General features: G+C 52.3%; 40 protein-coding genes (2 of these 40 only partly in view). 18 read left to right on the top strand and 22 right to left on the bottom strand.

The features are described 5' to 3' along the window. Positions 1–743: the 5' portion of a hypothetical protein gene (locus tag J7619_RS11480; RefSeq protein ID WP_291198088.1), read on the bottom strand. It extends 220 nt beyond the left edge of the window; the window shows 743 of its 963 coding nt (coding positions 1–743); it begins with the start codon at positions 741–743; the stop codon falls past the left edge of the window. 144 nt (positions 744–887) lie between these two features. Between J7619_RS11480 and J7619_RS11475 the strand changes: the two genes are divergently transcribed. Beyond that, positions 888–1,808 carry a sugar phosphate isomerase/epimerase gene (locus tag J7619_RS11475; protein WP_291198086.1) on the top strand — a complete coding sequence of 307 codons (921 nt, stop codon included), beginning with the start codon at positions 888–890 and terminating at the stop codon, positions 1,806–1,808. Here J7619_RS11475 and J7619_RS11470 read toward each other — a convergent pair. Then, positions 1,805–3,379: a glycoside hydrolase family 43 protein gene (locus J7619_RS11470; protein WP_291198084.1), complete on the bottom strand. Its 1,575-nt coding sequence runs from the start codon at positions 3,377–3,379 to the stop codon at positions 1,805–1,807. The genes J7619_RS11475 and J7619_RS11470 overlap by 4 nt on opposite strands. A 480-nt stretch (positions 3,380–3,859) precedes the next feature. On the opposite strand from J7619_RS11470, the gene J7619_RS11465 reads away from it, so the two are divergent. Further along, a complete protein-coding gene (locus J7619_RS11465) occupies positions 3,860–4,543 on the top strand; it encodes a hypothetical protein (protein ID WP_291198082.1) in 684 nt (227 codons plus the stop codon). A 455-nt stretch (positions 4,544–4,998) separates the two neighbouring features. On the opposite strand, the gene J7619_RS11460 is transcribed toward J7619_RS11465, so the two are convergent. Further along, positions 4,999–8,304, bottom strand: coding sequence for a glycosyl hydrolase (locus J7619_RS11460; protein ID WP_291198080.1), 3,306 nt, complete (start codon positions 8,302–8,304; stop codon positions 4,999–5,001). Positions 8,305–8,480: 176 nt separating this feature from the next. Between J7619_RS11460 and J7619_RS11455 the strand changes: the two genes are divergently transcribed. Then, complete coding sequence (locus tag J7619_RS11455) at positions 8,481–8,942, top strand: hypothetical protein (RefSeq protein ID WP_291198078.1); 462 nt, start codon at positions 8,481–8,483, stop codon at positions 8,940–8,942. Positions 8,943–8,944: 2 nt separating this feature from the next. Then, positions 8,945–9,250, top strand: coding sequence for a helix-turn-helix transcriptional regulator (locus J7619_RS11450; RefSeq protein ID WP_291198076.1), 306 nt, complete (start codon positions 8,945–8,947; stop codon positions 9,248–9,250). 96 nt (positions 9,251–9,346) lie between these two features. Here J7619_RS11450 and J7619_RS11445 read toward each other — a convergent pair whose 3' ends face one another. From J7619_RS11445 to J7619_RS11435, 3 genes are all read right to left on the bottom strand, one after another. Further along, positions 9,347–11,911 carry a TonB-dependent receptor gene (locus J7619_RS11445; RefSeq protein ID WP_291198074.1) on the bottom strand — a complete coding sequence of 855 codons (2,565 nt, stop codon included), beginning with the start codon at positions 11,909–11,911 and terminating at the stop codon, positions 9,347–9,349. 261 nt (positions 11,912–12,172) lie between these two features. Continuing rightward, positions 12,173–12,406, bottom strand: coding sequence for a thioredoxin family protein (locus J7619_RS11440; protein ID WP_291198072.1), 234 nt, complete (start codon positions 12,404–12,406; stop codon positions 12,173–12,175). 128 nt (positions 12,407–12,534) lie between these two features. Further along, entirely contained in the window at positions 12,535–12,945 is a 411-nt protein-coding gene (locus J7619_RS11435) for a DoxX family protein (RefSeq protein WP_291198070.1), read from the bottom strand. 191 nt (positions 12,946–13,136) lie between these two features. On the opposite strand from J7619_RS11435, the gene J7619_RS11430 reads away from it, so the two are divergent. Next, on the top strand, positions 13,137–14,024 hold the full coding sequence (locus tag J7619_RS11430) for a glycoside hydrolase family 43 protein (RefSeq protein WP_291198068.1): 888 nt from the start codon (positions 13,137–13,139) through the stop codon (positions 14,022–14,024). A 426-nt stretch (positions 14,025–14,450) separates the two neighbouring features. After that, positions 14,451–16,106: an arylsulfatase gene (locus J7619_RS11425; RefSeq protein ID WP_291198066.1), complete on the top strand. Its 1,656-nt coding sequence runs from the start codon at positions 14,451–14,453 to the stop codon at positions 16,104–16,106. 146 nt (positions 16,107–16,252) lie between these two features. On the opposite strand, the gene J7619_RS11420 is transcribed toward J7619_RS11425, so the two are convergent. After that, on the bottom strand, positions 16,253–17,050 hold the full coding sequence (locus J7619_RS11420) for an AraC family transcriptional regulator (RefSeq protein WP_291198064.1): 798 nt from the start codon (positions 17,048–17,050) through the stop codon (positions 16,253–16,255). A 6-nt stretch (positions 17,051–17,056) separates the two neighbouring features. Beyond that, positions 17,057–18,088, bottom strand: coding sequence for an SDR family NAD(P)-dependent oxidoreductase (locus tag J7619_RS11415; protein WP_291198062.1), 1,032 nt, complete (start codon positions 18,086–18,088; stop codon positions 17,057–17,059). Positions 18,089–18,255: 167 nt separating this feature from the next. Here J7619_RS11415 and J7619_RS11410 point away from each other — a divergent pair, with 167 nt between their 5' ends. Together J7619_RS11410 and J7619_RS11405 are read left to right on the top strand one after the other, a co-directional pair. Next, positions 18,256–19,263 carry a glycoside hydrolase family 43 protein gene (locus tag J7619_RS11410; RefSeq protein WP_291198060.1) on the top strand — a complete coding sequence of 336 codons (1,008 nt, stop codon included), beginning with the start codon at positions 18,256–18,258 and terminating at the stop codon, positions 19,261–19,263. Between the two features lie 81 nt (positions 19,264–19,344). After that, positions 19,345–19,791 (top strand): hypothetical protein, encoded by a 447-nt coding sequence (locus tag J7619_RS11405; RefSeq protein WP_291198058.1) that lies wholly within the window; start codon positions 19,345–19,347, stop codon positions 19,789–19,791. Between the two features lie 25 nt (positions 19,792–19,816). On the opposite strand, the gene J7619_RS11400 is transcribed toward J7619_RS11405, so the two are convergent. Continuing rightward, complete coding sequence (locus tag J7619_RS11400; protein ID WP_291198056.1) at positions 19,817–21,013, bottom strand: MFS transporter; 1,197 nt, start codon at positions 21,011–21,013, stop codon at positions 19,817–19,819. A gap of 267 nt (positions 21,014–21,280) precedes the next feature. Here J7619_RS11400 and J7619_RS11395 point away from each other — a divergent pair, with 267 nt between their 5' ends. Continuing rightward, positions 21,281–21,658 carry a hypothetical protein gene (locus tag J7619_RS11395; RefSeq protein ID WP_291198054.1) on the top strand — a complete coding sequence of 126 codons (378 nt, stop codon included), beginning with the start codon at positions 21,281–21,283 and terminating at the stop codon, positions 21,656–21,658. An 86-nt stretch (positions 21,659–21,744) separates the two neighbouring features. Here J7619_RS11395 and J7619_RS11390 read toward each other — a convergent pair whose 3' ends face one another. Both J7619_RS11390 and J7619_RS11385 read right to left on the bottom strand, forming a co-directional pair. Further along, complete coding sequence (locus J7619_RS11390; RefSeq protein ID WP_291198052.1) at positions 21,745–22,749, bottom strand: ankyrin repeat domain-containing protein; 1,005 nt, start codon at positions 22,747–22,749, stop codon at positions 21,745–21,747. Between the two features lie 4 nt (positions 22,750–22,753). Further along, positions 22,754–23,458 carry a DKNYY domain-containing protein gene (locus J7619_RS11385; RefSeq protein WP_291198050.1) on the bottom strand — a complete coding sequence of 235 codons (705 nt, stop codon included), beginning with the start codon at positions 23,456–23,458 and terminating at the stop codon, positions 22,754–22,756. 284 nt (positions 23,459–23,742) lie between these two features. Here J7619_RS11385 and J7619_RS11380 point away from each other — a divergent pair, with 284 nt between their 5' ends. The 3 genes from J7619_RS11380 (at position 23,743) to J7619_RS11370 (ending at position 28,588) form a co-directional block, all read left to right on the top strand. Then, a complete protein-coding gene (locus tag J7619_RS11380; protein WP_291198048.1) occupies positions 23,743–27,351 on the top strand; it encodes a two-component regulator propeller domain-containing protein in 3,609 nt (1,202 codons plus the stop codon). Positions 27,352–27,354: 3 nt separating this feature from the next. Continuing rightward, on the top strand, positions 27,355–28,119 hold the full coding sequence (locus J7619_RS11375) for a LytTR family DNA-binding domain-containing protein (protein ID WP_291198046.1): 765 nt from the start codon (positions 27,355–27,357) through the stop codon (positions 28,117–28,119). A 76-nt stretch (positions 28,120–28,195) separates the two neighbouring features. Then, positions 28,196–28,588 (top strand): hypothetical protein, encoded by a 393-nt coding sequence (locus J7619_RS11370; RefSeq protein ID WP_291198044.1) that lies wholly within the window; start codon positions 28,196–28,198, stop codon positions 28,586–28,588. 2 nt (positions 28,589–28,590) lie between these two features. Here J7619_RS11370 and J7619_RS11365 read toward each other — a convergent pair whose 3' ends face one another. From J7619_RS11365 to J7619_RS11340, 6 genes are all read right to left on the bottom strand, one after another. Continuing rightward, a complete protein-coding gene (locus J7619_RS11365) occupies positions 28,591–30,246 on the bottom strand; it encodes a glycoside hydrolase 43 family protein (RefSeq protein WP_291198042.1) in 1,656 nt (551 codons plus the stop codon). After that, positions 30,233–31,921, bottom strand: coding sequence for a glycoside hydrolase family 28 protein (locus J7619_RS11360; protein WP_291198040.1), 1,689 nt, complete (start codon positions 31,919–31,921; stop codon positions 30,233–30,235). Before J7619_RS11360 ends, J7619_RS11365 begins: the two co-directional genes overlap by 14 nt. A gap of 23 nt (positions 31,922–31,944) precedes the next feature. Continuing rightward, complete coding sequence (locus tag J7619_RS11355) at positions 31,945–33,591, bottom strand: RagB/SusD family nutrient uptake outer membrane protein (RefSeq protein WP_291198038.1); 1,647 nt, start codon at positions 33,589–33,591, stop codon at positions 31,945–31,947. 21 nt (positions 33,592–33,612) lie between these two features. After that, complete coding sequence (locus J7619_RS11350; RefSeq protein ID WP_291198036.1) at positions 33,613–36,912, bottom strand: TonB-dependent receptor; 3,300 nt, start codon at positions 36,910–36,912, stop codon at positions 33,613–33,615. A 130-nt stretch (positions 36,913–37,042) separates the two neighbouring features. Further along, the gene (locus J7619_RS11345) at positions 37,043–38,083 is read right to left on the bottom strand and encodes a FecR family protein (protein ID WP_291198034.1); all 1,041 of its coding nucleotides are present in this window, start codon (positions 38,081–38,083) and stop codon (positions 37,043–37,045) included. A 281-nt stretch (positions 38,084–38,364) separates the two neighbouring features. Next, a complete protein-coding gene (locus J7619_RS11340) occupies positions 38,365–38,913 on the bottom strand; it encodes an RNA polymerase sigma-70 factor (RefSeq protein ID WP_291198032.1) in 549 nt (182 codons plus the stop codon). A gap of 342 nt (positions 38,914–39,255) precedes the next feature. Here J7619_RS11340 and J7619_RS11335 point away from each other — a divergent pair, with 342 nt between their 5' ends. Further along, on the top strand, positions 39,256–40,569 hold the full coding sequence (locus J7619_RS11335; protein ID WP_291198030.1) for a Gfo/Idh/MocA family protein: 1,314 nt from the start codon (positions 39,256–39,258) through the stop codon (positions 40,567–40,569). 18 nt (positions 40,570–40,587) lie between these two features. Here J7619_RS11335 and J7619_RS11330 read toward each other — a convergent pair whose 3' ends face one another. The 4 genes from J7619_RS11330 to J7619_RS11315 form a co-directional block, all read right to left on the bottom strand. Beyond that, on the bottom strand, positions 40,588–43,101 hold the full coding sequence (locus J7619_RS11330; RefSeq protein WP_291198028.1) for a sodium:solute symporter family transporter: 2,514 nt from the start codon (positions 43,099–43,101) through the stop codon (positions 40,588–40,590). A gap of 58 nt (positions 43,102–43,159) precedes the next feature. Further along, positions 43,160–44,101, bottom strand: coding sequence for a dihydrodipicolinate synthase family protein (locus J7619_RS11325; protein WP_291198026.1), 942 nt, complete (start codon positions 44,099–44,101; stop codon positions 43,160–43,162). Positions 44,102–44,125: 24 nt separating this feature from the next. Continuing rightward, positions 44,126–45,283: an exo-alpha-sialidase gene (locus J7619_RS11320; RefSeq protein WP_291198024.1), complete on the bottom strand. Its 1,158-nt coding sequence runs from the start codon at positions 45,281–45,283 to the stop codon at positions 44,126–44,128. Positions 45,284–45,632: 349 nt separating this feature from the next. Beyond that, a complete protein-coding gene (locus J7619_RS11315; protein ID WP_291198022.1) occupies positions 45,633–46,331 on the bottom strand; it encodes a FadR/GntR family transcriptional regulator in 699 nt (232 codons plus the stop codon). Between the two features lie 351 nt (positions 46,332–46,682). On the opposite strand from J7619_RS11315, the gene J7619_RS11310 reads away from it, so the two are divergent. The 3 genes from J7619_RS11310 to J7619_RS11300 are packed head-to-tail and all read left to right on the top strand — an operon-like array spanning position 46,683 to position 50,531. Then, positions 46,683–47,528 (top strand): heme-binding protein, encoded by an 846-nt coding sequence (locus tag J7619_RS11310; RefSeq protein WP_291198020.1) that lies wholly within the window; start codon positions 46,683–46,685, stop codon positions 47,526–47,528. A gap of 35 nt (positions 47,529–47,563) precedes the next feature. Then, the gene (locus tag J7619_RS11305) at positions 47,564–48,760 is read left to right on the top strand and encodes an FAD-dependent oxidoreductase (RefSeq protein WP_291198018.1); all 1,197 of its coding nucleotides are present in this window, start codon (positions 47,564–47,566) and stop codon (positions 48,758–48,760) included. Positions 48,761–48,770: 10 nt separating this feature from the next. After that, positions 48,771–50,531, top strand: a complete 1,761-nt coding sequence (locus tag J7619_RS11300) for an FAD-dependent oxidoreductase (protein ID WP_291198016.1) — start codon at positions 48,771–48,773, stop codon at positions 50,529–50,531. A gap of 193 nt (positions 50,532–50,724) precedes the next feature. Here the strand turns inward: J7619_RS11300 and J7619_RS11295 are convergent, their stop codons facing one another. Further along, a complete protein-coding gene (locus tag J7619_RS11295; RefSeq protein ID WP_291198014.1) occupies positions 50,725–51,288 on the bottom strand; it encodes a hypothetical protein in 564 nt (187 codons plus the stop codon). A 187-nt stretch (positions 51,289–51,475) separates the two neighbouring features. Here J7619_RS11295 and J7619_RS11290 point away from each other — a divergent pair, with 187 nt between their 5' ends. Together J7619_RS11290 and J7619_RS11285 are read left to right on the top strand one after the other, a co-directional pair. Then, positions 51,476–53,830, top strand: a complete 2,355-nt coding sequence (locus J7619_RS11290) for a right-handed parallel beta-helix repeat-containing protein (RefSeq protein WP_291198012.1) — start codon at positions 51,476–51,478, stop codon at positions 53,828–53,830. Positions 53,831–53,932: 102 nt separating this feature from the next. Further along, positions 53,933–57,671: the 5' portion of a two-component regulator propeller domain-containing protein gene (locus J7619_RS11285; protein ID WP_291198010.1), read on the top strand. Its footprint extends 449 nt past the window's final position; only the first 3,739 of its 4,188 coding nucleotides appear in the window; it begins with the start codon at positions 53,933–53,935; the stop codon falls past the right edge of the window.

Genomic DNA, 57,671 nt, shown 5'->3' with positions numbered 1-57,671 from the left:
TTGAAAGGTTTTACGAAATTATACGATCCAATGAAAACCCCGTCATTGGTTATAACTCTCGGACTTCCATCATCTTTTCCATTGAAGTAATAGTTTACCTTATTTTCGCCTATGACTTTCGTGGTAAGTGAGGTAACGAAATAGTCCGTTCTGTTTTGCAAATCAACAAGTGTTGTGGGTATCGGCTCGTATCGGGGATCAGTGTCGAATGTAAATATGTTATGTTCGCCGAATCCAAACGTGATGTGTTTTAGATCGGAATTGTAAACTTTACTGTATATCCACTTGATCGAAAAGTCCTGACCATCTGCCGTTATCTTTGCACGATACCATACCCCTTCCTTATCGGGATCCAGCCGAACTTCCGCACGGTAATCCGAGAGCTTTGCATTTTTGGCAATCGGAAATTTTTCACGGATAATCTGTTGCATCGAGTCGGGAACGACATCACCCAGTAACTTATGTAAAGCGACAATTTTCCCCGGCTGCAAACCCATATAGTATTTCACCTGTCCCTCTTCGAAATGTGCCTCCCACAATGCATTAGCCAGAATGGTTTTGAATACGACATTTTTGGCGTCGGGAAAGCTGTCGGTCAGCAATTTCGCCGTCGATTGTGGGACTTCTCCCGGATTCGGCTCCGGCCCTTCGACTTTGTCGCACGCGAACATGCAGGCGGTGAGCATGCACAGGAGCAGGCCTTTGATGTAATATTTTCCGATGGATACCTGACGATTTTTCATAGCTTTTTTCAAACTGCCGTTTTGTAATTCCCCGCTGGGACAAGAGTCGGCGTTTGAAACGTTGCATGCCCGGAAACAAAATGTGCGGCGCGTTTGCCAATCCCCGCAACAGCCGATATATTTCAGCACATTTTCCTGAACCTTATGAACCACTCATCTTTCCCGAACCGCAGGGATTTCCTGACGGCCGCCGCCGCAAGCTTTGCGCTGCCTTTGTTGCAACCGCTCAACGCATGGGCGAGGGCCAAGCCACTTTTTTCGTTCTCTACCCTTGCCTGCCCGAAATGGGACTGGGCGACGATTGTCAAATATGCAGCCGATAACGGCTACCAGGGCATCGAGATTCGCGGCGTGCTGGATTGTATGGATCTGCCCTTATGCAGCGATTTCAATACACCACAAAGCATTGCCCAATCACGCAAAATGGCGGAGGACAAGGGATTAAGGGTCGTTGACCTCGGCTCGTCGGCGTCATTGCATATGGCCGATCCGGCAGTGCGGGCGAAAAACCTGGACGAAGCAAAGCGGTTTATCGACCTCGCGCAGCAGCTGAATTGCCCTTATGTCCGGGTATTCCCCAATGATTTGCCCAAAGATCAGGAAGTGGCCCGAACCGTGGAGCTTATCGGTACCGGGCTGCTGGAACTGGGCGACCATGCCAAAAATACTTCTGTAACCGTACTGCTGGAATCACATGGCGACGTGACCGGAAAAGATATCCTGGCAACGGTGATGGGCAAGTCGGAGCATAAGCACGTCGGACTGATCTGGGATATTTTCAATATGTGGTCCGTGACGAAGGAGCCGCCAAAGGAGGTTTATGCCAAACTGAAAAAGTACATTCGCCACACGCACATCAAGGATGGCATTCTGAAAGACGGTAAAATTCAATACGTGCAGGTAGGCAAGGGTGAAGGCCCTTTGAAGGAGGCAATAGGTGTACTCGTGAAAGACAACTACAAAGGGTATTACAGTTTCGAATGGGAGAAAAAATGGCACCCCGAAATCGAGGATCCGGAAGTAGTGATACCCGCGTACCCGAAGCTCATGCAGCAATACTTTTAGTCGTATTTCATTTCGATCGCTTTAATTTCACTTTTCGGGCCAGGTGTGCCGGTTACGCTGACACCTACTCTCGGCGCCCTGTCCCACCGGGGCAGCCAGGGGGCTTCTATCTGTACCGAACTGGTGAGCGAGTCGATTTTTTGGCCTTTGACACCCCAGCTGAACGTGTAGTAGCGTCCGTAGCGGCTTTGCAATTCCAATCGGATGGTTTTGTATTTATCGGGGATTTCCTGCGTCTGGAGGGTTTCATACTGGCCGTCTTTTACTTGCCATAGCTCGACGCGGTTTTGGCCTGCACCGTAGCCGATGGCGTTTCGAGAATCGCCATATAGGACAACGTTTTGGAAAATGTTGTCTTTGATCATGAATTCGGCGGTGTAGGTATAGCTGCCTTTTTTAATGGTATGGCCCAGGAAATTACCTGTTTGGGCGGGGTTCTCGCACTCGATTTCCAGAGCTGCGGCCCTGATACCGAACTTCGGCGTCGGCAGGCCGGCGTCGAATACCCAGGGCAGTCTTAATGTATCGCGTTCATAGTTTACCGAAAAGTTGGAGCTATGCTGGGGAACAGGGCCTGAGCTTGTGGGCGATTCCGCCTGCGCGGGAGTCGTTTTGCCGTATCTGAATGCAGGCCAGCGGGTTGTTTCGTCCCAAATCAACTCGCTGAGAACGCCCTGGCGCCCTGTAAATGTAAAGTCGATACCATTATAGGCATGGTGCAGGTAAAAATAGCGGCGGTCCGGCGTGGTTACCACGGTGCCGTGTCCCGGACATTTCCAGGTATCGTCCCCGAAAAGGACAGGATTTCCCTCATATTTCATCCAGGGCCCCTGCAATTTTTCCGCCCTCGCCATCCCGACCTGATAATCGCAGCGGTCGCCGCAGCATGCATTGCCGGAATAGAGCATATACCAGTAGTTTCCTCTTTTAAATATAGCCTGCCCCTCGGCACCACCTGCTTCCCAGCCGGCGGGATCGGCTTTAATGAGGCTGAATTCCTTGCCGGTTACCTTCAATCCGTCGGGTGAAAGCTCCGCGCCGAGCAGTTCGATGCCCCGGTCTTTGTCGAGGCCATAGGCTTTCCAGGTAATGAATAGTTTCCCTTTGTCTTCCACCACATAGGCGTCGATGGCCTCTTTGGTCCATTCGACAATGATGCCGTGGTCTTTAAATCCTTTTGTAATATCCTTCGTGGTTGCCACGCCGATGACCGACTGCTTGTCGGATTTCCGCCTGGCCGTATAGTAAACGTAGAATGTCCCGTTCCGGAAAAACAGCTCCGGTGCCCAATAGCTTCCCATTGTCCATTTGGGCAGCTCGGCGAATACGGGTCCGACATATTCCCAGTTCACGAGGTCTTTGGAACTGTAAATAGGGTAGGCAGGCCCCCATTCCGAAGAGGTACCGGCCGCGTAATACGTATCGCCTACGCGTATCACCGATGGGTCGGCAAAGTCGCCGGCAATCACGGGGTTACGGTAGGTGATCACCCTCGCGGGGACGGGCTTTTGCGCGGAAACCTGGATGGAGCAAAGCAGTGTGAGCAGAAGTATGGCGGACAAGGATTTCATGGTGCTTCTCAATGGATGGCGTTGCGAAGAAAGGCATTTATTTCGGGATTGCCCTCTGGCCCCCCGGAAAACACCTGTTTTTGCATTCACGTGTTTACACGCTTACCTCGTGGAAGAGGTTTGCCCAATTTTGAAATGTCAATCAGGACGGGGCGCTTAAAAAAGAACCTGATTGACGCTTGCGTCTGACTCATCAAACTAAAAGCCAGGGCGAAACAAATGGTTCGGGGAACTCAAAGCGAGTTCTTCGGATCGAGGCCCGAGGCGCGCAGTCCGGGACGCGTAGTCCGGGACGCGCAGTCCGCCCGATCAATCAGAAATCATTAACCTAACCGATAAATCGAATTAATTCTATTTTTTAACCGAATTAGTTACAATGCCTCCTTGCCCTTAGGTATATTGCTTTCCATTGTGCGGATGCCGGTTGCGCTGCACGATCGGAAAGCAAATATCTTTTTAAACCATTAAATCTCAGCGAGCATGCCGAAGTTTATCAGTGATGAAGTTTTTGCAAAATGGGCTGCCCAGTGGCAGGCGCTGGAACACAGCCGCGAGCCCTTTGGCTTTTTTAATTGGGGGAGTAAACTCCTTTTGGGTGATTATTTTGACGGTAATGACTTCGAAACCCTGGTATCAACGCCGGGTATAGCCGTTATCAAAGTCCGTTTTGGTTTTGATACTGAAGAAAGTGCATTCAAGCTGGTGCTTTTTGGTATCGATAGTGCCGGACAGATTATTACGCCTTACTATGCGCACACGCCGGCCGATTTCCGTGAGGCGGGGGATGGCCCGGGTGGAAATGTGCCCGATGTGCTGGCGAGGCAATGGATTAAATACTGGGAACAGAAAGGCCATGCCGGGGAGATCGCCAGTCCGCTGTTCCGCACGCAGTACGGTTTCCTGAATGGGTACAATTATCCCGTAAAAGAGCTACTGGCGGCACTTTTCAGGTTTGAAAAAATGCCTAAAATTTACATTCGCTTTGTGCTGCACCGCTATTTTCCGGCTGCCAATGAAGAAGTGCAAAAGGAACTGACGGGCTCTTATGCTTTCGGGCTGCTGTTCCAGGCCATTTCCAATAAGGGCGACCGCAGCGGCGCATTGGGCACCGAACCGGACAGCGGTTATTACGACCTGAGCGCACCTTGTCCGCGGACTTGCTGACGCTGGCGGGCATTTGTGGTCAGATGTAGTCAGGGATTGTCATTTATAGTCAGGTATGGTCAGATGTAGTCGGGGATTGTCATTTGTAGTCAGGTAGGGTCAAGTGTAGTCAGGGATTGTCATTTGTAGTCAGGTAGGGTCAAGTGTAGTCAGGGATTGTCATTTGTAGTCAGGGATTGTCATTTGTAGTCAGGTAGGGTCATTTGTAGTCAGATATGGTCAGATCCAGTCAGATAGGTCTCTATATTCCTTTTGCAAAATAATGACCTATCTGTAACTACACTTGACCACTCCTGACTACACTTGACTACTCCTGACTACACATAACAATTCCTGACTACTCCTGACTACACTTGACCGCTCCTGACTACACATGACAATTCCTGACTATACTTGACCACTCCTGACTACACATGACAATCCCTGACCATTCACTCCCCCAACGACAATTAAATTTACTTGCCAGGCGTCACCGCAACCAATTTTACCGGTCCGAGCAAACCGCTGGGTAGTAATGGGGAATCAGCCTTGTAAAACGGCATGGTAGTGTAAGTGATCTTGTTCGTCACGCCAGGTTGCGCGTCGCCGATCAGGCGATTTACCCAGGTATTGGTTACTTTCACCTGAATGCTGTTGGAACCTTGCTTCAATGCACCTGTTACTTCAATGCGAAATGGTTTTTTCCAGGTGATGCCGACATTTTTGCCATTAACAATGACTTCTGCAAGGTTCTTAACATCCCCGAGATCGAGCCAGTATTGGGCATTTTGGCGGATGGCCGGTGCATTGAAAGTGTTTTCGTAGGTCGCTGTTCCCGAAAAATACTTGATACCCGCGTCGGCATTCTCCGAAAGCGATGTCAATGCCGGGAGTTGTGCCTGCGCGGGAGCGCCCAGGCCCGGCTGGAAGTGTACAGTCCACGCGCCCGTAACGCCCGTAATTTCCGATTCTACGGTGGCTGGTGCTGTGTAGGAGGTGGCGGGTGCATTGCCGTTGAAAACGATGAAATATGCCTGCCATGAATCGAATTTCAAAGGGATTGTGGTGCGTCCATTGGAGATTTGATAAGAGACTTTGCTGGTTTTGCCGGTTTCCGGGTTCCAGAGCAGCGGGATTTTGCCGGTAACCCGGAAGCTGATCTGTGCCTCATTGGCATCGTTACTGCGATTGTCGAGCCAGTAAATATCGGTATCGGCTGTTTGGCGATGAACGTAAAGAATTTTTGCTTTTTCGCCGGTAATGACCACATCTTTTGAGATGATGCTGTTTAAAACCGTTTCCAGCGGCTGGGTAGAAGCATTCGGATTACTCCAGATTTGGTTGACCAAAGTGGCAAATGCGGTGGCATCGTCCGACAAACTTGGGGAACGTTCGGGTTTAACACCCGCCACCTTCATGCCCGAAGCGACCAGTTCACCGATTTTTTGAAGCACGGGTAAAGTCATGTTTCGTGCCGTCGAATCGAGCACGAGTAGCCGGTATTGCTGGCCTGATGGCGTCATGATCTTTCCTTTTTCCACTTTCAGCATATCTTTAATGACACTCGAATTGGCGAAGTCGAAAGCGTAACCTGCCGGAATGGAGGGTAGTTTTTGGGTGGAAATCTGCGTGATATTGGAGTTTTCTCCATAGTAATACAACACATCCACCACCGGTTTGCCTTGTTGCAGCATAAAACAGCTTCTGCTCAAATAGCCCGTCCACACTTTGGCCTGCTCAGCCCAGCTTTCCTGCCGGGTGAAATACTGGCCAAAGGGCCCGAGCGAAAACCCGGGCTTTTTATCGTCCAACGGCTGATGAACGGACGTGTGGACCACAAAGCGATTCAAACCCGACGCCATTTCAAGATCGGCGGTGCGTTTGAGTTTCTCGGGATACCATGTAAATGCATTGCCAACGGATGTCATCGACTCCGCCGCTACGATATTTTGCCCGTAAATATGCGCTACCGACGCCGACTCGCGGATATCTGCCTCGCTGCGGACTTCTTCATCGGTGCCGCCGGCGAGGCTGCCGGGCGTCCACATCGCAGCCATGGGAACATCTGCTTTACGCTTCACGTCCATACCATCAGCCAGGTAAATGCGTCCGCCCTCGTGCGACTCCGTGTACCGTTTCATTCCGCGGGCCTTCAAAGCATCGCCGATCACTTCGTAATGGTTTTCGACGATCAGTTCGCCGATCGTCTTGCGGAAATCCCACAGAAACCGGTCGCTTTCCGCCGCGCTTTTCACTACCATACCAGTCAAAACGGGTATCCAGGGCGTAAGGTCGTAGCCGCGGCGCTTCTTGAATTCCGCGGGCATTGCTCTCGTCCAGGTCATGTGTCCCGCCTCATAGCTGTCCAGCACCATGTATTGCAGCCCTTTGGCACCCATTTGCCCGCCGGTGGCATCTTTGTACATGTCGAGGTAGGTATTAATGTATTTGGAAACCGCTTCCTTGTCGAGTTTGTCCACTTCCAGGCCGGTAGCTTCGGGAGAGGCAGGATGGTTTTTGCGGCCGGTAAGGGAGTACCCCAGCCGTACAATAACCCAGTCGCCGGCTGGTGGTGTCCAGTTGAGGCTGCCATCGTCGGTCATTTTGGAAGTCAGGTCAACAACGTCGGTGAGGGGGATGGCGTCGGCAGTCGGCTGGATGAACGAGGCCGTGTTTTCGCGCCATGGACTGAACCCCGCTTTTTCTTCGAACTGGTCCATCCGATCGGTATTGTGAAACACGATTTCGGCTACCTGTACGCCTTCCGGCTTGGCGGGCTGTGCATTGCCACCGCCAAACATCGCAGCAAAAGGATTGAACGGCGGAGGCAAAGTCTTGAATGCAATACGATAGAATTTAGCCGTCACCGGGGCAAATGCCAGGGTATTTTGCGGCACGGTACTGCCTTTGACAGGCGCGACGTCGCGGAAGTTTACCCCGTCGTCGCTGACTTTCAATGTCCGGTTGTTTGGTGCCCCGTTGAACTCCGCCAGCGCCCCGCCGGAACTCGCGCCCACGATGGTCAATGCCTTGAATGTCTGCGGACTATCGAATTCATATTGGATCCACATATCCTGGCCCACTTCCATGGGGGGCAACAGGCTGGTCTTACCCAGGTCCCCGTCTGTCAGTTCCGCGACCGTGAATGTACCTCCGCTGGAAGTCACTTTGGGGTTTAGCGAAGTCATGGGTTTATCGGCCGCGGGTAAGCGGTAAGCGATTACGGCCGCATCGGCATAATAATCCGGTACTTCGCCCGTGGGCCCTGTAATGCCTCCTTCGGCGGGGAGGGGCACATTCTGAAACTTGCCTGCTACGGGCCTGGGCTGAGGTAATTTACCGGTAAATGCCTCTCCCCCTGCGACGCGGGTTTCAGTCCAAACGTATTTTTTCATCGCATCGGCTGCCGGTACCCAGGGGCCGCCGGTTACACTCCATCCTGGCGACCCGGCGATAGCCATTTCCAGGCCCAGTTTTTCGGCTAGATCGGTGGTGTGTTTGAATGCATCCTTCCATTCCGGTGTCATAAACACCAGCTTCTTCGGCGTCACGTTGGGCGTGAAAAGGCTCGCGTCGAAATTCTGGAAACCGCCGATGCCTACACGCTTCATCCATTCCAGGTCCTTGGTGATACCTTCTTTGGTGATATTGCCGTTCATCCAGTGCCACCACACACGTGGCTTGGATGCGTCGGGCGGGGTTTGAAAGCCTTGTTGGAGGGATGGGCTTTGTCCGAATGCGAGCGCGGGAAGCGCCCAGGCGAGTAGCGCGAGTTTTTTCATAGTAATATGCTGATTTACTGCCGGGAAACTGATCCTTTTCGGATGGTGAAGCGGCGCGTCCTTAATATCTACTCATTAGACAATAAGAGGAAATTTTTAGATATTGCCGCTAAGATCGATCTCACTCAACATTCCTTTTTGTCAGGAAATGTTTTATCTTTGAACTTAACTTATAAGTGAATCGTATCTATTTTGAATTGTATTCCAAATCCAGGAAGGTCACTATTTATACCATCCGATTTGAAGGCTGTCCCGCCGCCGAAACGGACAGTTTTGTAAACGAGTATCTGGAAAAGGGTTTTTTCGAAGACATTCAGTTAATCAGGCGTTGGCTGTACAACATTCAAATGCGCGGAGCGCAGCCATGGTACTTCCGGGCAGAAAACAATGTCGTTGCAGGGCCGGTCACTTTTTCCCGACTACGGATTTACTGCATAAGGTGTAGTAACAGCTTGGTCATTTTGGATGGTGGCGGAGAAAAGAAAGGCCAGAAAACGCAGGATGGTGCGGAGACGTGGAAAGCGATGAAGCTTATGATGGCTATCGATGCAAAGCTGATTGAAAAGATTCAGGAAAAGGCAATTTATTATTCCGATGACCTGATGACATTGAAAGGAGAACTTTTTGTAGATATATAGTTATGAACGCATTAGAAAAAATCATTCCGGATCCCGCAATTGATAAGTTCATTGATACCAGTTTCGATCTTTCCGACCGTATCCATGAAATTCTTGAATCAAAAGGATTGACGCAAAAAGACCTGGCTGAAATGCTGGGCAAAAAGGAGTCGCAGGTGAGCAAATGGATGACCGGCACGCATAATTTTACGATCAAAACACTGGCGTTGCTCGAAGTGAAACTAGGTGCTTCGATTTTTCAAATCACAAGTGGTCCCATTGAGCCCCTGGAAAAGAAAAAAGCAGAGCCTGATAATGTAATGGCTTAGGGTAAGGTGCGTCTTTTGGGGTTAAAACAAAAAAATCAGGGCGCCCCAGTGGAACGCCCCGATCGTTAGTGTTATAATATTCGTAATCCTTAAATCTTAGAATGAGTAGCGCAATGTTACGCCGTAGGTGCGCTGATCGCCTACTACACCTGCATATTGGCCGTAGCTGCCCGGCGCTGCGAGAAGCAGCTCATAGTAATCTTTGTTGAACACGTTTCTGGCCCAAACAAAGAACGAAATGCCGTTTGAAGCGCGGAAGCCAAGGCGACCGTTGGTCAGCGAGTAACCACCGATGTTCAGGTATTTGGATGGCGACGGGTTGGAGGAGAACTCTGACCGCGCAAATACATCGATACCCAGGAAGTAGTTACCTTTTAGGCCCAGGAACGTGCCTTTCACGGTTCCTTCGCCGCCCACAGAACCGGACCATTTGGAGATACCTGGCAGTCTGCCGCCTGAAATGTCCTTGAAGGCCTGCTCACCGCCTACTTCTTCCAAAGGCACCGGCGCGTTTTTGAAGGTCACATATTTACCGTCGGTATAAGCCACTGCCGCATTGAACGAGAGGTTGCTGAAACGGATATTTCCATCTACTTCCACACCTTGCACACGCACTTTCTCCGCATTAGCGAGGTAACCGCGGTTTACGCCGGGCTCGGGAGTCTGAACCTGCGTTTGGTAATCATTGATATCCGAACGGAAAAGTGTCAGATTCAATACCGAGTTAGCTGTCGGTCTGGTTTTGATACCCAGTTCTTTGTGATCCACGTGCTCAGGTTTCACATTGGCCAGGTCGAGGAGTACCGCGCCGTTGGCCGTCGGCAAACCACCCACGTTTACGCCGATAGGCTTGTAGCCGATCGAATAGGTGGCATAGGCATTGAATCTGCTGCTGGCTTTGTATTGTAGCGACAACTGCCCCGAGAAGTTACCCTGATCGTAATTGGTATTGAAAGCCTGGTCGGTGTAAACAAGTTTTTTCAATGCGATCAATGCGGGATCCGTAGTTTGCAAGCCGCCGTAAGTCTCTCTTTTATAATCTACAATCTTCTTGTCGTAGTTGTAACGTACACCCGGCAACACGTGCAATTTGTCGGTGATTGCCCAGTCGGCCTGTGCGAACACCGCTAAACTGGTGCTTTTAATGCGGTTGGTAGTGCGGATACCGAAGTTGTCAAACAAACCCGGTGTTTTCCAAAGCTCGCTGGTAGTGCTCTGCGCGAAACGCCATTGTGCCGAACCCGCTTCTTCCGTCTGTACCGGATCCGATTTCAGGTCTTGCCAAAGGCCGAACAGACCAACCACACCGCTGAGTTTCGGGGAGATTTTACCGGAGTAGCGGATCTCCTGTGACCATTGGTCATGTGCCGAGTTTCCGGAAGAGATCGTAAATACCGGCAGCCCCAGGTAATCGCGGTCGTTGAGCGGTACCCACTTCCAGAAGCGCCATGCCGAAGTAGCGGTAAGCGTTCCGTTCCCAATTTTGATATCTGCATTGGCCGATACGCCGCCCAGCCTGTTATCCGCTTTGGAAGGTGTATCCAGGTCGACTTTGCGTTCGAATGCGCTTGAATAGGGGAGTTTGTAGCCCAAATCTGCGATAATGGCATCGAATTGGCGGTAAGCTGCGCGTTTGGTAGGCACGACGCCCGCCACGGGCCAGCCGTATCCATTGGGTTTCTGGTCGGAAACGTCGCCGATAACGGTAATGTTAACCTTGCTGCTTGGCTGGTAGAGGATCTGGCCGCGCACCCCGATGTTGTTGATGTCGTTGATACGTTGCTGGGTATGTTCGTTGTAAAACAGGCCGTTGCGTTGTGTCCCGGTGAACGAAACGCGGGCTGCCAATTTCTTGTTGATCGGGCCGGTGAACGATCCCTTGGCCTGAATATAGCCGAAGTTACCATAGCTCAGTTCGAAGTTGCCACCCGGGTCGAAGCTCGCACCGCGGGTAGTGATATTGAATGCTCCGGCAGTGGTGTTCTTTCCGAAAAGCGTTCCCTGCGGTCCGCGAAGTACTTCAATGCGCTCGATGTCGATGAAATCCAGTGCGGTAGCGGCCGGACGTGCGTAGTAAACGCCGTCAACATAAAAACCTACACCCGGGTCGATACCGTCGTTGGTCAGACCGTACGTTGAGCCGAGGCCGCGGATGTTCAATGTCGTGTTACGTGCATTGGAAACATAGAGTTGAACGGTTGGAACGAGTTCTTTCAAACGGTTTACGTTGAACGCACCCGCATCTTCCGCAGTCGAACCGCGGATGACGGAAATCGGGATGGGTACTTCCTGCGCCGATTCCTGGCGGCGACGTGAAGAAATAATGACGTCTTCGAGGTTACCGGCCGATGGATCGAGCTTGATGGTTACCCCGCTGCCTTCGATGACGGTTTCTTTTTTGATATATCCTAAAAATGAAACGACCAGCGTGAATGGAAGTTTCTGACCCGTTACAAGCTGAAATTCACCATTTGCATCTGTGGCCGCTCCGTTGGTTGTTCCTTTGATGGTCACTGTCGCTCCGATGAGCGGGGAGTCGTTGGAAGCATCCAGAATCTTTCCTGAAACCGTCGCATTCACGATCGGCGCGTTCTGGGCTTGTGCAACAAATGAGATGAGTAGAATTGCTGAACTGAATAGGGTCGTTAAAAATGTCTTCATAAATGAGGAATTGCTTTACTGTTTTCGATGGTGTTCATGCGTGGTGGTTACTGCTAAACAGCCTTTCCTAGTGCTGCTTACGGAGCTTCGGTCGACAACAGTAAGGTATAATCGGTGGTTTCATATGTAGGGATCGTAAGTTTCTTCGGCAAAGCTATGGATATTATTTAGTATATAGAAATAGTAGAGTAATATTTTTTTAAAGTAAAAAGCAAAACAGCCCGGAAGTTCTCTTTCGGGCTGTTTGCAATGTATTGATAGTCAATATTTAAGATCGCCGATCGAAGCGCCGAAATTAATATGCAATACGTTGCCGGTCGGTGTCAGTAATGCCGGCACTGACTGTACGCCGACCTGTTCGGCATCGGCAATTTTGCCTTTGTCCTCGCCAAGATGTACGACTTCTATCTGGTCTGCCGGGATGAGGTTTAATATGTCCTGCTCTGCGCTAAGGCAGACCGGGCAGCCGGCATGAAAGAAAATGGCCTTTTTCATTGTTTTCGATTTAAAATGGTTCAGTGCGAAATCGCAATACGAAGGTAAATCGCTGGTGGACTGTTGTTCTGGTGCAGTTTTGACAAAAACAGCCAGGCCAGATAGGCTTGGTAGGAAATCCATTTTACTTAATGCGCTAAGACGTGCCCCTGGCCGAATGCATTTCCGGAGTACTTTTCAAGCCTCCGGAACATGGTGTAAGTGACGGATACCATCACAAATGCGACGATGGCGTCGACGGTTGCCGGAAAGCCGATCACCGCGAGTTTTGACACGAATGCGAAAATGATATCGAAGAATATCCCTGCAAATACCCATTCTTTCAAACGGTGCAATTTATTGGGGGTCAGCAGCACTGCCACGCCCGAAAGCTTGAAAACGCCGAGCAGGTAAATGAAATGCGCCGGGTAACCAAGCTGTACCGTAATATCCCACACCACGGGGTTCTTGGTAAGTTCGAAAAAGCCGCTCGCGCCGAACCAGAGGGATGTTAATGCGGTGCCTATCCAGTAGATGGTGGTGGTTGTTTTCTGTGTCATGATCTTGATTGTTTTTGAGTGATTGATGACACAAAACTGGCCTGAAACCGGCTGCAATGCACGGGCAATCGCGCCCAAATGGACACATCCGCCGCCGGGCTGGACAGTGCCGAAGGTGACATCGGCGGGGCACCGGTGCCTTTTGGAATAGTTTTTGACCTGTACATGCTCCAATCAATCGCATTCAGGCCATGATCCAGGAGGGGAATCCCATTATCCGAAACCATTACACTGCCGACCCGACAGTACTTGTCCACGGGAAAACGATTTACCTATATACCGGGCACGACGATCCGCCGGCTGGTACCGACGATTACTATATGCACGACTGGCTCTGCTTTTCTTCCCGGGACCTCGTGCACTGGACCGAACATCCCTCGCCTTTGAAAGCCACCGATTTTCCATGGGCGAGCGGCGACGCTTATGCGTCAAAGGTGGTTGAATATCGGAATAAGTTTTACTGGTTCGTGTCCGTAACGCACTCGGGCGGACCGTACAAGGCAATCGGTGTGGCGGTTTCCGACAACCCAACCGGCCCTTTTGCAGACGCGATAGGATCGGCATTGGTGACCCATGCTATGCTGCCCGCTACCGAAAATGACAAAGCTAATTTGGATCCGACAGTCCTGATCGACGATGATGGCCATGCTTACCTTTTCTGGGGCAATGGACAATGCTATTTTGCCCGGTTGAATAGCGATCTTGACGGACTCGGCAGTGAAATCTCCGTCATAGACCTGCCGGGCTTCCAGGAAGGTGCGCATATTCGCAAGAGGAACGGCATCTATTATCTTTCGTACGGCTACGGTTACCCCGAAAAAGTGGCCTATGCCATGAGCCGCAACATCCAGGGGCCATGGGAGTTCAAAGGCGTATTGAATGAAATTGCCGGGAATTGTGCTACAAACCGTCCCGCGATCATCGAATTTAATGGCGCGGATTATTTCTTCTACCACAATGGCGCATTACCCGAAGGCGGCAGCCATCGCCGGTCGGTTTGCGTGGATCGCCTGTTTTACCGCGAAGACGGCACAATGCGAAGAGTTGTGATGACGTCCGAAGGGGCTGCCGGAATTTGAGTTGTTGTTACATGCCTCCGGCATTTCGAGATGTATTTGATTGTCTCCACACTACCAAGGTTGCATCGCTAACGCGATTTCTATGAAGCTCGGCTTACTTAGCTGTACCAAGCCCGGCAGAAACGGCATGTGCCGTGAGGCGCGTAACTTTGGTAGCAACTGCTTCGGAACGTGTTCGATAAGACGACCCGATTTGCACGCCATTCCTATTGGTTGATACCGCTTGCAGTCAGGTCAAGTGCCGTAAGGCACGCAATATTGGTAGCAACAAAATCCAACAACGATTCGAAAATGCCGTAGGCATGTAACAGCAGGTCATCATGTAACAGCCTTCCTATAAGTTTATTTTAAATATAGTATATAGGATATATAGAATAAATATATTTTTGTGGCCAAACATCTCTTGTTACACCTTTTTTCAAAATCATGAAGATCCCTGCATTTGCCGCCCTGGCACTAATGACCTTCTCCGGTGCCGTGGCCCAAAAGAAACCTGCGCCGAAGGGGCCGGACGCCCGCCCGAATATTATCCTGATCATGGTCGACGACCTCGGATATTCCGATATCGGCGCTTATGGCTCCGAAATCAAGACCCCCAATATTGATCAGCTTGCCGGCGAAGGCATACGTTTTCGCGAATTCTATAACAACTCCATTTGTGCGCCCACGCGGGCATCGCTCATCACGGGCCAGTACCCGCATAAGGCAGGAGTAGGGTATTTCAATGTAAACCTGGGCTTGCCGGCCTATCAGGGTTACCTCAATAAGGAGTCGCTGACATTTGGCGAGGTTCTGCGGAATGCAGGTTACAGTACATTGCTGAGTGGCAAGTGGCACGTCGGCAACGATAGTATCGCGTGGCCCAACCAGCGCGGTTTCGACCGTTTTTACGGGTTTATCAATGGTGCCAGCAATTATTATGATATTGGTAAATACGGCAAAGGGCCGGCCGTGGAGCTGGTTGAAAACAACAAGCGCATCAACCTCCCGCCGGACAAATACCTCACCGACGAAATCACGGATCACGCACTGGGTTTCCTGGAAGAGCAAAGCAAAACCGCCAAGCCATTCTTTCTGTACCTGGCTTACAACGCGCCGCACTGGCCGCTGCAGGCGCCCGAATCGGATATTGCCAAATACAAAGGCCGGTACAGCATCGGTTGGGATTCGCTGCGTAGCGAGCGTATCCAGCGTCAGAAGGCGCTTGGTATTGCCGATCCTAAGCAAGCCGTTGCCGCCCGTGACAAGGATGTTACACCCTGGGACAATGTGCCTTATGATGAAAAACTGCTTTGGGAACGCAAAATGGAGATTTATGCTGCAATGGTCGACCGGGTTGACCAGAACATCGGCAAGCTCCGCGAGAAGCTGAAAGCGCTGAACAAGGATGATAACACCCTGATCGTCTTCATTTCCGACAACGGTGCGCAGGGTGGATATGCGCATGCTTCGCCCCGCAGGCCGCAGCGCAATACCGGGCCGGCGGGCACGGCAGGTTCGTATGTGTACCAGGACCAGCCGTGGGCATACGTTTCAAATGCGCCGCATTCGGCTTACAAAAACAATATGCACGAGGGCGGTATCAGCGCACCTTTCATTGCCTGGTTCCCGAAACAGATCAAAGGCGGGCAGATCGTAAAAGGTACCGGACACCTGATCGACCTCGCACCGACCTTCTATGACCTGGCCAAAGCCGCCTACCCGACATCGGAGAAGGGCATTACTATCAATCCTCTCCCCGGAAAGAGCCTCGTGCCCGTGTTTACCGGTAAGGCCGGCGAGGTGGACCGCGGCGGCGAACCGATTTTTTGGGAACGCGCCGGTAACCGCGCCGTGCGGAAAGGCAAATGGAAGATCGTTTCGACATACCCGGCCTACAAATGGGAGCTGTACGACCTGGAAACCGATCGCGGCGAAACAACCGACGTAGCTTCGGCCAACCCTAACGTGGTGGATCAGCTGTCGGCCGATTACTTCCGTTGGGCGGAAAAGACCGGGGTCGTGGATTATGAGAAGATCAAACCCGCCAACCCGATTGGTGGGCCGGAGGTACGTCCGGTCAGAAGGCCGCCTACTTTTTAATAAAGCAGATCATGCAAATTTCCTGATTTACACACACTATCCGCAAGCCTCCGGCTGGTCTTTACAGTAACACCTGTTTGCCGTAAAGGCCGGCCGGAGACCTGCGGATAGCAAGTTATGAAGATGGACCTTCGTGCCATTTTGGATCACTCCGTCGGAGCGTAACCGAAATGCTTCTTGAATGCGTACCCGAAATGCGACAGGTTTTCGAATCCGGCTTCGAGGTATACATCCGACGGCCGCCGCTGCTTTTCCCGGATGAGGTAATGCGCCAGGTCAAGCCTTTTTTCGGTGAGCCATTTCTGCGGCGTGGTTTGGAAGGCCTTTTTAAAATCACGCTTGAAAGTGGTAAGACTGCGGCCGGTAAGGTAGCCGAATTTGCTCATGGGGAGGTTGTACATATAATTTTGTTCCATGAAGTCGGCGAGGTTGATCTTGCCCGGCTGCCCAAAATCCGCCAGTAAATGATCGATATCGGGCGCGATCGTTCTCAGAATGGTAATCGCTTCCTCTATTTTGATGGCCGCCAGTGCTTCCGGCAACGGGTCACGCAGATCGAAGTAGGGTACCAGCGACGCCAGGCAGCTTTGGAGCAGCGGGTGTTTGTCAAATGTCCTGAACGCGGGTTTGGGTACCGGTGTCACCTCCACTCTATTTTGGGTATAATAGGCTTCCAATCGTTGTGAAGTCAAATGCATGACAACCGATCGGTGAGGCAAACCGTCCTTCGGATAATTGATCACCGTCACCAGCTCATGCCTCGGAAAGAAAAGCGTATCTCCCGCCCCGAACCGGTGCGTTTCTCCGCCCTGGACGATCCTGGTTTCTCCCGAAATAAACCATACCAGTAAATGCTCCTCAAAAAGCACGTCACTTCTGTGAAAATGGTTGGTAAATCCAGAGATTTTCAGATCGGGATGAATATAATGCGCCTCGTGTGCCACGGTTTATCAGTTAGTTTCGAAAGTAATGCCTGTCATTTGTTCGCTCAATGTCCAAAGCCTCCGTGCATTTTCCGGGTCGATGGAGTAGGGTTTCACGCCCCGTAATGTCCACGGCTGGTCGTAACGGTGCTCGATGTTGCCATTGTCAACCTCGGCCACGTCTGCATTTTCGCAATATAAGCCGCCCATGTTTTTTAACTGCGGGCTCGTGGCACACCAAACGGTGGTAGCCGCTCCTTGCGGGATGGTTTTCAGGTTCCGGGCCACTTCCGGGTAAATGTTGCCGTCGGTATCGTGGGTGCCCATTTGCTGAAAAAGCTCCATCGGTGCTACCCGGCCGAGGTCCGTACCATTAACCGAGCCTGGATGCAATGCGAATGCGCGTACGTCAAATCCTTTTCCGCGTCGATCGAGCTCGATAGCGAAGAGGTTGTTGGCTGTTTTCGATTGCCCGTAGCCTGTCAGCGTTTCGTACTCCCGGTTTTTAAAGTTGGGGTCTTCGAAATCAAACGGTGCAATATGATGACCGAACGACGAGACGCTGATCACCCGCGCATGACCGGCCTGTTTCAATGCAGGCCAAAGCCGTGCCGTTAGCTGAAAATGCCCCAGGTGGTTGGTCGAAAGTTGCGATTCATACCCTCGGGCGTCGCGTTGGAGCGGTACCCACATAATGCCGGCATTGTTGACCAATATATCCAGCGAACGGCCGCTTTGCAAGAATTTCCGGGCAAAATTGTCGATTGACGCCGGGTCCATCAGGTCCAGGGGCTCTACGGTTGTATGGGGAATGCCGCTTACATTCCGTGTGGCCTTGGCCAGATCGCGGGCGGGCACTATGACATGTGCGCCTGCTTCCGCGAATGTCTTTACCGTTTCGAGTCCAATGCCGGCATAGCCTCCGGTGACAATAATCGTTTTCCCCGTGAGTTCAATACCGCTGATCACTTCCTGGGCGGTCGAAAAGGCGTCGAATCCTGAGCCGATAGGATGTTGGTAATGGTTTGATTGAATGGCGGTTGTTGCTGAATGTTCCATAAAAATCTGATGGTTTGTGATGGAACAAAATTAGCTGGTGGATGTCCGGAGGATTTTGTTTTAAAGGCCGATTCTATTTGTTTTAAAGGCCATTGAAAATAAAGTGAGTAGAACGTCGATCAAATGCGCTCCATTTGTATCTGTTGAACTCAAACGCATAGGCATTCATGATTCAGGCCTCTTTCAAATACCTGCTATACCTGGGCACGGTAATCCTTTATACAACGGGTGTAGCAATCGCACAAAATGCCGCGCCGGTACTGAAAACCGATGTGCCGCTGGATTCCATCCGCCTCAGTGATCCTTTTATCCTGGCCGATAAGCCTACCCAGACTTACTACATGACCGGCACGGGCGGCAAACTTTGGAAAAGTAAGGACCTGAAAAAATGGACAGGCCCGTTCACCGTGGCGCAAACCGATCCGAAATCCTGGATGGGGCCGACACCGATGATCTGGGCGGCCGAGCTGCATGCGCATAATGGCAAATACTACTATTTCGCCACATTTACCAACAAAGCCGTTAAACTCGGCGAAGGCCTCGAACGCCGCGCATGCCACGTACTCGTGAGCGACCGACCGGAGGGCCCGTATGTGCCTATGAAGGATTCTACGTATCTGCCGGCCGATAAACTGACGTTGGACGCTACGCTTTGGACCGATAGAGATGGCAAGCCCTATATGATTTTCTGTCACGAATGGCTTCAAAATGACAATGGGACTGTCGAGAAAATAGCGTTGAAACCGGATTTTAGCGGTACTACCGGCTCGCCGAAACTGTTGTTTAGAGCCAGCGATTCGCCATGGAGCCGCGAGAAAAACAAGGATGGCTCGGACCGTCCCAACAAGGTTACCGACGGCCCCTGGCTTTTTCGTACCCAAACCGGCAAGTTGGGAATACTTTGGACGAGCTGGATTTATGACGTTTACACCCAGGGCGTTGCCTATTCTCAAAGCGGTACGCTCGACGGCCCATGGATCCAGGAAAAAGAACCGATTACCCCGCCTGATTTCGGACACGGGATGTTGTTCCGCACCTTTGAAGGCAAGCTGCTCATGTCTATTCACAGTCACAGAAGCGTAAACGGCCGGACAATCCGCTATCCGAAACTTTTTGAGGTGGATGATTCGGGGGATAAACTGGTGGTTGCAAAACAACCGATTGACGAAAAATAATTATTTGTTTCCGGTTGCTAATTGGATTTACCGTCGGATTTCGGAGGAATTAAATTGGATTTAAACCAAAATCCACCTCCCATGCTCGATGTCGTTGTAGTGCTGGTTATCATTGCATTGGTGCTGCTTTTTCTGCGCGCCGGCAGGCAGAACACAATTGTTTATAGGAAAAAGGTAGCACCTCCTGATCGGGAATATTCGATTAGAGATCATCCCGGCGCTTTTGGCCCGACCACACCTTCCGACTATCATGCCCTGCATGAATATACATCGGAGCAGGGTATGCGCGAAGGGTTAGTTTTCGAAGGGGGTACATTCGGTGGCTCCGGTGCGGGCGATTCCTATGAAACAGGTCAGTCCGGCCAGGTCGATAATTGTTCGGGCAATTTCGAAGCGGGCGACTGTAATTTCTACGCGAACGACACCGATTTGAATGCCAGCGATTCGGGAGGAGATAATTCCGGCAGCAACGATTGCGGGTCGGATTCCGGTGGCGGTGACTCTGGTGGCGGTGGCTCAGATGACTAGATTCGCCGGGCCATTTTCTCAAACGTCAGGACGTTTCTCCCGCGGGTCGGGACCGGTCGCTGAATGCGAGCAGCACGGATATTAATCCAAACACAAAAAAGCACAACACCAACGGGAACACGCCGTGAGCCATGAGGTGGCTCGTCACGGAACCCAATGTTGCACCTACAAAAAAGAAGCAGGTGCCATAAATGGCGGAAGCCATTCCTGCTGTATTGCCCAGGGGCTCAAGCGCTAATGCGCTGCTGTTGGGTTCCACGGCAAGGTTAATCGCGAGCATCATCGTGACTGCGATGAAAAACAGGGGCATTCGTGGCGGATCACCAAATGCCCAGGTAAATGCGAGCAGCACCGCGCCCACAGCGGTGTAAATCACGAGCAGCCATTTGATCGTCCGCCGGGCCCCGAATAGGGACGATAGCCGGGAGTTCAGCAGCGCACACATGGACATCGTCGCGCCCATACCCGCGAAAATCCAGGCAAAAAGCTCTGGTTTGCCGTAAATTTCTCCCACAATGTGTTCCGAACTCGATATATAGGAGCTCAAAGCGGTGAAAAGCAGCGTAGTAACCGCCGTGTAGCGCAGAAAAGTGCGGTTGCCGATCACCTGTATAATGGAGCGTCCCACGTGCGTGCGGCTAAGCGGCGTGCGTCGTGCAGGTGGAAGCGACTCTTCCAGCCGCAGCGACCATAGGAACACGACGACTGCGAACAATGGCGGCGTAAGAAATACCATTTTCCAAGATCCTACCGACATAATGGCCAATCCTAAAAACGGGGCAAGCACTGGCGTAAACAGAAAAATTGTGAATATAAGCGACAGGATACGTGCCATTTCATCCCCCACAAAACGGTCGCGGACGCCCGCTATGGTAGTCATAAACACAGCAGAAGCACCCATACCGGCGAAAAAGCGTGCGGCGAGCATCGTAGGCAGGTCGGGAGCCAGTACGGCGATCACGCCGCCGACGATGTACAAAGGGAACCCGACGCGTAGAATGGCCAGGCGGCCGAAACGGTCGGAGAGTGCACCAAACAGAATCTGCGCTACCTGACCCATAAAAAAGAAAGAAATGATTTGGGCTGTTTCCGTGGAATCGGCGGTCAGGCCGAAATACTTCCGCACTTCACCAAATGCAGGTAGCATAATGTCGATGCCCAGGGCAGTGAGCGTCATTGTGCAGGCCGAAAGAGCGATAAACTCGCCGGGTCTCATTTTCATGTTGAGGTGTTTCCTGTAAAGTTAACCAGTATATGGCACGCCACGGGTGTGTAAAATAGACTTTTACAAGGGGGAATCCAGACAAATTTGCGCGAATAGGCCGCTGATTTCTTGTTTGTATTAAATAAATAAGTAATTGGAAAAATATTATTGTCTTAAATATAGACAATAAATAAACTTCTTCTTTACATTTGCGACATCATGATGGCGGGAGGTCGACATCCCATTGCCGGATGATTTCATTTCTTCACTAAAAACAAATTGATTATGAGAAGGATTAGCTCTATTATGATGATCCTGTGCCTGTTGGGCGCGGTTTGTACGAGCATTGCCCAAACGGCACCCGCCGATTTTTTTGCAGGCAAATGGGAAATCACCGTTTTCGGAACACCTAATGGTGATGCCAAGCTGGTAGCGGATCTTGCCCGGACCGACGGCAAACTCACCGGCCAAATCACCAATGCGACTGACCCCAGCGCCGAAAAAATTGCCATTACCAGCATCGACGAAGCGGCCGACAAGATTACAATCGGATTTTCAGCCCAGGGCTACGACGTGACCGTAGACCTGTCGAAAGTAGATGACGACAACCTGAAAGGAAGCATGATGAGCATGTTCGACGCGACGGCGAAGCGGATGAAATAGGGCTTGCACCCCGACCATCGACCGCCGACCATTGTTTAGTCCGTGCACCTGACGATAAGCTACGGTCCATGGTCTATGGTCGGCGGTCAGCGGCCGGTAGTCTGCAATCGTTCCACTATCGCCCGAACGGCCTCGAAATCGGCCAGCGCCTGCTTGTTTTCGGGATAGAAACTGTCGCCCTGTTCAATAAAAGTTTGTAGAGAGATGCCGTCCGGCGTGGTATAACGCGGGTCGGCACCTTTTTCGATAAGCATCCTGCATACGCCCCAGTATTGCCGTTCGGCGGCATAGAGCAGCACCGACATTTTTTCATGATCCCCATCCCACGGCATGATGGCATTCGGGTCGGCACCGTGGTCCAGCAATGCTTTTACGCAAGCATAGGCGCCATAAGAAGTTGCCAATGCTTCGAAGACGATGGGAACTACATCACGTTTGCCGCTGCCGTAGTCGGTCACCCTTGCATTAGCGTCCGCACCATGTTCCAGTAAGAGGCGAAGTACCGGTGCGTTTCCACTCGTAGCGGGCGAGAAATGAATCTTCTCGACGTCGGGGTCGTCACTTTTAATGCTCACGCCTGCCTGTAACAGCGCGCGAATGGACTCCAGGCGTCGTTCACCGTCGTTGTTGACTGAACCGGCATTTGCGACGGCCATTTCAAGGAGCGGATAGCCGTAAGCATTATCCCACAGCCGTGGCTGTACTTCTGCGATGTATTTTTTCAATTGATCCGGCTTGGCATTAAAAATGGCGACGGCCATCCTGTCCCTCTCCTTGTCTTCAAAAAGCGGTTTTGCTTCAATCCAGTTTGTAATGCCCCTCTTGAAATTGCTGATGGAGGATCCGAACGCCACCCAAAAAACCGGCACCACAATGATTACGAATGCGGTGTATTTGCTCCAATTAAATGGAAGCAGATTGAGCGTGGACAACAGGACCAGCAGAATGATTGCCACGTAGTAAATTGCCCTTCCCATTCCCGAAGCGGCATCCCCGCCTTTGGTAGGGAACAGCGTTTCGGCCATTACAAGAAGGAACAGCAGGGCAATTACCACCGAGTTGACGATGGTGACGATTTTCAGATAGTTCATATTTTTATCCAAAAGCTGGCTGGAATTGCATCATTGCCCGGAATACCGGTTGTCCGGAATTACTTTGAAAGTCATCTCCGTTAAATCGGTAAACCTGGTAACGATCGGTGAAAACACCATTTCCTGCATAGTCGAAAGTGTCGATGTCGGCGACCCGATAACCTTTGCCGTTTACAAAAACCTTGCTGTGATCCTTGTAGAATGAAGTTTTCTGCCATTTGCCGATGTACCTGAAATGATTGGCCGCTTCGGAAATGACCTGGTCGTCGAAGTAAACACGTTGGCTATCCTTGCTCAGACGCTCGTCCAGACATTTGAAATTCCGGGCATCGGAGGACATCAGCTCATTGGCCTTGAAAACGTGCCTGTCGTCCCGACCGAGATCGGCTCCTAATATCTGAAAGTAAACCGGGTCGGCCCCGGGAATGCTTTTGCCCCGGAAATAGACTTTTTCGAAATCGCGGGCGTATAGCGACGGATCCGATTGCCCTACTGGGCCGGCTGTCAGGATCTGAAAGGTCCTGGCGTGCGCATCGGGGATCAGCGATTTGCTGCCATCTTTTCCTCTGTAAAAAACCAGTTTGTTTTCGATTTCATACACGTCAAAAGACGAAGAGGGAACGAAAGATTCGGTAGCAGGGCGGAGCAGGAAGAGGCTTGCGACGACGAGAGTCAGACTTACGCTGGTTATCAGAAGCAGGATCAGCATAGCAGTATAGGATGAGGTTGAGTGTGATTAGGATTATTTTTCATGGCGTTGGGAATAGAGCCGCAAAAGTGCATATCGGGATAGGCAACGTCCAGTTTTAATGATGCAACGGTAACTATTGACTATTTACCGGTAAATCGATGATTATTCGGTATCTCAAAAAACGCCATTTCTGCGATTTTGAGGCAGTTGGGGGGCTTTACCGATAAATAAATCAGATAGTACAGTTGTATAGAATTGACGTATTTGGCTTCGAGATCGCACATATTGGACGCGAATCGTCAATGAAAATCCTGTCGGCAGTGATGCTCTTCCTCAAAAAGCTGGTTCGTGCATTAACCCTTGTAAGTCTGTGCTTGTTTGGCGGACAACTGGGGGCGCAGACGCTGTTTCAGAACATCAGGTGGCAGGACGGGCTGAGTGCCAAGCAAATCAGATGTTTGTATAAAGATTCCTCGGGCTTCCTCTGGATCGGCACCTCTGCCGGGCTGGACCGTTACGACGGAGCGGTCGTGCAGCGGTTTCATGATACGAATGGCGGGCAGAAGCATTTTGTGAATGCCATTTTGCCTTTTGGAGGTGAAGACACGCTGATAATCGGGCTGCGGAGAGGCATATTGCTATTCGATAAGAAAACAGGCCGGTTTTCGCGGGATCCGAGGTTTGAATCGCTCGCGCAAAGTTATATCGTGAGCATACGTGCAGACGGGCAGCGACGCATATGGATAGGCACGTCCGATGGACTTTACCTGTACGACCATCAAAAGCTGAAACCGCTGACGGAGGTATTCCCTGAGGCCAGAAAGTTCGGCTTTACGCGTTTTCAACTCACTTTTATGGTCTATGATTCGTCGCGGCGCGGATTGTGGGTGGGAGGGAACAGGCCTTTTTTTGTCGATTGTAAATCCAATCGGGTTTATTTTAAAGGTAATAACCCGCTGAAAAGTCCGCTACTCGAATCGGAGCACGTCAACGCCATTGCACTCGACCGCCGCGGCAATGTATGGTATGGCTGCGATACCGAACCAACGCTGAACTACTGGGACTATCGGACCGGCAAGCTGGACAAGTATTTCGAGCTGGATGGTAAGCAGATCGGCGAGGGGTGTAACTTCATTTTTATCGATCGGCAGGACAGGGTTTGGGTTTCCACCTGGCTATTTGCGGCGTTCCTGAAAGAACCGGGGCAGCCGTTTCGGAAGTTGGAGTATAGCCAGGACCAGGCTTACACCATCGCCTATGGCCATTTTCGGGATGCCATTTCCGATGCGCAGGGCAACGTGTGGCTGGGTACGATCAACGGTGTAAGTAAAACACTGCCTAAAAACCCCATCGAGGCCATTTATAAGTTGCCCAGTTTCCATTTTTTCCTGGAAACGAGTTTTGCCCACGCCAACTCCATCACCGTCGAGGGGAAGACGATCATCGCCTGCAAGGAGGACGGCGTTGTGTTCTACAATACAGCTGACCGGACCTATCAGAAATACCTTACTCCGAGTAAAAGGCTGCGGAATAACCGTTCTGTGATGACTGCCAAGGTAGGTGATACCTGGTGGTTTGCGGGATTCGACGGTATCTACTCGCTCGCACCGGGTCAATCTGTTTTACAACGTTTCGATCAGATGAAGAAAGGGTTGACGTCATATCAGGCGCCCTTTGTTTTCGTGGATAAACAGGGGAATATCTGGTTCGAAATCGACGGGGACGCTTTCTACCGCTACAACCCCGTCACCCGGATTTGTACCCGATTCGATGGTACAGATCCGAAATACGGGCTGTTCAAATTTGCCAATTCGCAGGCGTTTGTCCTGCTTTCCAATGGCGACATCCTTTTTTCGATAGAAGGCAAAGGGCTATTGCGTTACAATCATGCGACCGCGCATTTCACTCAGTTGAATTCGCCTGCTATCGCCGACGAATTTATATATGCGATGCGCCAAAGCAGGACGGGCGACATCTGGGCTGCTTCAACATCCGTCGGGTTAATGAAAATTGACACCAATGGGCAGGTTATCAAGACTATTAGTAGCAAAGATGGTTTGCCGTATGATCAGGTTTCTTCATTGGACATCGACGATAATGGCGTAGTGTGGGCGGCTACGCGTGAAGGACTGGCCGCGTATGATCCTGCCAGTAATAATGTCAGTAAGGTGGAACTCGACCTGGGTAAAACCTTGCAGGACTACTGGAATTACGTAACCGTGGCGGGCGGTAAAATCTACGCTGTCATGCTCGATCACGTCGTAGTAATCAATCCGCGGCATTTTGCTTCCGTTCCAGTGCAAAAGCCGCCTGCCATTACTTCCGTGAAAATTTTCGGCCAAGAGCGGATCCGCGACCTCCAAGGTGATTTGCTGGAATTGAAACCGGACGAGTCATTTGTCGCGTTTCAATATGCCTCACTCAGTCACCGCGATATTCCTTCGCTCCAATACAGCTATCAGCTCGTGGGGCTGGACGACGATTGGGTGGCAGCCGGGCGTAATATTACGGCATCCTACACCAGTCTGCTTCCCGGCGACTATGTTTTTAAGGTGAGAAGTACCGATGAAAATGGCCGGTGGATGAAGGCGGCTGAAACGCTAAGGATCCGCGTGCTGCCTCACTGGTGGCAGACCTGGTGGTTCCTGATCGCATGCACGCTGGCCATCATGGCTATTCTGTACTGGATTTACAGTGTTTATACCAGAAGGCAACGGAAAAAGGACCTAGACGACACGATCGAGTACTTTGCCAACAGCGTCTACGGCGACAACTCCGTGAACGAAATATGCTGGGACATTGCCCGCAACTGCATTTCCAAACTGCATTTCGAAGATTGCGTAGTGTACCTGCTGGATAAAGAGAGTGGTAAGCTGATCCAGAAGGCGGCCTACGGACCAAAAAGCCCTAAGGAATATGAAATCCTTAACCCGATTGAAATACCGGTGGGTGAAGGCATTGTAGGCGCCGCGGCGGCTACCGGCATGCCTCAGATCATCAGCGATACTTCAAAAGACCCGCGCTACATTATCGACGACCAGGCAAGAGCGTCGGAACTGGCTGTCCCGATCCTGCATGAAGGGCAGGTGATCGGCGTTATCGACTCCGAACATCCGCGCAGGAACTTCTATAACCACAACCACGTCCGCGTAATCTCGACAATCGCTGCCATCAGCGCCAACAAGATTACCGAGGCAATGGCCCGCGCGCAGGCCGAGCGGCAGGAGATTATGTTGCTGCGGATCAACAAAATGCTCGCAGAAAGTCAGTTGATGGCCCTGCGCGCGCAGATGAACCCGCATTTCATTTTCAACTGCCTTAATAGCATCCAGGAATGTATTGTCACTAAAAAATACGCCGAGGCAAGTAAATACCTCAACAAATTTGCCAAGTTGTTCAGGCTGGTGCTGAACAATTCGGGCAGGAACCTGATCACGATCGCCGAGGAGCGGGATGTTCTTGAACTCTACCTCGAACTCGAACTGCTCCGGTTCGGGCAGGGATTTACGTATTCCATTGAAGTGGATCCCGAGCTGGAAGATGACTACGTACGGCTGCCTTCGATGCTGCTCCAACCTTTTGTGGAGAACGGCTTATGGCACGGACTAATGCACAAAGAAGGCGAAAGGCATATGAACATCCGGTTTTTCCTGATCGGCCCCGAACAGTTTGCCTGCGAAATCGAGGACAACGGGATAGGCCGGAAAAAGTCCGCGGAAATCAGGCAAAATTCCTCGCGTACCCGGGAACACGAATCGCGCGGAATACGTATCTGTGAAGACCGGATCGATGTCCTTGCCCGCCAGGGCAACCATGCCAGCCTGGAAGTGATCGACCGGTACGATGCCGCCGGCAATGCAACCGGGACGCTTGTCAGAATAGAATTATCCACCTACTTATATCAGACTTAGACGATGATCAAAGCACTTATTGTTGACGACGAGCCGAAATCAAGAAACGTGCTGGCGCATTACATTGAAACCTATGTGGAAGAGATACGCGAAGTGAAGCAGGCTGAATCCGTGGATAATGCGCTTGAAATACTCAAAACGTTCCGTCCGAATATTGTTTTTCTCGATGTGGAAATGCCCGGTAAGAACGGCTTCGACTTCCTCCGGGCTTTGAAGGAGCCGGCTTTCGAAGTCATATTTACAACGGCGTATAACCAGTATGCGGTACAGGCGATCCGGTTCAGCGCGCTGGATTACCTGCTCAAACCGGTCGATCCGGATGAGCTGCGATCGGCGGTGGACCGGTTCCTGAAAAAGCAGAATGTGCATCAGAACCCCGTGCTGTTCGATAACCTCGTGCGCAACATCGCACACAAGCGGGCGAGCGAGTTCCGGCTTGCGGTACCCTATCAGGATGGGGTGTCGTTCTTTACGCTTGATCAGATCGTTCGCTTGCAGGGAGAGGGTAACTATACCAATATCTTCATCAAAAGCCGTAAGCCTGTCCTGGCGAGCAAAACTTTGAAATATTATGAAGAAATGCTGACAGAATTCGGATTTATCCGGACGCACAAATCACATTTGGTCAACCCGAAATTTATTGCAAAACTCATGGCCGACCACGATTTGGTAGAACTACTGGACGGCAGCCGCGTAGAAATATCAAGGCGGAAGAAAGAGGAAGTCCTTTTACAATTGCCCCTCGGGAACCAGCCACTCGATAAGTGAAAATGTCCGTTAAATCACTATTGTAGTTCTTTGGAACATTGCGCCTTTTCTTTGAAGCCATCGAATTCTATTGGCTATGGAGACATTGGCGATACGTGCAGGGCAATTGTTGCTCATTTTATTACTGGCATTTCTGATTATCGGAGGGCTTTGGTTCGTGCGGCGGTTCCGTCGCACGATGTTGTTACTGGGTGGCAAAAATATCCGCGACGGACAGGTCGCCGACGCGGTGGTGCTGCTTTCGGAAGAACATCGCGGGTCCTATCTTCAGGGGGAAACTTACTACACCTTCCAGGTGCATGTGAAACCGGCCCGGGGCCGCAATTTTGTAACAGAGGTACACGTATTGCGGGAACAACTCACCCGCATACCCCAGGCCGGGGACCGCGTTTCCGTCAAGTATAACTACTCGGGGCGCAAGCCCACGGTGATCTTAAACCTCGATAGCATCGGCAAGCCCGGCATTTAGTATTATCTGGTGATCCTAAACCAGTCATAATCTGCATATCCCGAATCGTTCGTCTGCGTTTCCCGCGTGCAAAACAGCCCCACTTTCGCGCCGATCCATCTGCCCACTTCTGCCTGGAATATTTCACCGGTCATGTTGAAGTGGGTACCATCTTCACTGAACCCAAACTCGCACTTACCACCTTTACTCACCTTAACGCGGAGATGCAGGTCGGTTTCAGGTTTGAATTCCATCAAAACGCGCTCAGTTTCCGGTTTTCCGTCAGATGCCTTCGGGCATACCGCGTAAACCAGTTCCGTTTTGTTTTTTCCGCTCCGCAGGTAAATGCCCGCATAGCTTTGCCCCATAATCATGAGCCCCGTCTTTTCGTTTGTCAGATTAGTATTGGGACTAAACCGCAATTTGGTAGTAACTGTAAATTCCTCGGCCGGAAACTTTTGCAGGAGGACATTGGGCACGTCCCACAGGTTCCGGGTTTGCTCTTGCGTTTTGTAAGAATATAGTCTTAGAAAACCTGCCGCCGGCATGGCCCAGGTACCTTTGGGGTTGGCCTGCCATTGCCATTGTTTTCCCAAAGCAGGTGTTTCGAATTCGTCGGATTCCGGCGGGGTTGCGAGCGTGTATTTTTTTGTGGTTAATGGTTTTGTGTAGGTCAAAACAGGGTCGCCAATACCGTCGCCGTCAGGGTCGGTGCCGATCACCGGCCAGTCGTTCACCCATTTCATCGGCTGCAAATGCACCACTCGGCCATATTCGTTTTTATCCTGAAAATGCAGGAACCAGTCTTCCGATCGGCCGTTAACAGGGTTGGTCGTAACCCATGCACCCTGGTGCGGGCCGTTAACGCCCGATTTCCCTTCCGCCATGACCACTTTCCGCTCGTAAGGCCCGTATACATTTTTGGATCTTAGCACAATCTGCCAGCCCGTAGCGACACCGCCCGCTGGCGCGAAAATGTAGTAGTAGCCATTTTGTTTGTAAAACTTCGGACCTTCAACGGTCGGGTCGATCTTGTGCCCGTCGTACACGAGCACGCCTGCGTCGGTCACTTTGGTACCTTCCGCATTCATTTTCTTGACGGTGATTACGCTTTTGATGCCCGCGCGGCTGCCTGCCCACCCGTGCACGAGATATACCTGGCCGTCGTCGTCCCAAAGCGGGCAAGGGTCAATGAGCCCTTTACCCCCCTCCACGAGTACCGGCTCAGTCCAGGGACCTGCGGCGTTTTTGGCTTTGATTACATAAATGCCAAAATCCGGGTCAGGATAGTAAATATAAAACTCACCCTGGTGAAAGCGGATCGCGGGAGCCCACACGCCGTTTCCGTGCTGTGTTTTCTCGAAATGCTCGACAGGCACCTGCCGGGGTAATGCGTGGCCGATCAACGTCCAGTTGACAAGGTCTCTGGAATGCAGAATGGGCAAGCCGGGGATTGCATCGAAGCTGGATGCGGTCATGTAATAATCCTCGCCGACGCGGCAGGCGTCCGGATCGGAGTAATCGGCGTGGAGGATCGGGTTTTTGTAGCGACCATCCTGCAAATCGGCGACCCAGGTGGCCGAAACGGAAGTTTGAGGTTTAGAAACTGTTTTATGCTGTGCAAACGCGGAGGTCGCGAGCAATGCGCCGATGACCCAATAATGATTATTTACCTTCATGAATAACCAGGCTCTTGTCCTGTGCTCCCTTTGAAAATTCCTTTACTTTTTTCGCTTTCGAAGCATCTGTATGCGCGATACTGATGTTCTGGCTGCGTTCGCCGGTCACTGAAATGAGCGTCTCGGCGAGGTCGTTGTATTGAAGCTTGTCGAACGCGATATTGGACGCATTGTCGGTGAAAATGACTGGTTTGGAATGCTTCGTGATCAGTTTTACATTCTTGAAGCTGATTTTATCGGCATCGATGAGTTCGACGCCGGTTTCAGCCGAAAGCACCATATTCTCCATCACAATGTTCCGTACCGGCATTTCGGGTAAGCCCCGCACGAAAACGCCTTTGGTAGCACCATTACATACGATATTTTCAAAAACCATATCCTTGAAAACCGGCGTTCCTTCATTGACGACCGGGCGCATATCCCGCTCGCCGTCCGTCGCGAACTTGACAAAGTAGTAGAGATCAAAGAAGATCGCTTCCTGGCGAATATCCTTCATATTGATATTCCGGGCATAGATCTTCTCCACCACGCCGCCGCGCCCACGTACTGATTTGAAACGCAGTCCTTTATCGGTGCCCATGAATGTGCATTGCTCCACGAAAATGTTCCGCGCACCGCCGCTCATTTCACTGCCCACCACAAACCCGCCATGGCCCTGGTACACGATATTGTTGCGGATAATGCCGTTTTCGGTCGGTATGCCGCGTTTGCGGCCTTCTTCGTCCTTACCGGATTTGATGCAGATCGCATCGTCGCCCACGTCGAGCACGCAGCCTTCGATCAGGAAGTTTTTGCAGGATTCGATGTCCATACCATCTCCGTTATGCGCGTATTCGGGGTTCTTGACGCGCACATTGCGGGTAGTCAGGTCCTGAACCATGAGCGGATGCAGGCACCAGGCGGCTGAATTCTGAAACGTTATGCCTTCGAGCAGAACCTTTTTACAGTTGTTGAAAACCACCAGATTGGGCCTCAGGAAGTCTTTGATATCTGCGAAATCCGCCGGTTTTTTGCCGCCGGTGAGTAGCATACTCTTGTTTTCTACGCTGGCTTTTTTGAATTGTTCGCTGGGGTACCAGGTCTTACCGTCGTCTTTGAGCACCCCGCCAGAAGCGATCTTTTCTTTCCATTGCGGCTCGGTGAGCTGGGTTTTGTGCACGGCCCGCCAAACATCGCCATTTCCGTCGACAATGCCTTTGCCGGTAATAGCCACGTTTTCAAGGTCTTTTCCCGAAATGGGCGATTCGTTCCGGGCTGCCGCTTTTCCTTCATAAAAACCCTCGGTGAGAGCATATTGCGACTTGTCCGTCGTGAAAAGCAGCAGGGAGCCTTCCTGCAAATGCAGGTTTACATTGCTTTTTAGTACCACGGGGCCCGTTATCCACAACCCCGCAGGTATCAGCACAACCCCGCCGCCTTTTTGGCTGCAACTCTCGATGGCCTGGTTAATGGCTTTGGTATTCAGCGTATGGCCGTCGGGTACCGCGCCGAATGTGGTAATGCGGACAGTGTCCTTGCGGAAAAGCGGCTGCTGGATCGTCGGCAAATTCGACCAGCTGTACGATTCCTGTGCGGATACATCGCTTGTAGATGCGCCGTAGCACGCCAACGCGGTGGCGAGTACCGCAATTCGCGTTTTGTAAGTCATAGCAAAAAGTGCCTTCCTGCTTTTCACGGCAGAAAGGTGTTTAAAATGAATTATTGATAACCGGCATTCTGTTTGAACTCGTTTTTGTTCACCACCGCATCCAGCTGCGTCTGCGGGATAGGGCGGACAACATGGTGCTCCTGGATATTGACGGCATTATCCGGCGCATATTTCTTGATACGTTCTACAAGCTTGCCCGTACGTTTCAGGTCAAACCAGCGCAATTGCTCGCCTGCGAGCTCCCGCGCACGCTCGTCGAGGATGAAGTCCAGCGTAATGTCCGACGCTTTCACCTGCATAGCCGCCGTTTTACCAGGTTTTGCGGCGCGGGTGCGCACCACGTTCAGATACCCGGCGGCAGCGGCCAGGTCACCCGTTTGCATAGCGGCCTCGGCAGCAATGAGGTACACCTCCGCCAGCCTGATCACGAACACATCACGCGCGCTCTGGGCCTCGTTCAGGCTGGCGCGGGTAGGGTCCATAAATTTGGAAAGGGTAGGATAACGCAGATTATCTTTTACAGTGCCGTCGGCGAGGTAAATATCACTGCGGTCGTAAGTCTGGTATTTTTTGGAAGCCTCGACGGCGTCCGCAATGTCGAGTTTCGTGCAATACACAGCAGTATCCCCTTTGGCAATACCAGCGGGCAAGGTCGCCGAATTGGCATACCATGATTCCATGAAACTACCTTCATAACGTGCATCATCGGCGGAGAAAAGATCGAGCAGGAAGCGGGTGGGCATGTACCGGTTGAATGGGCGGCCGTTCGTAATGTCGCGGGTCATGCCCGGGCGGTCGTCGTATTTCATCAGGAAAAGCAAGTGCGCATTGTTGCTGCCGCGGCTGTGTCCATACGGATTAAATGTCGAGTTGGCCAGGTCGTTCAATGCGAGGTTCGCCGAGTAATCCACGGTGTAAATCACCTCCTTGGATTTCAGGTTGCTCATCTTCCAGAGATCGGCATAGTTTGCTTCCAGTTTGTAGCCGTAGTTGCCATCCAAAACTGCTTTGGCCATTTCCTGTGCCTCTTTGTTCATGCCCCGGGTGAGGTACATTCTCGCCAGAAACGCCTGCGCCGCCCCTTTGGTAACCCGGCCGTACTGCGGCTGGGCGGCGGGCAGGTTGTTGACGGCAATTTGGAGGTCTTCGAAAATCTGGTTGTAAAATGTCTCCACAGGCGTTTTGTTGGCTGTGGTCACAATACCATTGGTTTCGGTAGTCGTGAAATGCACGCCGCCCCAGGTTTCGACAATGTGCCAATAGTAAAACGCCCGTAAAAAGCGCAGCTCGCCCTCGCGTACGGGACGTAATGCAGCCGAAAGACCGGCCTGCTCGATGCGGTTGATGCCGCCGTTGCAGAGGTTAATGGCCGCATAAAACTCCCGCCACTCATTGGTAAGGGCTGCATTGCTGCCCTGGAGGTTCAGGTATTGGGTCAAATCGCGGTACACTTCGCCTGCACCGCTGGTCCAGATGTCGGTACCGGTTTCGGCGATATTGTAGCCTTCTTCTTTACCGTACCACCAGCGCTGGTAGGAATAGGCGGCATTCACGAGCGTTTCGAAACCTTCGGGCGTAGTGTAAACGGTTTCGGAAGTAAGGCCCGAAGGGTTGTATTCTTCCAGCGTATTTTCACAGGCAAACAGCCCCATAAGGGAAACCGCTATAAACCCTGTTTTCAATAGTTTTGATCTCATTGTCTTGACTGGTTTAAGGGATTACAGGTTCACATTCAGGCCAAAAATGAACAGTTTCGTCATCGGGAAGTTCTCCGATCCGCCGCGTTCGGGGTCGTAGTCGAGTTTGGTGAATGTCGCCAGGTTCTTGGCAGTTGCGTAAATGCGCAGGCCGCGGATGATCTTCCAGTTGAACTTCTCGACTGGAAGGTTGTACGCGAGTGTCACGTTACGGATGCGCGCATAAGATGCATTGCGGTAACCCAATGTAGACAGGTATTTCAACCCCGCATTCTTGTTTGGCCGGGGGTATTCGTTGGTCGGGTTTTCAGGCGTCCAGTAGTCAAGGCTCGCGGTGCTGTTACCCACGCCCTGTTGATCGAAACGCGCGTAGCGGTCGGAGTTGATCATCGACCCGATCCTCGCGTAAATCATGAAATTCAGGTCAAAACCTTTGTATTTAAGGGTATTATCCAGCCCCCCGCTCCATTTCGGGCGTGGCGTTCCCAGGATCACCCGGTCGTTCACGGCGTCGATCTTGCCATCGCCATTCTGGTCTTTTACTTTAATTTCTCCCGGTAACTGCGTGGGCGACATGGCTTTGGCCTGTTCCGCCTCCGAAGTTTGCCAGATGCCCAGTTTCTCGTAATCGTAGAATACGCTGATCGGGCTGCCGATGAACCAGCCATTGCCGATATCGTTGCCTTCGGTCACGAGTTCGGTGATCTGTTCCTTGTTTTTCGTAAACGTGAGGCTCGAATTCCAGGTAAAATCGGAAGTGCGGATGTTGGTACTACCCAACACGACTTCCATACCACGGTTGCGTGTTTTACCGATATTCTGCTTGACGGTGGTTACGCCGGTCGTCGGAGGCAGACCGCGGTCGAGAAGCAGATCGGATGTGCGGGTATCGTAGTAATCGATCGAACCATTGATCCGGCCATCGAACAAGCCGAAGTCAAGGCCCAGGTTTTGCGTAGCCGAGAGTTCCCAGCCCAGGGCGGCATTACCGACATTGCGGGAGAAGGTGTAGGCCGGGTAAGCCACTTCATCAAAGCCAAATGCAATGCGGGTAAGCGTGGTTTGCGTCGCGTACGGCCCCGACGGGTCGTTCCCCGCGATACCGTAGCTCACACGGAGTTTCAGGTCGCTGAGTTTCTTGACATTCTTCATGAAACTTTCGTCGATGATCCGCCACGCAAATGCAGCCGACGGGAAGAACGTCCATTTGTTGCCTGGCGCGAGTTTGGAAGAACCATCCTTACGGGCAGTCAATGTGAGCAGATAGCGGTCTTTGAAACCGTAGTTCACACGTGCGGCAAATGATACGAGGTTGTTTTTGGAATAGGCTGAATTGATTTTGATCTCTTCCGTAGCGCTGCCTAACGAATAGAACAGCTGCGAAGGAATCAACTGGTTAACGCCGGATGCAGACGCATTGTCCGACACGGTGGCCAGCGAGCTGCCGATTCCCGTAAAGGTGAAACTATGTTGTTCAAATGCCTTTTGATAGGTCACCACATTCTCCCAGTTGATCGTCCTGCCATTGGAAACATTGTAGGTAGCCAATGACTTCCCGGTCAAGGAGCGGTCGATGGACTTGGGTGATGAATAGGCGCCGTTGCGCGTATTGGAAAGGTTCGCGCCGAGGGTGCTGCGGATTGTCAGGCCTTTCAATGGGGTGATCTCGACGTAGCCGTTCGTCAGCGTGCGGGTGGTCAGGATATTATTGTTAAAAACGCCCGGCTGCTCGTCGGACAGCGGGTTGGCAGTCTGGCCGTCGAGCATGATAAAGTTGAAATTGCCATGCTCGTCGTACAGCGAGCCAAGCGGACTGATCTTGTTGGCCTGGTTCAACGGGTCGCGACGGACACTTTGGTTGTAATAGGTCAGCTGGCTTTGCAAACCGATCTTCATCCAGTCGGTAAGGGTGTAATCCACATTGAGGCGCGCGGTGTAGCGCTTCATTTCGTCCAGTTTCAGGATTCCTTTTTCATTAAAATAATCCACTGAAACGTAAGATTTCAATTTTTCAGAACCACCGCGAAAGCCCAGCTGATAGTTCTGCTGGAAGCCGGGATGAATGAGTTCTCTCTGATAATCGGTCCAAACGCCTTTCTGCAACGCATCGTATTCGGCCACATTGGTAAAGATCGCCGGATCGTCGGCCGGGGTATTCCAAACGCCGGCTGCACGCCAGGCTTCACGTTTGAAATCACGGAACTCGGTGATGTTCATCGCACGCGGGTACATCGTCACTTGCGAAACACCTGCATAAGAATTGAAGGAAATGTCCGGACGCCCGCTCTTACCTTTCTTGGTGGTAATCAAAATAACCCCGTTCGCACCGCGCGAGCCGTAAATCGCAATCGAAGAAGCATCTTTCAAAACCTCCATCGATTCGATGTCGTTCGAGTTGATATCGGCCAGATCACCATATTGCACACCGTCCACAATAATGAGCGGCGAGTTGTTTCCACCTATCGAACGGTTACCGCGAATGGTGATATTCACGCCCGCACCCGCCTGGCCGCTGCTCCGCGTGATATCCGCGCCCGCGATCTTGCCCTGCACGGCGTCGAGGACGTTGTTGGAGGGTACCTGTTTCAGTTGCTCGCTTTTAAGCTGCACCACCGATCCGGTAAGGTCGCGCTTGCGCACCGCGCCGTAACCGATCACGACTACCTCTTCCAATGCACTCACATCCGGTTTCAACGAAATGTTGAATACCGTTTGTGAGCCCAGTGCCACATCCCGGCTTTGGTAACCCACAAACGAGAAGGTCAGTATGGCCGTCGCATCGTCGGGAACGTGCAGACTGAACTTGCCCTGGCCGTCGGTGGTAGTACCACGGTTGGTGCCTTTCAGGATCACGCTTACGCCCGGCAGCACCGCATTCTTTTCGTCGGTCAGCACACCGGTTACGGTCCGGTCGATGGCCTGTGACTTCACCGGCGCGGTCGACTCTTCACGGGCAGCGTTTTCCAGTACAATTTGTCCACCTACGACCCGGTAGGTCAGGTTCAGCGGGGTAAGCAGCTCGTCGAGTACCGTGTCCAGCCGTTTTTTATTTACCTCCACACTCACATTCCTCGCCACATTCACGCGTTCCGAACTGTAAACAATGCGTGCTTTGGTCTGTTTTTCAATGCTGCTGATCACCTTTTCGAAGCGCTGGTTCTGGAATTTCAGCGTCACGAGTTTTGACATTATTTCCTGCTGATCGGCCGCCAGTACGGGCTGGCAAGCCAGTAATGCTGCTACCACAACCCATAGCAACAGATTTCCGGCCCTGTTCACGCGCCGGCAGGCCCTGAAAAGTAAAGGTTCCGTTTTTTTCATACCTTTAAATGTTTTATTAAATGGAGATTTGATAAAATGAAGCTCCGGAAAGGCACGATTCGCTGTCGGCCTCGCAGGATTTGCTGGCGCTGGCCCATGTTCGCTGCATGGCCAGCGTTTTCGTTTGGGACTATGTTTGCATAAAACTGGGTTTACGTGTTCGAAAAGCGTGTGTACCGCGCATTTTGCAACCCGGACCATCGATGCGGATCGCCGAGCCGCGGACTTTGTATTTGGCACCTAATGCGGCGCAGATGATGTCCAGCTGCGTGTAAAGAGGTTGTCCGCTCAGGTCGGCCGTCAGCGGACAGTTCATAATCTGGCTGTTTTCGACCTCCACATCTACGCCCCACGCTTCGCGCATGTGCTGCGCGACCTGCGCAAGTGGCGCATTATGAAAGCGGAAAGAGACGTGGGCGTTCAGTAATCGCGGGCGTTCCGCCAGCCCTGCCGAGAATTTACCTGATTTGCGATCGAATGTCGCGGTATGGTTGGGGCTCACGAGCATATCGACGGCTTCTTCGTTGCCGCGTTCGCTGTACACCGAAACGAGGCCCGTAACCACTTCCACCTTCGTCTGACCGCCATTTGCGGCCGTGCTTACATGGAAGCTCGTGCCTAACACCCTCGTCGTAACACCGCCGGAATGCACATAAAAAGGTTTTTTGGGGTTCTTGCGAATGCTGAAAAAGCCATTTCCCTTTAATACCACCTCTCGTTTACTTCCCTCGAATCGGCTGGGGTAACGCAGCGAACTGCCGGGGCGGAGCTCTACCACGCTGCTGTCTTCCAGCATCACAGGCAGAATGGTATTGCCGTTGTTGCGCTTTTCTTCCCAGGTATAGGCCGTAAGCGGCACATGGCGGTCGAAGATCTTTCCCGCAAAAAACCAGCCGATCAGCAGGAGTGAGGCGGCCATGCCGGCCCATCGGACGTAAACGGATCGAAAGGGGTTTTTGCCGTCACGATCGTGGAGGTCGGGAAGGTGGGCTTTTTCCTGCATGCCGGCCCACACCCGCTCTTCGACACCGTTGAGATCTTCTTCCGAAAACTCGCCGGCATTTTCATTTTCAAGAAGTGCAAACCAATGCTCCACCAGTTGTTTTTCCTGCTCGGTGCACCGGCCTTCCTGATATTTCTTCAATAATGCTGCGAATTGTTCCCGGTTCATGGCCGATGGTGGGCTACTTGCTTTTTAATGAGTAGTCAACGGCCGTGGTGATGATCCGCAAAACTTTTTAGATATTATTGAAAAAATTATATTGAAAAAGTTCTTCGCTTGAAATAATCTTTCTTTTGTGCAGTACTGCGCTGAGGGGGCGCTGGCGCGAAGGTCACCTTCGTAACCCGCTATTTGGAGGCCTCCGGCCGGCCGATGCAGCAGCAACACGCATCATGGCCCGGCTGGAGGCCTCCAAATAGCGGGTGCAAATCAAGAATTTGCACGAACGTTCAAAGATAATCCTTCAAATAAGACCGCAGCGCCTTCACAACCAGGCTGAGATGGTGCTCCACGGTGCGTTGGGGCATCTGGATTTGCGAAGCGATTTCTTTGGTAGAGCGGTTTTCGAGGCGATGGAGGCGGAAAATGGTCTGCGCTTTTTCGGGGAAATGGCTCAGGCGGGTTTCGATGTTGTTCATCAACTCGCTCGCATTCAGCTGCTCTTCGGTGGTACAAATGGCATCCGAATATCCCGCGAACGCGTGGGTAAGGTATTTCTCGTGCACCATCGCCGATTTGAAATGGTTGATGCAGGTGTATTTCACCGAGGTGACGAGATAAGCTTCCAGGTTGTCGATCTGTGAAATGCCGCGGCGTTCCCATAACCGCAGGAAAACGTCCTGGACGATGCTTTCCACGGCCTCACGGTCATCGATCTTGCGGAGCGCGAGCAGGTACATTTTTTTCCAGTAACGCTGGTAAATCTCCCGGAACGCCAGGCCGTCGTCGTCGCGCAGTGCTTCAACAAGGTGCCGATCCGATAGAGATTTGAGGTTCATAAGCGTTTACTGATACTTTGAAAACGGGACTGGTGGAAAGTTCTAAAAATTGGATTTTTCCGATAGGGGGCCGAAGCTGCCATCGTTGCCCGGACTTAATTTGAGTCCAATTTTAATCGTGACCAATGCAATCGGCCGATTTTTTTACGCAGACGTTGCCGGGAACGTTGTCATTCAGGATTTTTATGGGGAAAGCCATACTTTTTCCCGGCAATGCAAAATTATAGAGCCAGATCTGTCAGATTGACATTTGAAATATTGCAAGAATACTTTGTGTAAAAACAGCGGTAAAAGTGTGCGTAATCCTGCTTTGTTTTGCGCTCATCATCCGTTTGAATTGTCATGACTATTTCCAGAAGAAAATTCATCCATACCGCCGCCGCCATCGCCGGGAGTACTGCTGTTTCGCCTGTTATCACTGGTTTTACAGGTATACGTCGACCAGCCGTTCCGCATGCCGCAGACAAGATCCGGGTTGCAGCAATCGGGATCAACAGTATGGGATGGGCGGATGTCAATGCGGTGATGAAAAATCCGGGCGTGGAGTGTGTGGCGCTATGCGACGTCGATCGTAACGTCCTCGACAAGCGCGCTGCGGAATTGGCCGGGAGGGGAATGCAGGTCAAGACTTTCAGCGACTACCGGAGGATCCTGGACAGCAAGGACATCGATGCCGTGGTGATCGGTACGCCCGACCATTGGCATTGCCTCATGATGGCCGAGGCATGCGAGGCGGGAAAGGACGTGTATGTGGAAAAGCCGATCGGGAATTCCATCGCCGAATGCCGGGCTATGGTAGCGGCGCAGGAGCAGACCAAGCGGGTTGTGCAGGTCGGGCAATGGCAGCGTAGCCAGAAGCATTTCCGCGACGCCGTCGATTTTGTGCATTCAGGAAAGCTGGGAAAGGTGGGACTGGTGAAAGTATGGGGATATTTTAATTATGGTAACCCCATTTTAAAACAGCCCGATGGCGCCGCCCCCGCCGGTGTCGACTATGGGATGTGGCTTGGCCCTGCTACCAAACGGCCTTTCAATCCCAACCGTTTCCATGGCTCGTTTCGATGGTTTTGGGATTACGCGGGTGGTATCATGACCGACTGGGGCGTACATTTGCTGGACTACGCACTGCTGGGAATGAAGGCAGGCGCCACACCCAAACGCGTCAGCGCCAGCGGGGCCATGCTCCGGAACCCCGGCGCAGAAACGCCTGATACCCTCACGACGCTCTTCGAATATGACGACTTCAACATACAGTGGGAGCATGTGATCGGCTATGGCGCAGGTATTTACAACCGCCAGCACGGTATCGCGTTTCTGGGAGAGAACGGCACCCTGATCGTCGATCGGGAGGGATGGGAAGTGGTGCCTTACGAAAAGCGTATGCAGGCTGTTCCGCTTACGAAATCATCGGACAACGGACTGGACGAGCATGCCAAAAACTTCGTGGAGGTGATCCGTTCGCGGCGCATGGGCGACCTGCATGCGCCCATACAGGTGGGTGCAGAGGTGGCGATACTTTCGCAAATGGGTAACATCGCTTACCGTACGGGCAATACGCTTCACTGGAATGCACAAAAAGGCGTGTTCGATCATGCGGAAGCCAACAAGTTGATCGCCAGTGAATACCATAATGGCTACAAAATGCCGCGGGTGTAATTTCTCATCAAAGTATTCTCATGAGCGCCTGGGTACGACTTTGCTGACAAGCCAGCCGAAAATCACACACCCGAAAATGCCGACACCGGGATAGAGGAAGAAATGTACCCAGCCGTTGGCCTGTACGAAATAGAGCAGTACCGCACTCAGGAAAAAGCCGGCGAGCACGCCCGTACTGTTAATCGACGGAACGAATATCCCTGCTACAAACATACCCGCCAGGCAGCCGCCGAATAGGCCGATCAGTTTCAGGTACTGGTCCCAAATACTGTTGTTTTCCATAAAAACCAGCCAAACCGCAATGCCGATTCCCGCTGCGCCCAATGCGAGCGTGGTGTAGCGGGCAAAGCGGAAACGTTGCAGGTCGGTGGATTGCGGCACAAAATGCTGGAAGAAATCGGTGGTGACGACCGTGGCAATGGAATTCATGGAAGAACTGATCGTTGACATGGTGGCCGCGAAAAGGCCTGCTATCACCAATCCGCGCAGGCCAGCGGGTAGTTGCGTGGAGATAAACCAGGGGAAGATATCGTCGGTGCGCGCCATCGGATTCAGGAGTTGCGGGGCTTGTTTGAAATAAACCCACAATGCCGTTCCCACGAGGAAGAATATCAATGTGGCGGGAATGACGAGAAATGCATTGGTCCAGATCGATCGCCGGGCCTCTGCTTCGGTGGGTGTGGTGAGGTAGCGCTGCACCACTACCTGATCGGAAGTATAGGTGACAATCTGCGTCAGGAAATTCCCTACCAGGACCACCCACAGGACCGGTTCCATAATGGCCCAGCCGGTATTGACCATATGAAACTTGCCCGCATCGCCGGCCTGCCCGAATAGCGCATCGAAGCCACCGGAGGCATCGGCAATGAAGAACAAACTGACAAACGCTCCGCCCAGCAGCACACCTACCTGCATGACCTCCGTCCAGACGACGGCTTCGATGCCGCCGGAGATCGTATAGGCGGTGGTAATGAGGCTGGTGAGGACAATGCAAAGCATAAGGTTCATGCCCGTAACCGTACTTAGCACCAATGCAGGGAGGTAAATCACGATCCCCAACCTTCCTACCTGAAACACTACAAATGTGAAGCTGCCGACCAGTTTGACCGTTTTGCTGAACCGGAATGCAAGGTACTCGTACACGCTGGTGATTTTCAGTTTCCGGAAATAGGGCAGGAAGAACCAGATCACGATCGGCGCCACGACGACGATCATCGCATTGGCAAAAATGTAGACCCAGTCGGTGGCGTAGGTTTTTGCGGGAATGGCGATGAACGTGAGGGCGCTCAGTTTGCTCCCGAAAATGCTCAGCCCTGCCGCCCACCAGGGGATATTCTGGCCGCCGAGGAAAAAATCGTCGGTGCTGGCGCTCATTTTGCGGGAAACATAAATGCTGATACCCAGTACCAGCAGAAAGTAAACAGCCACCACGCCCCAGTCGATACCATTGAATGTGCCCGTGCTCACCACCGGACTGCCCGCAATTACCCGTGGCGTACGGATACCCGGCTGAATTTCACCGGAAGGAATCACTACCTGGCCATTCCATGTCACCAGTGGCGCGGTGACAGCCGCTTTTCGACCCGGAAATGCGCCCAGCGATGCCCAGGTGTCGGTAATGCTGTGGTAGGCCATGACTTCGCTACGGAAGCCGGGATGTTTTTCGCGGAGCTCCATCACGCGTTGCGCATATACGCCATCGTCACCGCCTATGACGAGCAGGTGCGACTGCCCGGCTGCGTACGCGGGGGAGGGCGCGGCCACTACTGCATGGGGCAGGTCGGCCATGCGTTTCCAGGTTCTGGATACCGGGTTATAGGCAAGGCATTCTTTCAGATAACTGCGCTGTACGGCGTCCGTGACGGCATTATAGCGCAGTTCTGCACCGCTGAAAAGGAAAAACCGGCCATCCTGCGCACCCGCCACGGCCAGTATCCGGCCATTTCCGGGCAATGCAGGCAGTTCGGTCCATTGTTTTTGGTGTAAATCAAATTCCCAGAAGCGGTTCAACGCAACAGTATCTGATGGAGCGCTGGTACCGCCTGCTACATATATTTTATCCCCTAGCAACGCGCCGGAAGCATAGGCAAGCGGGACAGGCAGAGCGGGGAGGGGTGTGGTAGTGATTTGCCCGTTTTGCCAGCGAAGGTAGAATGCCTGGCTGTAATGGCGTAAGCCGTCGGCGCCTCCCAGGCAAAAAACGCCCTCGGGTGTAGTGAGCGAAATGCCGTAACCAGCCGCTCTGGGCAGCTTTCCTGCCTTCTTCCATTTCCCCGATGGGTTTTCCAGTACAAAAACGGCATCATACCAGGTTTTCGGCGCATTACCCCAGGGGCCTGCATTGCCGGGAAAGTTGGCACCGCCCGCAACGATCAGCGCCCCGTTGCTGACACCCGCATAAGTGCCGGCAAATCCAGCCACATCGGGCAACGCCGGAAGGTCTTTCCACGCCAGGGCCGACCGGTCGGTTTGTTGAGCATTGGAAGCCAGAGTTTGCACGAAAATGGTCAGGAAGAAAAGGAAACGGGTCATCACGTATGTCAGTTACTCATTCACTCATTCACTCAATCACTCATTCACTCAGGAATTGTCAAGTATGGTGAGGGGTGGCCTCGCCGGTGGGCAGAAATTTGAAAAAGCCGATATCGGTTAGCTGGCTGTGCAGCGCCTGGTACTGGTCGTCGGGCAATGCCGCGAGAGGCAGCCGGCAGGGGCCCATATCGAAGCCGAGCATTTTCATGACCGCTTTCTGAGCGGGAATCGGGGCATATTGGACCACTATCCGAACCATTTCAACACAGAAAAGCATTTGTTTCCGTGCCTTTTCGATCTCACCCGCTTCGAAATACTGCCTTACTTTTAGATAGAATGGCGCCGCAAAGTTGAACGTGCTACCAATACAGCCTTGGGCGCCCATCGACAATGCGGGCAGGTGGTTTTCATCAAAACCATACAATACGTCATATTTGCCGCCTTCGTGGTTCAGGCATTCCTGGTATTCCCAAAGCGTGGAAGCGGTGTATTTTACGCCGGCGAAGTTCGGGATTTGTTTTTCTGCCATGCGCATGAAGTCGAGCACATCCACCGAAAAGCCGGTGAGTGAAGGAATGTGGTAATAGTAAAAAGGCAGCTCCGGCGCGCCGGCTGCTATATCGGCCATGCAATCGCCGAGGTTTTGTACGGAGGTGGGTTTGAAATAGAATGCAGCGACCGACGAAATGGCGTCGGCACCCGCTTCCTGCGCGTGGCGCGCCAGCTTCCGCGCCTCCGCGATGCTCGCGTGGCCCACGTGCACGATCATGCGCAAGCGACCTTTTCCGGCGTTAATCACCGTTTCGGCAACCTGCATGCGTTCTTCGAGCGTGAGGTTGGGCCCCTCGCCGTTGCTCCCGCAAATGAAAATGCCGGAAAGACCTGCCCTTATCAGGTGCTCCACCAATGCGGGAAGCAGTTCGTAATGTACGGTGCCGTCGGGATGTAATGGGGTGAAAAGTGCGGCGACAAGGCCGTTGGTGTGTTGAATGGTAGACATATGAGCGATATACTTAAAATTCAGCTATTTGTTGGCTTCGAACAGCCATTGCGGGGTGATCGTTTGCAGTACGAGCTGTTCATAGGCGCCGCGTTTCCCCGCTTCATAAAGGCATAGGATATTACCGTCGGGCAAGGCCGCCATAGACGAATACGCCGACGGGCCCGGGAAAATGGTGCGGATTACCGGCCACGTTTTTCCCTCGTCGAAACTGGCCCGCAACGTCAGGTTATGGCGTTTGGTAGTGCTGGCGGGGTTGAGGAACAGCATGGCTCCCTTCCCTTTGGCGTTTGGGCGCCGGTACCGGATAATCGAGGCCTGGCATACCGGTTCTACGAGGTCCGGAATATCCTCCGGCGCGGACCAGCTGGTGCCGCCGTCATAACTCAACGACTGTGCCCGCCTTCCACGACCGAAGTAGGAACGCATGTTCATCAGCAGCGTGCCATTACCATCGGCAACTTCGACTACCTGGCATTCATTCATTTTAGGTGTGATCGTCCCGCCGAGCTGCCACGTTTTGCCGTGGTCGTCGCTGTAAATCGCATGCGCGCCGTATTCGAACGGACTATTACGGACTTTGCCGTTCGGATCGTCGTAGCTGAAATCACATGGGATCACCAGGCGCCCTTTGCGGGGGCCTTTTTGAATTTGTATGCCAACACCCGGACCGGTTGCATACCAGCCCCACTCGGGTTTCTTGGTGGTTTGGGTTATTTCAACCGGTTTTGCCCAGGTAGCGCCGTTGTCGGAGCTGCGGGAGAGCCATACCGTCCGGGTCGACTCGGATTTTTTAGTGATGATATCCTTTTCAGGCACGTCGCCGCGGTTATGCGTGAGCAATAGCAGGATTTCCCCGGTTTGCTCGTCGAGTACCGGGCAGGGATTGCCGCAGGTATTCGTGCCGTCGTCCCAGACGACAGTTTGCGGGCCCCAGGTTTTGCCATTGTCCGTCGAGCGTTTCATGAGCAGGTCGATGTCGCCAGCGTCGCCCGCGCCCTCTTTCCTGCCTTCGCAAAAGGCGATCAAAGCACCATTTTTAGCCCTGATGAGCGAAGGAATGCGGTAACTCTTGTAGCCGTCCTCGCCCGCGCTGAACAAGGCACGGGTTTCGGGAATGTCTTGTGAAAATGCATGAGTGGCACCCAGAACGATCAGGAACAGCCATGTCTTTTTGATCATAATTAGTAGTTATGTTCTACATATTAGTAAATGTAAAGGCATTGGTACTGAACATGCAAATATTAATTCAGAAAATAATGCAAATATTTTTTACGTCGCTTGTGCGCAACTGTTGTTACATCCCTTACGGGATTTGCAGAATACTATTGGGAATCGCTTTTACCAATAGTACATGCCTGACGGCATTTTATACCTTGCCGACCAGCCGCCGGCGATTGGTAGGCATCACAAAATCGCGTAGCGACGCAATACTGCCAGCAAACCAATTATTCGGGATGAACTGGATGCCGTTAGGCGTGCAACAACACCAATCCCAGGATGTCGATCGAACGATGTGCAATATGCTGTTTCAGGCTTTCAACCGGTCGAAATGGGGTTTTAAATGCGCCTTCATACCGCGGCGGAAATCTTCGGAATCACCGGTTTTCAGGATTTCAACGAGATCATGATGCGTAACTGTGCCTACGCCGGCATGGCCATTGGCCTGGATTTCATAATCGAGCACATATTCGAACACCGGCAGCAGCATTTTCTGGAAACGCATGTAGGTATCGTTGCCTGTCATCTGGTACAGCTTGCTGTGGAAGGCGATTTCGTGCTCTACCTGAAAGGGTTTCTGCTGCTTGTTCACCTCCTGTGCCACGATGTCTTCCAGCGCGGCAATGTCTGCCTTTGTTTTGCGGAGGTATATCAGTTCGGCGAGGCCCATTTCCAATACTAATCGCAATTCAAAAATATCCTTCAATGTGTTTTTGCCGAGCAGCAGCGGGTCGAGAACCCGTTCGAGCGAGCCAAGGATATCGGGCTGAGCGAGCACCATTCCCCGCTTTTTACGCGTATCGATCATCCCCAGCATGCGCAGCCGGCTGAGTGCCTCGCGCACTACATTTCGGCTCACCCCGAGGGCGTCGGCCAGTTCCTGCTCTTTGGGCAGGGCGTCGCCGGGCACGAATGCCTTCCGTTTTAAGTACTCGCGCAGCCTGGATTCGACCAGGTCGGTCATCGTGGAAGATTCCAAAGGCCGGATATCGTTTTTCAGATCGCTCATCAATGCAGTAGCCGGAACCCCGGCCGAAATGGTTTTCGGATGTAAAGCTAACAGATTCTTTTGTAGGGCATAATGGGGTTGGGAATTTGCGGGGCTGACCGATGGCGGTCGACAACCCACCGCCGCCTGACCCCACAACGAAATCCTTTGACCGTTAAATAAGTTCGAAACTAGTATTAGTTTGATTGAAACTTATTTGAGCTAGTTTGTCAAACATTATAAAACTAATTCTATAATGTATAGCATGGTGAAATCCGGATCGGGTAAGTTGTGGCAGGTTGGTAACGATCGGATTGACAGGCCATGAGTGCCCGGTGCGCATTCTCTTTTTCACTTAAACCATCATACACCATGTTAAAAGTTACTAGCAATGCCCTTCAAACTATCCGTTTAGGTGGTGCCCCGGATGAAACCGTTTCAATGTTCGGTCCATTGACGGACCTGATTGGCACCTGGGTAGGCCGCAAGGGTTGGAATCTGGTCGCCGTTCCAAACCAGAAAGGCGGCTTTCTGCTTTTGGTACAGCCTTACACCGAAACGCTCACCATAACGCCGTTGAGCACGCCTACGCCTAACCGCGGAACGCATATCGTGCAACAGGTGCCGACCTTGCTGTACAGCCTTTCCATTCATAGCAATGTCGATGGTAGCTTGCTGCATGCCGAGAACGGTACCTGGCTGCTGTTGCAGGATTGCCCGGACGAGTTCAGCATTGCACGCCAGGCTTCGGTACCGCATGGAGACTCTTTGCTGGCGCTTGGCGGGTCGTCGGTGACGCCTGGTGCGCCTAATATCCCGGATATCAGCACGCTGCCCATTACCGGTCCGGGCTCCAAACCGCTGGGTTATACCGACCCTTACCTCACGCCGCTCGAAGGTTTCAACAAGGTGAATCCAAATGCGACCCTTCGTGACGCGATCGCCGGGCAGACGATTACTTCCACCACGACGATTTCGGTCAGCACGGCCAATAAAGGAGGCATTACCAACATTCCTTTTATCGTGCAGAACGCCAATACGACCAGTTTCGAGGCTACTTTCTGGATCGAAACCGTGAAGAACCCTAACACCGGCGGCTCGTTCCTGCAACTGCAATACTCGCAGAATTCCATCATCGAATTTATCCCGCAGTTCCACGATCCATCCAAGCTGATCGAGTGGCCGCACGTGAACATTAATACGCTGGTGAAACAATAGCATTTCCTAAAACCTTCACAATAAACAGGATATCCATGACGCAACCAGCAGATCATCATTTCGATGTGATCGTGGTCGGTGGGGGAGCCATTGGCCTCTCCACCGGTTACCATCTGGGAAAACGAAAAGCAAAAACCCTTGTTCTGGAACAGTTCAATTTCAAAAACCAGCTGGGTAGCTCGGCGGGCGTTTCGCGGCAATACCGCATTCCGTACCCCGAAGAATATATGGTTCAAATGGCACTGGACGCGCAGCCGTATTGGGATGAACTTCAAACCCTGACGCCGAAAACCCTGCTCGACAAGGTGGGTACGCTCTGGTTCGGCGATCCTTCGGTGCATTCCACCGAGGGTAACATCGCGGAAGCGGAGCAAGCGCTGAAAGCGCTCAATGTACCTTATACGAGCCTCACAGCGAAGGAAATCGAGGCGCAATACCATTTCCGGAACCTGCCCGATACTTACACGGGCCTTTTCCAGGCAGATGGCGCCAGTATCGATTTTCGTGCCACAATCGAAACCCTGTACCAGGCCTGCGAGCGCAACCCTTACACGATCCTGCAAGACGAGTCGCCCGTGACGGCTATCGAGCAGGACGGAAAGCTGTTCAACGTAACTACGCCGAAAGGGGTGTTTACGAGTGAAAAACTGGTACTGGTACCCGGTCCGTATATCGACGGGGTGATCAATCTGCTCGGCTTTACAATTGAGGCTACGTATTGGAATATGTCTTCGTGCTATTTCAAAAAGACCGATCCGACGATTCAATACCCGACCTGGTTTGTTTTCCAGAATGCGATCGGTTCGAACGGCAACCAGTTTTATGGCTTTCCCGGCGTCGATTGGGACCACCCCGAGTACATCCGTGTAGCGCCCGACTTTGTGATCGACCCGCTCACGAGCCCCGAGCAGCGCACGCTCGTGCCTAACCCGCAGGAACTCGCATACACGTCTGCGTGGGTCCGCGACCACATGACGGGCCTCGATCCGACGCCTCATTTTACGTCCACCTGCCTCATCGCGCTGAGCAGGATCCCGGATAAGGAGCTGCTGATCGATTTTGCACCGCCCTATGTGCCCAACAATCAGAACATCGTCGTGTATGCCACCGGCTGGGCGGCCAAGTTTACCCCGTTTTTGGGCAAAATACTGACCGAACTGGCATTGGATGGCCATTCCACATTTGATATTTCGCCGTTCAAGCTGGGTTACACTTATTTCAAAGCCATTTAAAACCATCAACATGAACAAAAACACGCCACTAAACAATGGGATGAAACCCGGCCTCGGGACCGAAGTCGCGATCATCGGTGCGGGAACATCCGGTTTGTACAGCGCATTCCGGCTTACCGACGTGGGCAAATACACCGGTGAGCAAGTGCAGATCTTCGACATGAGCGAGCGGCTCGGCGGGCGGCTCGAATCGGTTATTTTGCCGGGGATGAATTTCTGGGGTGAGCTCGGCGGTATGCGCTACCTCACATCGCAGGAGATTGTGACGACGCTCATCGAAGGCTACCCGTTGTCCGAAAAGGACCTGAGCAAACGCACGCCGGTGCTCAAAGACCACATGACCCCCGTTCCGTTCCCGATGGGCAACCCGGCCGATCTGCTTTTTTACCTTCGCAAGCAGCATTTCAAACAAAATGCCTGGAATGTGGCCCAGGGCAAAGGGGAGAAACTGGTAACCCGCTATTACCTCAACGACGACGACATCGGTTTCAGCTCCGACCAGCTTTTTAACAAGATTATCTACGATGTACTGGTCGCCGATCCCTGGTTTGTGAGCAATTTTCCCGGCCTGGCTACCCAAAAAGGAGAATATGACTATGAATTCAAACTGACCAGCGAGGACTGGGACAAAGTGAAGCCCAATCTGACTTACCATTTTCCCGGATCGCCCTATGACGGACGCAAGGTGAACGACCTGGGCTTCTGGAACCTGATCAAGGACCAGGTTTCGGAAGAGGGGTACAGCTTTGTGGCGAATGCAGGTGGTTATTATTCCAATACGGTCAATTGGAATGCGGCAGAAGCTTTCCCTTATATGGTAGGTGATTTTTCGGCCGATGTGACCTACAAAACCATTGAGGAAGGCTATGACAGCATCGCTTATGCGCTGGCTAACCAGTATATGGGGATTCCGGGCGCGTGTATCTGGTCGGAAAACAAGCTGCTGACCTTCTCGAAAGGGCATGACCGGCGCGAGCAGTACCGCTATGAGCTGACGTTCCTGAATATCCCGAGCAATCAGATCTGGCACGCTTATGCGAATCATATCATATTGGGTATGCCACGGAAATCGCTCGAACTGCTCGATCAGCAGAACTTCTTTTTCAATTCCAACGAAAACACGGTACTCGACCGAAATATCCGCTCGGTGATCATGGAGCCTGCCTTTAAAATACTGATGGGCTTCCGGGAACCGTGGTGGAAGAAGCTGGGTATCGACTCCGGGCATTCGATCACCGACCTTCCGATGCGCCAATGCTATTATTTCGGCACCGATCCTCGCAACGATAACTCGATGCTGCTGGGTAGCTACGGGGATATGGAAACGGAGACATTCTGGAAGGCATTGTCGGACGACACCGTGCTTTTCAAAGTGAGCGCGGCGGAATCTGCCTCGCTCGTGGAACTGAAAGCGCTGGAAAGAGAACAGGCTACGCAATTGATGGTCAATGAAATTATGAACCAGCTGCGCGAGCTGCATGGTGCCGAGGTAGAAATCCCAGAGCCATACGTGACGTACTTCCGCGACTGGTCCGACGACCCGTTTGGGGCAGGGTATCACGCCTGGAAAGCCGGTGTGGCGGTTTGGAATGTCATGCCCTACATGCGCAAGCCCGACGGAGACGAGAATATTTATGTCGTGGGGGAGGCCTATTCCGATCAGCAGGGCTGGGTGGAAGGGGCATTCTGCGAGGCGGAAAAAATGCTGGAATCGCATTTCCACCTGACGCGCCCGACCTGGCTGAATGATAAATATTATATGGGGTGGTAGAAGTTGGGGCGATACCGTCGGCTACCAAGAGGTTCGGCTATACATGGAACGACAAAGGGCACCTCGTATCAGGTGCCCTTTGTCATTTCAGTTTGATCTTCTACCCGGGTGGCTTAGATCACAATAATGTCTGGTTTCATATCAGATTGAGTTTTAATCTTAATGGCTTAAAAGTAATGTAATGATACGGGTTTCAATTTACAATTTCAAATGTGTTGCCCGACTTGAAAGTACCTTCCTTAATATCATGTTTGGAATATGTCCGCACAAAAACGCTGCCCAAACCAGTGAGTTCATGTTTGCAGATTACCCTCAGTTCAACGATGTGGTGTTCATTCTCATTAAGTATTGTTAAAATATCGTCTGTGGTCAGAAACCAAAGTGCATACTCAGATTTTTCGCCAATTCGGAATGGTGCCACATAGTTGTACTGATCTTTTACTAACGCTAATGGCACAGTCCGGTGATTCGTTTTACCCTCCGGGCCTGTCATGGGTATTTTTTGAGTAACCTCCACGCGAAGGTCAAATGCCCTGAACAGCGATCTATTGATGATTTTGAAGCAATACCATTTGTTTGATTGCCCGCCATAAGACTTTACATGCGTTGCGATCTGACTAGCAATTTTTATCCGTGGGCGAAATAAGAAAAGAAGCGCGAAGAGAAAGAAGAAGGAGGTAATAAACCCCGAAAGTACATCGGCGATAAATGACTGGCAGAAAACTTTCTGCTCTAAAAAGATAAGTGCTTCGTTCATAATTCGGGTTGATGAAAGTTCTGGACAATGATAATTCTATTGCGCCATAGCGTGTAGGTATAAGCGTCGACCTGGAAATTCTTATAGACATACTTAGCCATCGGTGAGTATCAATGAGCCTTCGCAATACGGTAGATAACACATGACCTGGTGCTTTGATGTATCTGAATTGCGTGGAAACATCTGTATGAGTAAAAGATTTACAAGCCTGGTTGCAATCGCATTGTGCATTATTTTCCCTCTATTCGCGGCCCCGTTGCTGGCGGCGGATATCTATGTCGCGCCGGATGGTAATGACCGAAACCCGGGATCGCGGGAGAAGCCGCTCGCCACGCTGGAAGCGGCCCGTAATAAGGCACGTGGGATGCGCGGCGCAGTTACCGTGTTTCTGCGGAAGGGCACTTACCTGCTTTCCAAACCCCTGGTTTTCGGGGCGGAGGATTCCCGGGGCGAGGGGCAGACGCTTACCTTCACATCTTACCCCGGGGAAAAAGTAACCATCAGCGGTGCGACAGTCGTTGCGGTTAATTGGCTGGAATACAAAGGGAACGTCAAAAAGGCCGTCATTCAGGGCGACTATATTTTTGACCAGCTTTTTATGGGTAACAAAAAGCTGCATATGGCGCGTTACCCGAATTTTGACCCGGCGGCGAGCCACTTTGGCGGGTATTCGGCCGATGTGCTGTCTGCCGCTAAAATCAAATCCTGGAAGAATCCGGAGGGCGCATTCATCCATGCGATGCACAAGTACGAATGGGGCGATTACCACTATCGCGTAACGGGCAAAAGCAGCGATACCACCCTGACGCTCGAAGGAGGGTATCAGAACAACCGCCAGATGGGTATGCACGATAAATACCGTTTTATCGAAAACCTGCTGGAAGAGCTCGACGCGCCCGGCGAATGGTATTACGATGCCAGGTCGCGCACGCTGTACGCGTATGCGCCCGACGCGCCCGTGGTGCTCACGCCGCAGATCAGACATTTGTTCGAATTCCGCGGCTCGGCAGCAAAGCCGGTGAGGAATATCCATATGGAGGGGCTTGAACTCACACATACCCTGCGCACTTTCATGGACACCAGAGAACCATTGCTGCGCAGTGATTGGGCCATTTACCGTGGTGGCGCGGTGTTGCTGGAAGGCACTGAAAACTGCGCCATCCGGAAATGTCATTTCAATGCGACGGGTGGTAACGGCGTGTTTTTCAGTAACTATAACCGGGGCGGTGAAGTTTCGGGCTGCCATTTCGAGGAAACGGGCGCGAGTGCAGTTTGCTTCGTGGGCGACCCTGCTGCGGTGCGTTCGCCGAGCTTTGAGTACAACCAATCGGTGCCTTACGATCGCATGGACAAGGCGCCCGGCCCCAAAACCAGCAATTACCCGGCCCAATGCAAGGTTTATGATAACCTGATGCACGGTCTTGGGCGCGTGGAGAAGCAGATTGCGGGCGTGGAGATTTCGATGAGTATGGACATTACCGTCAGCCACAATACCATTTACAACATCCCGCGTGCCGGCATTAATGTGAGCGAGGGCACCTGGGGCGGGCACGTGATCGAATTCAACGACGTATTCGATACCGTGCTGGAAACGGGCGATCACGGTTCATTCAATTCATGGGGCCGTGACCGGTTCTGGCATCCGGTGCGCGAACGGATGGATAGCCTGGTCGCCGCGCACCCCGAGCTGATCCTGCTCGACGCCGGCAAGACGATCGTCATCCGCAACAACCGTTTCCGTTGCGATCATGGTTGGGATATCGACCTGGATGACGGGAGCTCGAATTACCATATTTATAACAATTTATGCCTGAACGGCGGGTTGAAGTTGCGCGAAGGTTTCCAGCGGGTGGTGGAAAACAATATTATGGTCAACAACTCCTTCCATCCGCACGTGTGGTTTGCCCGAAGCGGGGACGTGTTCCGGAAAAATATCGTGACCAAGGCTTATGCACCTATTCGGGTGAATGAATGGGGCAGGGAGGTGGATTACAACCTTTTCCCGGATCAGCAGGCGCTGAACAAGGCCCGTGAGAATGGAACGGATGCGCATAGTCTGGCTGGCGACCCGATGTTTGAAGACGCGGCCAGGGGCGACTACCGGGTGAAACCGGGCAGTCCTGCGTTGAAAATCGGGTTTGTAAATTTCGCGATGGACCAGTTTGGTGTCATTTCGCCTGAACTGAAAAGCCAGGCCGCGCACGTTCCGTTACCCGCGATCAAAACCGTCGCCGATGGCAAGACGGTATCGGAAACGGCATGGCTGGGCGGTAAACTGCGGAATGTCAGCGGGCTGGGGGATCGCTCGGCGTTTGGGTTGCCCGACGAAAAGGGTGTGGTGGTAGAAGCGGCACCGGAAAACAGCATACTCGCACGTGCAGGCATGAAGCCGGGCGACGTGATCCGCATCCTCAACCACCGCGATATTGCCAATGTGACCGAGCTGATGGATGTTTTTCAGGAAATCAACTGGATGGGCGAAGGAGAGGTCGCATTTTTCAGGAATCAAGCCATGCAGAAGTTGAGGGTATCCTTTAAATAGTCGGCGCCGATTCTGTTATATTTGAAGTTCCGCCTGTGAAAAACCGGGCGGAACAGGACCTCTTCGTTCGGAAATATGTCAGAAAAGCGGGTTATGCGGGTGATGAAACGCATATTTTCAAATTTATTAGCAGTCTCCTTGTGCTGTGCGGCTTCGGCAGGGCATGCTGCCGACAATGCCGCCGGGCGGGTGCTGCGCTACTCGATCCGGGAAGGGTTGTCGTTTGGCGTGGTGAACAGCATTGCGCAGGATAACGACGGCCTGATGTGGTTCGCAACGGGCGACGGCGTGAGCCGGTTCGACGGTACCGCATTCAAAAATTTCAAATACGACCGCAACGACCCGCACAGTTTGCCGGGTAATTATGTCAAATCTATTCTTCGGGATAAAAACGGCACGATCTGGGTTTCCTCGCGCGACGGAATCGCCGAGTTTGTACCAGCCAGCCAGCGTTTCAACCGATACAAGCCTTTTCAACACAAAAGTGGCGTCGGGAACGATGTGAGCGACATCAGTCAGGGCCGGGGCGACCGGCTCTGGCTGGCCCTGAACGGCTCCGGTTTTGCTTCTTTCAATACTAAAACCCATCAGTTTACCCACCATAACCAGCAAACGCTGCCCGGGCTTTTCACGAATTCGATCCTGAACGTGTTCGAAGACTCGCAGGGAATGCTCTGGCTCGGCTCGCGCGACAGTGGGATCGAGGTGTGGAAACATGACGCCTCCGGCAAGCTGGTGAAAGCCGGGCTCGACATGGGGAACGTGCCGGCAGCGCGGATCAATGCCATTTATGAGGACCATTTGCGGAACGTCTGGGTGGCTTCCTCCCGGGGGCTGATCCTGTTTAAAAGGGCGGAGAGCCGGTTTTATGATTTGCATATCAACACCTTCCATCACAGCGATATCTACCTCTCGCTGATCGAAGACCGGCAGCAGAACCTGCTGATCGGCGTGCAGGATGGCGGCGTTTACCGTCTCGCATTGGCGCAAATGATGTCACGCCGGCCGGATGCGCTGGCCTTCGAGCAGGTACGCGACAAAGACAATAAGGGCATTACGCAGCGCTCGGTGCAATCGCTTTACATCGATAAGGACCGCAACGTGTGGCTCGGAACTTACGGCGAGGGCACGTACCTGATCAGCGCCATTCCCGAAAAATTCAGGAAGTTTGAACAGAAAACCATCGATTCCCGCGCTGAAAGCTATTTGCGCTACTACGGAATGTGTGCCGACAAGGACGGTAACCTGTGGATCGGGACGGATGGGGACGGCATTTACAAAACAACCGCATCCGGCGAGGTATTGAAGCATTATGCCGCGTCGACGCAGTCGGGCCGGCTACCGGACGGGGCGGTTATCGCGGCCCATCGCGACAGGCAGGACCGCTTGTGGTTTGGCACCTATTCCAAGGGGCTGGTGCGGTACGATCCTGCCACGGATACTTTCAGGCGCTACGCTTCCGACCCTTCGGATCCGGGTTCGCTGGGTAAGAACGACGTACGGGCTATTTACCAGGACCGGCGCGGGAATATCTGGGTGGGGACGAACGGGGGAGGGCTCAGCCTGCTCGATGAGCGGACCGGGAAGTTCCGCAATTTCATTCCGTCCAACAGTTCGATCAATGCGAATGATGTCCGGGCTATTACCGAGGATAAATATGGAAACCTCTGGATAGGGACTTACGGCGGCGGGCTCAATTACCTCAATACCCGCACCATGCAGTTCGTTTCGTGGTTCAATGCGGCGGGTAAGGAGCCCTATTTGTCAAACCGCATTGTTTTTTCATTGTATATGGACGGCCTCGACCGTCTTTGGATCGGATCGGAAGGGAATGGGTTGCTGCTGTTCGATACCAAGGCAAAAAAAGTGCGTTTTTTTGACGAAAAGCGAGGTTTGGCAAGCAACGTGGTCAATGCGATCCAGCCTGAAAACCTGGAAAAAGTATGGATAAGTACCAATAAAGGATTGTCGCGGATCGATGCGAAAACAGGTTCAATCGAGAACTTTGATACGAGTCATGGCCTGCAAGGCGGGCAATTCAATCCCGGCTCCGCACTACTGAATGCCCGAAGCGGCCTCATGAGCTTCGGCGGGACCGAAGGTTGGAACCTTTTCGATCCGAAACAGGTGCGGGCATCGCGCTACCAGCCGAAAGTGATGATCAGCGGGATCCGGATATTTGGCAAAGACAAGGAAAATGAGGCGATCTCGCTCTTCGAATACCCGGGTAAGGCGCGGCGGTTTTCGATCAGGCCCGACCAACCCGTTTTTTCGATCGACTACACGGCGTTAAACTACGCTTACCCGGAGCTCACGCGCTACGCCTACATGCTTGAAGGACTGGACAAGGATTGGAACTACGTGGAAAATGAGCGCTCGGCAACGTACCGTTATCTGCCGTTTGGAAACTATGAATTTAGGGTGAAAGTGGCCAACCAGGACGGTATCTGGTTTGACGACTATGCTTCGCTACCCATCCGCGTCATGCCGCCATGGTACCAGAGCTGGTGGGCCTATTTGCTCTATATTCTGACGATCGGGCTTGTGCTGTACTATTACCAGCAATACAAGCTGGGGCAGGAGAAGATGAAGTACGAGGTACAGCTCGCACACATGGAGACGCGCCAGCAAATGGAGCTGAACGAGAAGAAACTGTCGTTTTTTACGAATGTATCGCATGAATTTCGCACGCCGCTGACATTGATTATCAATCCGATACGAGAGATGATGAAGGGCGCCACTGGCGACGACGTTTCGTCGGCGGCTACCGCCAACATGCACATCATTTACCGCAACGCCAAGCGATTGCTCAGCCTCGTCGACCAGTTGTTGCTCTTTCGCAAGGCCGACCAGCAGACGGACCAGCTCAAACCGGCCGCCCATAACTTCCCGCAACTGGTTACCGAGGTATTCCAATGCTTCCTGCACCAGGCCGAGCAAAAGCATATTCATTACGAGCTGGCATTACCCGAGACGGAGCTGGAAGTGGTTTGTGATTGGGAAAAAACTGAAATAGCCATTTTTAACCTCATTTCCAATGCATTGAAATTCACTCCCGAGCAAGGAACAGTCCATGTGAAAGTGTCCGACCTCGGCGATCAGGTTGAAATTACCGTGAGCGACACGGGTCCGGGGATTCCGGCGGATGCAGGTGAGGATATTTTCAAGGTCTTCCACCAATACGCCGACCGCCGTTTTGCGGCCAAAGGCGGCTTTGGAATCGGGTTGTATTTGGCTAAAACATTCGTGGAAAACCATTTCGGGCAATTGCGGTATGAGACCGAGCTGGACCGTGGGACTACCTTTCACGTCTTACTGTGGAAGGCGCATCCCGACCTTGTTTCCCACGCCCGCGGAAGCGATGTGCGCGGTTCGGTGTTGCTCGAAGAGCTGTCCGAAGGTGCAATGCCGGTGAAGGCCCCCGCATTGCCCGACTGGCAAAGTGAGCTGCTCGATATGAAAGAGCCTTCGACCGAAAGCCATACGATGCTGGTGGTCGACGATGACCCGGAAATCAGGCAATACCTCGGTTCCATTTTCTCGGGAAAGTACAAAATGTTTGATGCGGGAAGCGGGGAAGAGGGGTTGGAACTGGTACGGAAGCATTTGCCGGATATTGTGATCAGCGATGTGATGATGGGCGGCACTTCGGGCATCGAATTGTGCCGGCAAATGAAGCTGGACATGGCATTAAGCCACATCCCGGTGATCCTGCTCACGGCCAGTACCTCGCAGGATGTGCGTCTGAAAGGCATCGAGGGCGGCGCTGACGACTATATCAGTAAGCCGTTCGATAAGGATATCCTGGTAGCGCGCGTGGCGTCCATCCTCCGTAACCGTA

The sequence above is a fragment of the Dyadobacter sp. genome, from assembly GCF_017744695.1.
Classification (GTDB): Bacteria; Bacteroidota; Bacteroidia; order Cytophagales; family Spirosomataceae; genus Dyadobacter.
Note: the sequence above shows the minus strand (reverse complement) of the source record. Positions and strands in the feature narration are given on the sequence as shown.

What these genes read in the sequence shown, in the direction of transcription:
- J7619_RS11475 (WP_291198086.1), top strand. Translation starts at nt 888, where the DNA reads ATGAACCACTCATCTTTCCCGAACCGCAGGGATTTCCTGACGGCCGCC.
- J7619_RS11470 (WP_291198084.1), bottom strand. Translation starts at nt 3,379, where the DNA reads ATGAAATCCTTGTCCGCCATACTTCTGCTCACACTGCTTTGCTCCATC.
- J7619_RS11465 (WP_291198082.1), top strand. Translation starts at nt 3,860, where the DNA reads ATGCCGAAGTTTATCAGTGATGAAGTTTTTGCAAAATGGGCTGCCCAG.
- J7619_RS11460 (WP_291198080.1), bottom strand. Translation starts at nt 8,304, where the DNA reads ATGAAAAAACTCGCGCTACTCGCCTGGGCGCTTCCCGCGCTCGCATTC.
- J7619_RS11450 (WP_291198076.1), top strand. Translation starts at nt 8,945, where the DNA reads ATGAACGCATTAGAAAAAATCATTCCGGATCCCGCAATTGATAAGTTC.
- J7619_RS11445 (WP_291198074.1), bottom strand. Translation starts at nt 11,911, where the DNA reads ATGAAGACATTTTTAACGACCCTATTCAGTTCAGCAATTCTACTCATC.
- J7619_RS11440 (WP_291198072.1), bottom strand. Translation starts at nt 12,406, where the DNA reads ATGAAAAAGGCCATTTTCTTTCATGCCGGCTGCCCGGTCTGCCTTAGC.
- J7619_RS11435 (WP_291198070.1), bottom strand. Translation starts at nt 12,945, where the DNA reads ATGACACAGAAAACAACCACCACCATCTACTGGATAGGCACCGCATTA.
- J7619_RS11430 (WP_291198068.1), top strand. Translation starts at nt 13,137, where the DNA reads ATGATCCAGGAGGGGAATCCCATTATCCGAAACCATTACACTGCCGAC.
- J7619_RS11425 (WP_291198066.1), top strand. Translation starts at nt 14,451, where the DNA reads ATGAAGATCCCTGCATTTGCCGCCCTGGCACTAATGACCTTCTCCGGT.
- J7619_RS11415 (WP_291198062.1), bottom strand. Translation starts at nt 18,088, where the DNA reads ATGGAACATTCAGCAACAACCGCCATTCAATCAAACCATTACCAACAT.
- J7619_RS11410 (WP_291198060.1), top strand. Translation starts at nt 18,256, where the DNA reads ATGATTCAGGCCTCTTTCAAATACCTGCTATACCTGGGCACGGTAATC.
- J7619_RS11405 (WP_291198058.1), top strand. Translation starts at nt 19,345, where the DNA reads ATGCTCGATGTCGTTGTAGTGCTGGTTATCATTGCATTGGTGCTGCTT.
- J7619_RS11400 (WP_291198056.1), bottom strand. Translation starts at nt 21,013, where the DNA reads ATGAAAATGAGACCCGGCGAGTTTATCGCTCTTTCGGCCTGCACAATG.
- J7619_RS11395 (WP_291198054.1), top strand. Translation starts at nt 21,281, where the DNA reads ATGAGAAGGATTAGCTCTATTATGATGATCCTGTGCCTGTTGGGCGCG.
- J7619_RS11390 (WP_291198052.1), bottom strand. Translation starts at nt 22,749, where the DNA reads ATGAACTATCTGAAAATCGTCACCATCGTCAACTCGGTGGTAATTGCC.
- J7619_RS11385 (WP_291198050.1), bottom strand. Translation starts at nt 23,458, where the DNA reads ATGCTGATCCTGCTTCTGATAACCAGCGTAAGTCTGACTCTCGTCGTC.
- J7619_RS11380 (WP_291198048.1), top strand. Translation starts at nt 23,743, where the DNA reads ATGAAAATCCTGTCGGCAGTGATGCTCTTCCTCAAAAAGCTGGTTCGT.
- J7619_RS11375 (WP_291198046.1), top strand. Translation starts at nt 27,355, where the DNA reads ATGATCAAAGCACTTATTGTTGACGACGAGCCGAAATCAAGAAACGTG.
- J7619_RS11370 (WP_291198044.1), top strand. Translation starts at nt 28,196, where the DNA reads ATGGAGACATTGGCGATACGTGCAGGGCAATTGTTGCTCATTTTATTA.
- J7619_RS11365 (WP_291198042.1), bottom strand. Translation starts at nt 30,246, where the DNA reads ATGAAGGTAAATAATCATTATTGGGTCATCGGCGCATTGCTCGCGACC.
- J7619_RS11355 (WP_291198038.1), bottom strand. Translation starts at nt 33,591, where the DNA reads ATGAGATCAAAACTATTGAAAACAGGGTTTATAGCGGTTTCCCTTATG.
- J7619_RS11350 (WP_291198036.1), bottom strand. Translation starts at nt 36,912, where the DNA reads ATGAAAAAAACGGAACCTTTACTTTTCAGGGCCTGCCGGCGCGTGAAC.
- J7619_RS11345 (WP_291198034.1), bottom strand. Translation starts at nt 38,083, where the DNA reads ATGAACCGGGAACAATTCGCAGCATTATTGAAGAAATATCAGGAAGGC.
- J7619_RS11340 (WP_291198032.1), bottom strand. Translation starts at nt 38,913, where the DNA reads ATGAACCTCAAATCTCTATCGGATCGGCACCTTGTTGAAGCACTGCGC.
- J7619_RS11335 (WP_291198030.1), top strand. Translation starts at nt 39,256, where the DNA reads ATGACTATTTCCAGAAGAAAATTCATCCATACCGCCGCCGCCATCGCC.
- J7619_RS11330 (WP_291198028.1), bottom strand. Translation starts at nt 43,101, where the DNA reads ATGACCCGTTTCCTTTTCTTCCTGACCATTTTCGTGCAAACTCTGGCT.
- J7619_RS11325 (WP_291198026.1), bottom strand. Translation starts at nt 44,101, where the DNA reads ATGTCTACCATTCAACACACCAACGGCCTTGTCGCCGCACTTTTCACC.
- J7619_RS11320 (WP_291198024.1), bottom strand. Translation starts at nt 45,283, where the DNA reads ATGATCAAAAAGACATGGCTGTTCCTGATCGTTCTGGGTGCCACTCAT.
- J7619_RS11315 (WP_291198022.1), bottom strand. Translation starts at nt 46,331, where the DNA reads ATGAGCGATCTGAAAAACGATATCCGGCCTTTGGAATCTTCCACGATG.
- J7619_RS11310 (WP_291198020.1), top strand. Translation starts at nt 46,683, where the DNA reads ATGTTAAAAGTTACTAGCAATGCCCTTCAAACTATCCGTTTAGGTGGT.
- J7619_RS11305 (WP_291198018.1), top strand. Translation starts at nt 47,564, where the DNA reads ATGACGCAACCAGCAGATCATCATTTCGATGTGATCGTGGTCGGTGGG.
- J7619_RS11300 (WP_291198016.1), top strand. Translation starts at nt 48,771, where the DNA reads ATGAACAAAAACACGCCACTAAACAATGGGATGAAACCCGGCCTCGGG.
- J7619_RS11295 (WP_291198014.1), bottom strand. Translation starts at nt 51,288, where the DNA reads ATGAACGAAGCACTTATCTTTTTAGAGCAGAAAGTTTTCTGCCAGTCA.
- J7619_RS11290 (WP_291198012.1), top strand. Translation starts at nt 51,476, where the DNA reads ATGAGTAAAAGATTTACAAGCCTGGTTGCAATCGCATTGTGCATTATT.